We start from the raw sequence: 57,671 nt of genomic DNA on the forward strand, positions 1-57,671 counted from the left end.
GAACAGTAATCGGCTCCGAACAAAAGGAGCGCTTTGTTGGTCGCAACTATATGGCTCCTGTTATGCTTCTTCTATTTGTTACCTTATACTGTGTCGTGATGTGGAACGATCCGAAGTTTGAAGCAACGACGATGTTCTGGGTTACCGTAGTCTTGTACATTGGGTTGGCGGCTCTGTTCTACTTCCGCAAGCCTTACCTGACAATCGGCAAGGACTATGTGCAGACGCGTCGGTTTACAGGTGACAAGATGCTTCAAGCATCCGGCATCAAGCAGATTGCCGTTCAGCGAGGGGCAATTATGATTACACCGGTGAAAGGCGCCAACTGGACATTCACCAAGCTGATTAATCGTTACCCCACCGATGAGATGGCGGGGAAGATGAAGGAGTTTGCCGCTAAGCACAATATCCCATTTTCAGAGAAACAATAGAATAGGAGAGATTGGATACCGATGGTCAAGCAAGCTGTATTATTTGATTTGGACGATACATTGTTATGGGATGAACGCAGTGTGAAGGAGGCTTTCCGGGCGACATGCGAGGCGGGTGCAGAGGCTGCGGGCGTAGATGCCGAGGCGCTGGAGGAAGCCGTTCGCAAGGAAGCAAGAGCGCTGTACGAATCGTATGAGACATACTCATTCTCGAAGATGATCGGCATTAATCCGTTCGAGGGGCTCTGGGCACACTTCGCCGCGGGAGAGCAGGAGGAATTCCGCAAGCTACAGCAGCTGGCTCCCGGCTATCGGAAAGCGGCATGGACACAGGGACTGAAAGCGCTTGGCGTGGAGGATGATCAGCTGGGTGCGGAGCTTGCCGAGCGCTTCCCCGCTGAACGGCGTTCGCGTCCTATCGTGTATGAGGAGACGTTCCGCGTGCTGGACGCGCTCAAGGGCAAGTACAAGCTGTTGCTCCTGACGAATGGATCGCCAGATCTGCAGAAGGAGAAACTGGACGGTGTGCCTGAATTGGTGCCTTACTTCGATCATATCATCATCTCAGGCGAATTCGGCGAAGGCAAACCAGCTGCATCCATCTTCCGGCATGCGCTAGACAAGCTCGGCATTGAGCCCGTTCACGGCATTATGGTTGGCGACAAGTTAACGACGGATATACAGGGCGCGAATACGATCGGCATGACTTCCGTATGGATCAATCGCCATGGCGTCAAGCGCAACGAGGACATCATTCCTACTTACGAAATAACGCATCTTGAGGAATTGCTCCGCCTGCTGGAGCATTAACGGCAGATACAAGACAAGCCCCTCACAAACGCGATAGGCGTTGCGAGGGGCTTGTCTCATTTCTCATGCATTACTTGTTGAATTGCGGGTCGGAATAGGAATGAGCGATCCAGCCTTCCGTCTCAATGAACAATCGGACAGCAACGATTTGACGGTTGTCCATAAGGGTGAAGAAGTGAGGTTTGTTCTCCGGAACGGAGATGACGTCTCCCGCTTCCAGCTCGACATCGAAATAACCCACATCATCAGTGCCTTTAATTATGAAGATTCCGCGACCGGCAGTAATGGCACGCACTTCGTCTTCCGTGTGCGTATGTACATTTTCGAATTTCTTGAGCAGTTCTTCCAGATTCGGCGTCGCGTCGGACAATGCGACGATGTCCCATGTGAGATAGCCACGGCGAGCAGCCAGGTCACGAATTTCAGCATCGTACGTTTTCAGAATTTGTTCCTTCTCTTCGTCGTTAAGGACGAATTTATTTTGAAGCTCTTGCGGAAGCTTGTTGGCATCCCAATGCTCATACAGCACTTCTTGGCTATCCAGGAATGCGCGTACCTTTTCCTCGCCGGAGATCCGCTCGTCTGTGTTACGAATTCTTACCTCTGCCATGTCATTCCCTCTTTTCCAATAGAAATTAAATGATATAATGATTATAATGCAAATGACTTTAATTGTCGATTCGTTCTTTCTTTTCAGAAAACAGCGATTCTGATAAACTATGGTGTAATGAATTCGGGAAGGGTGTAAGTATCGTGTCAACAATGACTTTACAGCAATTGCTTCAAGAGCGCATTCTCATATTGGACGGCGCCATGGGCACTATGATACAACAGGCGAACTTGAGCGAGGACGACTTCGGCGGAGCAGAGCTGGACGGCTGCAACGAGATGCTCGTACTTACGCGACCAGACGTCATTAGGAGCATTCACGAACAATATTTGGAAGCAGGAGCGGACATACTGGAGACGAACACTTTCGGAGCTACCAGTATCGTTCTGGAAGATTATGATATACCGGAGAAAGCGAGAGAAATCAATCTCGCTGCCGCGAAGCTGGCCAGGGAAGCAGCTGACAAATACAGTACGCCAAACAAACCACGCTTTGTGGCCGGCGCGCTGGGGCCCACGACCAAGACATTGTCGGTAACGGGTGGAGTGACTTTCGATCAGCTTGTTGACAGCTATTATGAGCAGGCTGTGGCGCTTATCGAAGGAGATGTCGACGCACTTCTACTGGAGACATCACAGGATACGCTGAATGTGAAGGCTGGCAGTATCGGTATACGCAAGGCTTTCCAGACGCTGGGCAAAGAGCTTCCGATTATGATATCAGGTACGATCGAGCCGATGGGTACGACATTGGCAGGACAGACGATCGAATCGTTCTATATTTCCCTGGAGCACTTGAAACCGATCTCAGTAGGACTTAACTGTGCAACGGGACCGGAGTTCATGCGTGATCACGTCCGGACGCTTAGCGAGATTGCCGGCACGGCCGTCAGCTGTTATCCCAATGCGGGGCTGCCGGACGAGAACGGTCACTATCATGAATCGCCGGAATCGCTGGCGCACAAGTTGTCGGATTTTGCCGAGAAGGGTTGGCTGAACATTGCAGGAGGCTGCTGTGGCACGACACCGGAGCATATCCGCGTCATGGCGGAGACGATGGCTCGTTACGCCCCTCGTAAGCAAGTCGGCACTCACCCCGATGCAGTATCCGGTATTGAGACGGTGTTCATCGAGGATGACAATCGTCCGATTATGATCGGCGAGCGGACGAACATATCTGGTTCGCGCAAGTTCAAGCGCCTTATTAAGGAAGGCAGCTTCGACGAGGCGTCAGAGATTGCGAGGGCGCAGGTGAAGGGTGGCGCGCATGTCATCGACATCAACTTGCAGGATACGGACATTGATGAAGCGTATGCAGTTCATCAATTCCTTCCGCAGGTCGTGAAGAAGATTAAAGCTCCGATAATGCTTGACTCCACGTACGATCATATTATCGAGTTGGGTTTGAAGTATTCGCAAGGCAAGGCGATCATTAACTCCATTAACCTGGAGGACGGGGAATCGAAGTTCCAGCAGATCGTTCCGTTAATTCATCAGTACGGCGCGGCTGTCGTAATGATTCTTATTGACGAGCGCGGGCAGGCGGTATCCCGCCAAGCGAAGATGGAAGTGGCCGATCGCGCATACGATTTGCTTGTGAACAAGTATGGTCTGAATGAAGCGGATATTATATTTGATCCTAACATGTTCCCTGTCGGCTCAGGCGATCCGCAATATATCGGTTCCGCCGTGGAGACGCTGGAAGGCATCCGGATGATTAAGGAGAAGTATCCCCGTACGAAGACGATTCTCGGCCTGAGCAACATCTCGTTCGGCTTGCCGGATGCCGGTAGGGAAGTGCTCAATTCCGTCTATCTATATCATGCGACGAAGGCAGGGCTGGATTACGCGATTGTCAATACGGAGAAGCTGGAGCGATATGCTTCCATTCCGGAAGATGAACGCAAGCTGGCGGAAGAGTTGATATACAACACATGTGACGATACACTGGCTGCATTCGTTGCGGCGTTCCGGCACAAGAAAGTGGAGAAGAAGGAGAAGATCTCCAATCTATCGCTGGAGGAGCGTCTTGCATCTTACGTCGTCGAAGGAACGAAGGAAGGCCTCGTGGCTGATCTGGATGAAGCGCTAATGAAGTATACGCCGCTTGAAGTGATTAACGGCCCCCTCATGACTGGCATGGAGGAAGTGGGGAGGCTGTTCAATAACAATGAACTTATCGTTGCCGAGGTGCTGCAAAGCGCGGAGGTCATGAAAGCATCCGTCTCCCATCTGGAGCAATTCATGGAGAAGACGGAATCCTCAGTGAAGGGGAAAATTATTCTCGCTACCGTGAAGGGCGACGTGCACGATATCGGGAAAAACCTCGTCGAGATTATCCTGTCCAACAACGGGTACAAAATTATTAATCTGGGCATCAAGGTGCCACCGGAGCAGTTGATTGAGGCATACCGGCAAGAGAAGGCTGACGCCATCGGCTTGTCCGGCTTGCTGGTTAAATCCGCACAGCAAATGGTCGTAACCGCACAGGATATGCGCAACGCCGGAATCGACGCCCCTATTCTCGTGGGCGGCGCAGCGCTGACTCGCAAATTCACGAAGACAAGAATCGGTCCGGAATATGACGGACTAGTGCTCTATGCCAAGGACGCGATGGACGGTCTGGACATTGCGAACAAGCTGATGGATCCCGACCACCGGAAGCGGCTGGAGGAGGAGATGGCAGCCTTCAAGGCATCCGGCGCCGCCGAAGAGATTGTCGCGAAGCCGATGCCGAAGCTGACGCGCGCGGTAAGATCCAACATATCCAAGGATGCGCCGATATTCACGCCGCCTGATCTTGAGCGTCACATCTTGCGCAACGTGCCGATCCCTCAAATTATCCCTTACGTGAACATGCAGATGCTGTTGGGTCATCACCTGGGCGTGAAGGGGACCGTGGAGAAGCTGATTGCCGAAGGGAATGATAAGGCGATCCATCTGAAGGAGACGGTGGATGATATATTGAAGCAAGGCATTGCGGAAGGGTTCATTCGGGCACATGGCATGTACCGGTTCTTCCCGGCGCAATCCGACGGCAATTCCGTCATCATCTACGATCCGGCGGACCATGCCAAGGAAATTAAGCGATTCACGTTCCCACGCCAGCAAGTGGAGCCTCATCTGTGCCTTGCGGACTTCTTGAAGTCAGTGGACAGCGGTATGATGGATTATGTCGGATTCCTGGTCGTGACGGCAGGCGAAGGCATTCGCGATCTCGCCGGCAAGTGGAAGGATAGCGGAGATTATCTGCGTTCCCATGCGCTGCAGGCGATTGCGCTGGAAGTGGCGGAAGGTCTGGCCGAGCGCGTCCACCATATGATGCGGGATCAGTGCGGCTATCCCGATCCGCCGGAGATGACGATGAAGCAGCGGCTAGGTGCTCGTTACCAAGGCATCCGCGTATCCTTCGGCTACCCGGCTTGTCCCGATCTGGAGGATCAAGGCCCGTTGTTCGAGCTATTGAAGCCCGAGGATATCGGCGTGGAGTTGACGGAGGGATTCATGATGGAGCCGGAAGCATCGGTGTCCGCCATGGTGTTCGCCCATCCGGAAGCGCAATATTTCAATGTAGACAAAGCATGAGCATGTTCCGATAATTGCAAAGCTTAAGCTTAGCAGTAAGAGCCTTCCGGCGTTATCCGTTGACGGATTCCGGAAGGCTCGTTGTGCAAGAAGGCGGTAAGAGGAAAGAGGGAGCCAGCTATGAAGCTAACGTTTCTGGGGACGGGAGCCGGAAGACCGAACAAAACACGCAATGTAACGGCGGCAGCCCTGCAGCTGCCAGAGCCGGCGTGCAGCTGGTGGCTGTTCGACGCCGGTGAAGCCGCGCAGCATATGTTGATGCAGCTTCCGCTCAAGCTAAGCAAGCTAAGCGTCGTCTGCATTACCCATCTGCATGGGGATCATCTATATGGCCTGCCCGGCCTGCTGAGCAGCCGCTCGTTCGACGGCGGCGTGGATCCGTTACGATTATTCGGCCCGAGGGGCATCCGCGCTTACATCGAGACGACGTTCAAGCTGACGGGTACAGTGCTTGATTATGAGCTGATCATCGAAGAGTTGGATGAGGGGTGCACTGGCATCCTCTATGAAGAGGATGGATGCAAGCTTGTAGCCGCTCCGCTGGAGCATCGCATTCCTTGCTTCGGATACAGGGTGATAGAGCCGGATGCGCCGGGACGGCTTCTGACCGGGAAGCTGGAGGCGCTTGGTGTACCGAAGGGGCCGCTCTACGGGAAGCTGAAGCGGGGGGAGACTGTCACGCTGCAGGATGGCACGATCGTACGGCCCACCGATGTCATTGACGGGAAGCTGGTCGGCAGAATCGTCACGATATTGGGCGACACGAGTCCATGCGCCAATGCTGTCAAGTTGGCCGAAGGAGCGGATCTGCTCGTGCATGAAGCGACCTTCGCCGCCGGCATGGAAGAGAAGGCGAGAGCTTTCGGCCACAGCACGACGATGGATGCGGCGAGAACAGCGAAGGAGGCCGGCGCGAGACGTCTAATTATGACTCACTTCAGCGGCAGGTACAGTCTGGAGGATCTGTCCGGGCTTCGGGAGGAAGCCGCGAGCTTGTTCCCGTCGGCGGACGTCGCCACCGATTTTGCCGTCTTCGAGGTGGAGAGGCGCAAGATGGGATAAGCTGACGTTCAGTTGCAACAATTAGCAATTGCAGCACGAACGTGTATTCTGTACAATAAAGGGACACATACAAGGAAAGCTGGGGCAAGGTCGTTGCCCTGGCTTGCTTACGGTGAGAGGTGACAGGAATGAACCGCTGGACAGGCAGGGCGGAGACGCTCGAGGATTGGCTCGGAGAACTGAAGGCGAACGAGGAGGTTATGGACAATGTGACGCATTGGCGTACGCTGCCGCCGCGGACGGCGGCCACGACCCCTCTGCCAGCCGACTTGCATGAAGAATTGCGACAGGCCCTCGTTGCGAAGGGCATCGGTGAGCTGTACACCCATCAGGGGGACGCTTATCGCGAGGTGCGAAGCGGCCGTCACGTCGTGACGGTAACGCCGACTGCTTCCGGCAAGACGCTGTGCTACAACTTGCCGGTGCTGCAGAGCTTGCTGGAGAATGGGGAGGGCAGAGCGCTCTATATGTTCCCGACCAAGGCGCTGGCGCAGGATCAAGTTGCGGAGCTGCAGCAGCTTGCCGATCTGATGGACGCGGTCATCAAGACACATACGTATGACGGCGATACGCCGCCTAATGTGCGCACGGCTATCCGCAATGCGGGTCATATCGTCGTGACTAATCCCGACATGCTTCACTCCGCTATACTTCCCCATCATACGAAGTGGGTGAAGCTGTTCGAGAATGTGAAGTATATCGTCATCGACGAGGTGCATGCCTATCGTGGCGTATTCGGCAGTCACGTGGCGAATGTCATCCGCCGGCTGAAGCGGATATGCCGCTTCTACGGCTCCAGCCCGCAATTCATCTGCGCATCTGCGACGATCGACAATCCCAAGGAGCATGCGGAGCGGCTAATCGGCGAGAGCGTATCGCTCGTGGACCGCAATGGCGCCCCCGTAGGGGAGAAGCATATCATCTTCTATAATCCGCCCGTCGTCAATAAGCAGCTTGGCATCCGTCGCTCCAGCGTCCTGGAGACCCGCAAGCTTGCCGCCATGCTGCTGAAGCAAGGTGTGCAGACGATCGTATTCGCCAGAAGCAGAGTTCGCGTCGAGCTGCTGCTTACTTACCTACAGGATATGATTCGCGACAAGCTTGACCAGAGGAGCATCAGAGGTTATCGCGGCGGTTATCTGCCGAAGCTGCGGCGGGAGATCGAGCGGGGACTGCGAAGCGGGGAGATAAGAGGGGTTGTCAGCACGAATGCGCTGGAGCTGGGTATCGATATCGGTCAGCTGCAGGCATGCGTGCTGAACGGCTATCCCGGCACGATCGCCAGCACCTGGCAGCAGTCCGGTCGGGCGGGCAGACGGCAGGAGAGCTCCGTTACCTTTATCGTGGCGAGCAGCAATCCGTTAGATCAGTATATCGTGCAGAACCCCGACTTCTTCTTCAATCGTCCGCCGGAACGCGCGCTTATTCATCCCGATAACCTGCTGATTCAGATCGATCATGTGAAGTGTGCGGCTTATGAGCTGCCTTTCCAGCGAGGAGACACGTTCGGTTCCGAAAGCGTTGAGGATATGATGGAATTTCTAATGGAGGAGAAGGTTGTGCATAAGGCGGGAGAGCGCTGGCATTGGATGCAGCAAAGCTTCCCCGCTCACAATATATCTCTGCGGACCGCAGCGCAGGAGAACTTTGTCATCATCGATATGACCAGCGGAAGCCGCGTACTGGGCGAAGTGGACCGATTCAGCGCACCGACGCTTATTCATGAAGAGGCGATCTATATTCATGAAGGGGTGCAGTATCAGGTGGAGAAGCTGGACTACGACGAGAAGAAGGCTTATGTGCGGCAGGTTGACGTCGATTATTATACGGATGCGAATCTCGCCGTAGAGCTGAAGGTGCTGCATGTGGACCAGGAGAAGCAGTCCGGCGCTCTGTTGCGTCAATATGGAGAGGTGACGGTGAATGCGAAGGCGACCATATTCAAAAAAATCCGGCTTCGCACCCACGAGAACGTCGGTTCCGGTCCGATTCACTTGCCGGAGGAGGAGCTGCATACGAGCAGCTACTGGTTCTCCTTCAGCGACGAGGAAGCCGGATCGATGAGCAGGAATGAGATGCAGTTCGCACTGCTCGGCATTGCCAATGTGCTCGTCCACATCGCGCCGCTCTACTTGATGTGTGATCCGTTCGATATTCGCGTCGTGCCGCAGGTGAAGGCGATTCTGACAGAGAGGCCGACGATCTACTTCTATGACCGCTATCCGGGAGGCATTGGATTAAGCGAACGGCTGTACCAAGTACATGACGAATTGATGGAACGCGCGAAAGGGCTGGTGCGCGGCTGTGGCTGTGTGAGCGGATGTCCCGCTTGCGTCGGACCGATTGAAGAGGTCGGCCTAACAGGCAAGCAACTCGCGCTTCGTCTGCTGGATGGGACGGAGGGACGCGTATGAGCAGCTTGCGCGAAAGAATGAATCGTCTGCGGGGCGAGAAGAGCGGAGAGACGGGAACAGACACGGCCCAACTGATCGATCAAGCTGCGGAAGGTGCAGCAGGAGAAGCCACACTGGACGATCAATACACACTTTCGGATTCGGATGAGAAGGAAGAGCGGCTTCATCCCGGATGGTCCAGCTTTGGCGTAGCCATGTGCGAGACGGAACAGGGCAGCTTCCTGCTCAGGCGCAAGCTTCATTCGCATCGCTTTCACCACGGGACGCACGCATTGGGCGAACTGATAGGATCTGCACCTGGATTGTCTTCATTCCATCCCTCGGAAGAAGCGCCTCAGGCAGGGAATATTTTGTATCTGGATCTGGAGACGACAGGACTTGGCGCGGGCGCAGGCAATTTGGCGTTTATGGTCGGCATTGCTTACTTGGAAGAGACAGGCTTCATAACGGAGCAGATGATGATCAGGCATCCGGCGGAAGAATATGCGATGTTGCATTATTTGGTGGAAAAGCTGAGAGATTTCACATACCTGGCGACATATAATGGGAAGACATTCGATTGGCCGCTTCTGCAAAGCCGAATGGTCATGAACGGCTTGCACAGGGGGCTGTGGGAGCCGCTTCACCTCGACTTCCTGCACCCGTCCCGCTCTATCTGGCGCAATACGCTGCAGTCCTGCAGGCTCAGTCATGTGGAAGAGGAGCGGCTAGGCATCTATCGGAGCGAGGATGTGCCGGGCTCGCTTGCGCCCCAGCTGTATTTTCAATACTTGTCAGATGGTGATCCGATCCCGTTGGAAGGCGTATTCAAGCATAACGAATGGGATCTGATGTCGCTAGCCTGCCTGTCCATCCGGTTCGGGCAGCTGCTGGAGGAAGTCATATTCACCCGGATTCCTTATCCCGATCACCCGGAAGAGCTGGTTCGGACGGGGCTGTGGCTGGAGAAGATGGGGAGAGAGGAATTGTCGGCGGAACTTTACGAGAAGGTTGCGGGACATCCTCAAGCGGAAGCGGCTACGCTGAATAGGCTTGCTTCGCGCGACAAGAAAGCTGGCAATTGGCAAAGAGCTGTGGTATTGTGGCAGAGGGCCTGTTCGCGAATGGAAAGCGAGACCGGCTACTGCGCATCGCGTCAGCAAGCATGTGTTGAACTGTCCATGCATTACGAGCACCGGTTGAAGGATGTCGAATGCGCTCTGCACTATGCGAAGGATGCGCTGGGCCGGGCTGAACGTTATATGGGAATGGCTATCCGCGATAAGAAGCGGCGACAAGAGCTGGAAGCACTGCAAGTGCGCGTAGAGCGTCTGAAGCGCAAGCTTCAACGCAGCGCTGCGCACAGCGGGTAAATATATGAATGAATCATCTATACACAGTAATGAGGTTGAATACAATGACAGATTCCATACGTGCGATGAAAGGGCTGCTCATCGATCTTGACGGAACGATGTATCACGGTATACATCCTATTCCGGATGCGGATCGGCTTATTCTCTGCCTGCAGCAGGCGGAATTGCCTTACCGATTCGTGACGAACAACTCTTCGACGACACCAGAGGCGGTGGCTGCACGTCTGTGCGGTATGGGAATACCGGCTACAGCGAACGATGTGTGCACATCGGCTCAAGCGGCAGCGGAGCATATTGCTACACAGCGGCGCGGAGCCGCCGTATTCGCCATTGGGGAAGAAGGACTGAAGACGGCTCTGGCCGAGGCGGGACTAAGCCTTGTGGAGGATCATCCGGATGTCGTCGTGCAAGGGATCGACAGGCAGTTGACATACGAGCGAATATCGGTTGCGGCTTCCTTCATCCGCGGCGGCGCCGATTATATATTGACGAATCCGGATGAGCTGGTCCCGTCTACTGACGGCTTCATTCCGGGTGCAGGCTCCATAAGCGCGATGCTGACTGCGGCAAGCGGTACGAAGCCGCACATTATCGGCAAGCCGTCACCGGTGCTAATGGATTATGCGCTTCGCCAGCTAGGCGCTGACGCTTCCGCGACTTGGGTAATCGGAGACAATATGGCCACCGATATAGCGGCAGGAGTTGCTGCAGGCTGCGGCACCATATTGGTGCTCACCGGAATTACGAACGAAGGAAATTACGAATCGTATGCTGAGAAGGCAGGCTGCAGACCCGATATGATCTGCCAGAATATGAACGAACTGATTGCAATGATCTCGGAACGCCTGCAACCGACATCATAATTGTAGAGACAGGAAGGGTGCGTATATCAGATGCATGAATTGCCGGAACTATACCTATATCGAGCGATGCTGGCAGAGCGCTATGCAGGCGCCCGGATAACGGACTGGAATATCAATGACAAGCTGCTAGACGGGAACGGTATGGAGGAAGTCATTGGCTCCGCCGTCTGGTATGTGGAGCGGAGAGCGAATCACCTTGTCTTCCATCTGGATATTGGCAAGCGTCTAGTTCTATATATGTCGAACAAATCCTATCTGTTCAGCGGCGCTTCGGATGAGCAGGGATGCCAGAATGCTATGCTGACGATCGGCTTCGGCGACGAGCGTACGCTGGCCATACACGGTCTGAACAAGAGCGATATTCAACTGCTGAGCGTCAAAGCGGTAGAAGAGCAGCTGCGAGGATATGGTCTGGATCCGCTGGACAAGGGCCTTAACGGGGACGTGCTTCGCGATCGTCTGTCCAAGAAGCGCAGCTCCGTGAAAGCCGCTCTGATGGACCAGAAGACAATTGCCGGAATCGGGGCGATATACAGCGATGAAATCATGTTCGCTGCGGGCATCCGTCCCGACGTGCGAGTGAATAGCCTGAGTGTCGAATTATGGGAACAATTGTATCGGGCGATCGTGACTGTGCTGCAGGAGGCCATAGCGGATGGCGGCATATTGAAGCAGCCGATGCATGCCCAAGACAGCTTGTCGGGTGGCTACTGGGAGCGTCTTCAAGTATATGGGCGCGAAGCAGAAGCTTGCAAGCGATGCGACGGTACTGTCAGCAAGGTGCTAGTGTCCGGTCGCAAAGCTTACGCATGCCTTTCATGCCAGCTTGAGCAATGAGCGACGCATAGGCGGAGTTTTATTGGGGAGGAGGAGTAGCGGTGATTCATGTATATTTGGATGACTACCGAAGCTGTCCGCGCGGCTTCGTGCTTGCGCGAAGCGCGGAGGAATGCAAGCTGCTGATCGATCATGAGGATATCGACATCCTGTCACTTGACTACGATCTGGGGTGGGGGCACGATACGGGCTACGAAGTGGCAAGGCATCTGGTAGAGACCGGAAGGTATCCGAAGCGGATCTACCTGCACACGTCAAGCGTATCCGGCAAGCTTCAAATGTATCACCTGCTCTCCTCCCACATACCGGACAATGTCAAGCTATACAATGGACCGATGTCGGATTTTGAAAATGATAATGAAAGAGGAAGATAAATTGAGCGAGTGGATCGGAACGGCGAATAAAGGCTATTCGCCATATGCGATGGAAGAGCTTCGAAGATTGGCGAGCGGTGCCGGGTTCGTACAGTTGCTTCCGGGAGAAGTATTTCTAATGCGCTGTGAGCTCTCGCCGGATGACCTGCACGCTGCAATAGCCCAGCATGAACCTATATTCTTAAGACATATTCAACCGGTTGATCGCAAGATGGACATTCATGGCAATGCAGAGGATCTCGGCGCATTGTCGGAGATGATACGTCAGTCCAGGTTGCGTCTGGAGAACAGGAGGGTTGCTGTGCATATCCGCAGAAGCAACTCATCGCCGTATCCTTACTCCGCCGCAGACACGAAAGCAGTACTGGATGCCGTACTGGAGGAAATCGGCGCCGAACCGGCAGTCCAGGATCCAGAGATGATCGTCGCAGTCTTCGCTGCTGACGAGACGCTGTATGCGGGATTCGGAACACCATGCGAGATGCTCTCCGACTGGCCGGGCGGAGCAATCCGCTTCAAGCGCGAGGAAGGTCAGATATCCAGAGCGAAGTTTAAGCTATTGGAGGCGGAACGCACTTTCGGATTGGATTACACGGCTTACAGGCAAGCACTAGATATCGGTGCGGCTCCAGGAGGATGGACTACATTGCTGCTGGAGCGCGGCCTGCAGGTCACGGCAGTCGATCCTGCCGAGCTGCATCCTTCCTTGCGCAATCATCCTCATCTTGTACACTTGAAGCGGAATGCCGCCGATCTATCGCTTGCTCCTCGCTCATTCGATTTGCTCGTATGCGATATGAGTTGGAGCCCGATCTTGATGACCAAGCTTATTCTGGACTTGAAGGATGCACTGGCCTCATATGCGACTGCAGTCATCACTGTAAAGCTGATGCATCGTAAGCCGATGGGAACGATTCGCGAAGTGAGAGAACGCCTAGGCTCAGCTTTCGAAGTCATGAGCGCGAAGCAGCTTTTTCATAACCGTGACGAAATAACCTTGGTACTCCAGAAGAAGCAGTGATATAATGAACAATAAATATTGCCTGGAAAGCATCCCGGCAACGCTTGCGTGAATGTGCAAGCGTTGTCGGGATTTTTTTGTCTAATTGCGAGAGGAGTGGGAAGTATGAAGACATGGCAACGAGGCGACGTGCTGAAGGGACGTTATCGGATTGAGCGTGTCATCGGTCGAGGAGGGATGGGGGTCGTATTCGCAGTTCAGGACCTGAAGCTGAGAGGCGTCATTAGAGCAATCAAGGTAGCGAAGCAACTGCTGCCTGGAGTAAGCCCATATTCGGAGGAAGCGGAAACGCTGATGAGATTGAATCATGAATGCTTGCCGTTCGTATCAGATTACTTCCAGGCCGAAGACGGCGATCCGGAAATGATCGTAATGGAATACATCGATGGACATACAGCAAGTGAGTTTGGGACTCTGCGCGCTTATCGCTTTTCTTTTCTCGAACTGCTAGACTTCGCACTTCAGCTTAGCTCAGCTCTTGTTTACTTGCATAGTCTGCGGCAGCCGATTATTCACCGAGATTTGAAGCCCACGAATGTCATGATCGACAAGAGAGGACGCGTTAAGCTAATCGACTTCGGCATATCCAGAACATTCAAGAAAGGGCAGCTTAGCGACACCATTCAACTTGGCACGGCAGGCTTCGCGGCTCCGGAGCAAAATAACGGGGGACAGAGCGATGCACGGACAGATATATATGGTCTTGGAGCTGTACTGTTCTATCTCGTATCCGGGGGCAAGCCCCCTGCTATATTATCGGCTGACCAGCCGATCGCCAGTTATCCCGCTTATAGCTCAGAGCTTCCGAAGCCGTTCCGGATGGCGCTGGAACGTATGCTGCAGAGGAAGCCGGAGCATCGCTATAGCTCGATGGCAGAAGTAAGAGAAGAGCTTCAAGCGTTAGCTGAACGAACAGCTGGTGAAGAAGCCATGGCGAGCAGGAGGCAGGACCAATCCCTCTTGGCGCCCCAGCCGGTGTTGATCAGCGTTGTATCACTTGCTTCTGGAGCGGGTGCCACTACATTGTCCCTTGCGCTCGCTAGTCTTTTGGGAGCAACCAGTGTACGTGTTGCGGCTGCGGAGCATTTTTTACTCCGTCCGGAGTGGCATGAGTTGCTTCAGGTGAACGAAGAATCATCTGTTCTACAGTCGGAGCTGCCATATCAAGCTATTAGCGGGCGCTCACCTCATGTGCAATGGCTGGCCCTTCATCCGTATGAGATTAGCGGGAACACCGGTATTGATAAAGAGTGCTACTTTCGCGATATGCTCGCTAGAGAGCGAACGGATATTCATATTGTGGATTTCTCCAGCTGCTGGAGCGATCCGCAAGCATTAGCGTTACTTCGAGATTCCAGCCATCTGATCATCGTCGCAGATCCATTCGTATATAAGTGGCAAGCAACTGCAATGGCACAGGCGGTCAAGCTGTCTCGGGATGTGCGCGCATCCGGTGGCGTCGTCAGTTGGGCGGCCAATAAGGATGGAAAGTTCCGCAGTCGCAGCCAATGGTTGACATTATTCCCAGAACAACCTACGGCCATTATCCCGCTCGTGCCGCAGCAGGATATGCTTGACGCCGTCTGGTCGCGGCACGAGCTGATGGGACGGCCGACCGTTCGCGCTGCATGGGAGAAGGGGCTGGTGCCGATTATCACGATCATAAAGCAGATTCTCGCAAGAAATAATACCGTGAAGTGAAATGACACAATTTACCATTATGAGGATATTCAACTTGCAATTGCGTATTGGCTTCATTATGATGTTATTAGTCATGTTAAGGAGGAAGGTGCGCCAAAGCAATGAATGAACGTATATTAGTAGTAGAAGATGAAGCGGGAATAGCAAGAATATTGCAGCTTGAATTGGAGCACGAAGGCTATACCGTAGGCGTGGCGAAGGACGGGCGTACCGGATATGAGATGGCTTCCACAGGCGAATGGCAGCTCGTGCTGCTGGATGTTATGCTCCCGGAGATGAGCGGCATTGAAGTGTTGCGATTAATTCGGCAGGCGGGCAATCCGGTGCCAATTATATTATTGACAGCCAGAGATACCGTGCCGGATAAAGTGAGCGGCTTCGAGCACGGTGCGAATGACTACATTACGAAACCATTCGCGGTGGAGGAGCTTCTTGCCAGGGTGCGAAATATACTACGTATCTTTCAGCAGTACCCTCGCGAGTCAGAAGGCTCTGACGTCATCAAAGTGGGGGATTTGCTAATTGAGCTCAGAACGCGAAAAGTCTACCGAAAGGAAATTTTGATTGAGCTCACGCCTCGTGAGTTTGAACTGCTCGTTTATTTGGTTGAGAACAGGAACGAGGAGAAGTCTCGTGAAGATATTCTGTCCGAAGTGTGGGGATACGATTTTATAGGCGAGACCAATCTGGTCGACGTCTACATCCGATATTTGCGTCAGAAGCTGGACAAGGGGTACCGTCATAAGTTAATTCATACGGTACGAGGCGTAGGATACATGATTAAGGAGCCAGATGCATGACACTGCGTAAAAGGTTTACGCTGTTCACGATATTCTGGCTCATTCTCATACTTATTTTTTTCAATATCTTCGTTTATTTCTATGTCATCAAGATCACGACGGAGAGTGAAGAAGAAGTCATCGCTACTAAAGTGGAGCTTATGCGGGAAAATCCTCGCATTCAGAGCGGAAGGGGATTGAATTCTCCTGAGCTTCTAAACGAATATTATAACGTCAACGAAATGATTCGAATTATTGTTCCCACCAATCGCGTCGTAAATATTACGGGCTCAAATCCCGTCTTGTTGGAGCTTCCCGCAGAGTTCAAACCGTATCAGCATACCGGAATGATAACAAAGGGCGGGGAGCGCATATTGTTCATGCGAGTCCCCCTCTTCGAAGATGGCAAAGTAATCGCCATGCTTGAAGTGAATCGGATTCTCGATGAGCTGGATAACTACTTGCAGATTCTTATCGCAGCTCTGAGCGTCACCACAATCGGCGCTATCCTGTTCGCCATCTTCGGCACATTCTGGTTCACTTCCAGACTGACTGCACCGATTCAGACGCTAGTCACTACGATGCGAGAGATTGATCGCAGCGGCAAGCTTCGTCAGATTACGATTAGCCATCGGGAAGACTCTGCAGAACTACAGCAGCTTATTCGCGCCTTTAATCAGATGATTGAGCGACTGGATCGAACATTCGCCCGTCAGAAGCAATTCGTGGCAGATGCTTCCCATGAATTAAAGACGCCGCTTACCGTCATAAGCAGCTATGCAGGCATATTGAAGCGATGGGGGCGGAATGACGAGAGTGTGCGCGACGAGGCGATAGAAGCGATTGCGAAGGAAGCTGTACGGCTGCAGAATTTGACCAAGTCGATGCTTGTGCTTGCGGAAGCGGAGCAGGAGGACTGGCTGAAGTTGGAGATGTTCGATGTAGTACCGCTGCTTGATGAGCTGGCCAAAATGCTGGAAACGACATTCCAGCGAACGATTCGCGTGAAGGCGTTGTCCGGCAGCGTCAGAATGGTAGGGGACAAGGATAAAATACGTCAGCTGTTCGTCATATTGCTCGACAATGCTATTAAGTATTCCAAAGAGCCGATAGACATCTCCATCACCCTGATTAAAAATATCGTTCAAATTGAAGTGAAGGATAAAGGCATAGGCATACCAGAGAAAGAAATACCCCATCTGTTCGAGCGCTTCTATCGCGTTGACGGTGCGAGAAGCAGAACGACAGGAGGAGTGGGGCTCGGGCTTTCGATTGCCAAGCGGATTGTGGATTTGCATGAAGGCAAGATTGATGTATTCAGTCTGAAAGACCTGGGTACGACGATTACTTTACAGTTCAAGCAAAGAAAGTAACGAAGAGATAGAGTGTCTCGTAAGTTGGAGATGCTCTATATTTTTTTGCGGAAATGGAGATGCTAACAAGCAAAGTGTAACAAGTATCGCCGTCCTTATAACCTGACGAATACGGTCGCACTAACAACGAGAGGGGGAATTGGGATGGTTTTTTATTTGGCTATGGTCATCATTCTTCTGTTCGTCGTGTGGGGAGTTCTGATGCCGGAGCAGCTGTCTGAGGTAGCCAACATCGTATTCCAGTTTACCATACATCAATTCGGGTGGTTTTACTTGATGGTCATGTTCGGTTTCCTCATCTTCTCCATCGTTCTGGCATTCGGAAAGTATGGCAATATTAAGCTTGGAGACGATGATGACGATCCGGAGTATTCCATGATCGCCTGGTTCGCCATGCTGTTCAGTGCGGGAATGGGGATTGGCCTTGTGTTCTGGGGAGTGGCGGAGCCGTTGTCTCATTATATGACGCCGCCTGAGGGGATCGCTGGAGGAACCGCTGAAGCGGCGCGTACGGCAATGAGGTATTCCTTCTTTCATTGGGGACTTCATCCGTGGGCTATCTATACGATTGTAGGTTTGACACTGGCGTATCATCAATTTCGGAAAGGAAGAAAGAGCCTAATCAGCGCCACATTCTACCCGCTTATCGGGGATAAAGTGGATGGACCGATTGGGAAAGGGATTGATGTGCTGACCATTATAGCGACAGCATTCGGCGTAGCGACGTCGCTTGGGCTGGGCGCGCTTCAAATTAATGGCGGTCTTAGCGCGCTGTTCGATGTTCCCCATTCGGCTGTGACACAATTATGGATTATTATCATTGTGACAGTCCTGTTTTTGACGTCCAGCTTGCTTGGCGTAGACCGAGGCATTAAAATTTTAAGCACGACGAATTTATATATTGCTTTTTTCATGCTGCTGTTCGTCTTTCTCGTAGGACCGACCGCCTTTCTGCTGGATACATTAACGAACACGCTCGGCTCATACGTGCAGAATCTGGTGCAAATGAGCCTTCGCTTATCCCCGTTCTCCCAGGATACATGGATCGGCAACTGGACGCTGTTCTATTGGGCTTGGTGGATCGCTTGGGCACCGTTCGTTGGCACGTTCATTGCCCGCGTCTCTAAAGGCCGAACGATCAAAGAATTTATTTTAGGCGTGCTGATTGTTCCGACACTGCTCAGCTTCGTATGGTTCTCCATCTTCGGAGGAATGGGACTTCATCTGGAACGGGATACGGGCATCGCTATCGCGCAAGCTGCGCAAGAGGACGTAACCTCTGCTTTGTTCATCACTCTAGACCAGCTTCCGTTCGGAGCAATCTCCTCAATATTCGCGATACTGCTTATTGTCATCTTCTTCATTACATCGGCTGATTCGGCAACGTTCGTGCTTGGTATGCTGTCCAAGGGAGGGGATCCCAACCCTGGCGCAGTACCGAAGCTGGTATGGGGAGTGCTTCAATCGACTGTCGCCATCGTGCTGCTTATTAGCGGAGGACTTGCCGGATTGCAGACCGCGTCCATCGTAGCTGCGCTTCCGTTCGCGATTATTATCGTCGGCATGTGCGTGGCGCTGCTGAAGAGCTTGCGCGAAGAAGACAGACAGAGGAGAATTCGCGAGAGGAAGCGCCAGAGAAAGCTGGATGAGTTAATCGATTGATCGCTTGACGATTGCTCGTTGTTCCTGTATGATGTAACTGTTGTAATTTTAAGGGGGAAATTTAATGTTTGCGAGTGTTCTTAACTCTTAATTGGATATGATCACAGTGGAAATAAGCTTCTGCGTGCGTATGCATCATTTGGGATGTTATACTCTATTGCCTTGGCTTTATTTCACTGTCTGATCCCATGAGTTGAGAACATGTGGATTTCCGCCTGCATTCATTTTGATGACGGCCCAATCACCGTGCTCTTGGAGCACGGTTTTTTTATTTCCTTTCGCTTGCGGTTACGGTTCGATTAATTTCGCCTTGCCGGAGGTGTAAGAGGGAGGGACGTCAGATGGATATGAACAGGACAGGAACGCGCCCGCGTTCTTGTCCTGTTTTTTCATTTTCAAAGGAGGTATAAACCATGAACACAGCATCACTGGTCAAACTGGAATATAACAAACTGATCGAACAATTGGCAGGCATGACCATGTCTGGCGAAGGGAAAAAGCTGGCCCAAAGTATGAAGCCAAGCATACAATATGAGCAAATTGCTGCTTGGCAAAGGGAAACGAACGAAGCGTTACAATTACTGGTAAGCGGAGCCAGCATTCCGATCTCTGCGATGGAAGGGATTGAACCGTTCCTGTCACTGCTCGGTAAAGGAAAAATATATCATGAGACAGAGCTGGAGCAGCTGGCGGTGTGGCTCGGCTCGATCGCTCAGATGAAAAAGTATATGAACAGCAAGCGGGAACTGGCGCCGACGATTGCATCCTATGCTGATTCCATGCATGATTGTCCAGCGCTGCGGCAGGAACTTGCAAGATGCATCCGGTTCGGTCAGTTGACGGACGATGCAAGTGCGGATCTAGGTTATATTCGCAGGCAAATATACGGTACAGAGGATAAAATCGAACGTAAAATGCAGCATTCGCTTGGCAAATATCGCAGCTCCCTGCAAGAAGGAATTATTAGCAGGCGCGGCGGACGATACGTGCTGTCCGTGAAGAAGTCGCTTCGAAAAAATGTGCCAGGCGTGGTGCTGGATGAATCCGCAAGCGGACAGACGATATTCGTCGAGCCACTGGACGTGGCCGAACTGCAGACGGAGCTAAGCCAATGGAGAGCGACCGAGGAGAGGGAAAGAACATCTGTACTGGCGATGCTGTCTGAGCTGGCGTCCCAATATGAGAATATGCTTACGCTTAATGTGCAGGCGATGGCTTCGTTCGACTTCATTACCGCCAGGGCAAAGCTGTCAAGAAGTTACGAAGGAAAGCTTGTGCGTCTGACCGACAAGCCGACGATAAGACTATTATCGGCAAGGCATCCGCTTCTGGGACGGGACTGCGTGCCGCTTACAGTAGAGCTTGGCGTGCACTGGAGGCAGCTTATCATAACAGGACCAAATACAGGAGGAAAGACGGCAACATTAAAGACCATAGGTTTGTTGGCGCTTATGAATCAATCGGGACTGCTTATTCCCGCAGATCCCGAAAGCGAGCTCGGAATATTCCGGCACATTATTGCAGACTTGGGCGATGGTCAAAGTTTGGAGCAATCGCTAAGCACGTTCTCTTCCCATGTTACGGTGCTGAAGGAGATGGTGGACATGGCTGATTCACGCTCCCTCCTGCTAATGGATGAGATGGCTGCCGGTACAGATCCGTCCGAAGGAATTGCGCTCTCTGTCGCTATATTGGAATTGCTGCTCGAGAGACAGTCGCTGGTTGCCGCAACAACTCATTTTAATGAAATAAAGACGTTCGCATCTGCAACGGAAGGCTGCCAGAACGGCCGAATGGCATTTGATCCCGCTACGCTCAGACCCCTATATCGTCTGGAAATCGGAAAAGCTGGAGACAGCCACGCCTTCGCAATCGCAAGGCGATTCGGACTGCCGGAACGAATCATGGAGCGTGCGGAGTGGTTACTGGAGCGCAAGCGAATTAAGGGAGAAAGTAATGATGAACAACGAAGCGATTCCTTCGCGAAGCTGCTGAGCCAATCGAAGCAGCCTGACGTAGCTGAAGAGGCGAAGCGGGCGAAAGAGAAGTCGGAGCCGAAGCGAAACGAAAAGAGGCGAAAACCGACCGAGAAAACGTTCCAGAAGGGAGATGTCGTATGGATCTATCCGCTCAAACGCACCGGCGTCGTGTACCGATCGGCAGATGAACGGGGGAATGTCATCGTGCAAGTGAAGGGGGAGAAACTGTCCTTCAATCAGAAGCGTCTGAATCATTATATTAGGAGTGAGAAGCTGTACCCGGAGCAATACGATCTGGATATTGTGTTCGAATCCAAGGCGAATCGGAAGGCGCGCCATCAGATGAGCCGCAAGCATGTGGAAGGGCTGCAAATTGTGACGCCGCCTGATGATGAGTATTCGTAATTTCGGCTTGCAAGCTTGCTAATCGCGGCTTTGAATGACGATAAGTCTGCCGCTCGACAGCTGAACGGTACCCGATTGTTCCAGCAGGACATTGCTGATGCCCAGAGATTGCCCGACGGTCAGGGTGGCGTCTTGAAGCGGATATTGAAATCCGGATAACGTGATACCGGTCACCTCTTGGCTTAAGGGCAGCAAGGATATCGTATTGTAGGAGCCGCGCTGAATGGCGGAAGCAGACGAGATCACGCGAATCTCATTATGTTCATCGATGATTTTCGCTTCAATGCCGTTCTCATCCGCTAGGGCAAGCAAATGGACGTTGGCGAGTGTGTGATCGAATCGGGTGCCCATCGCGCCAAGTAGAACGATTTCCCGAGGCTGCATGGTCATCGCATATTGAAAGGCCATCTCGGTGTCGGTGTAGTCTTTGTCTACAGGATCGCAGGAGATGACTGAGGGGCAGGCTTTCCGAATTCGGGCTATCTCTTCATCTGTAATGGAATCGAAATCACCGATGGCCACATTCGGGATTATTCCTCTGTCCAACAGGAAGGCGGCCCCGCTGTCCGCTCCGATTAGAATGGCGTCTTCGGACAGGTGGCGAAGAACCCAGTCTCCCAGCGTGCCTCCTGTTACGATAATGATCGTAGAGTTCATATGACGTTTCCTCATCCTTTCTTACTGGCGCATATCCATGCATATCAGTATATCGCTTGTCTCAAGTTGCGACAATCTATGCAGGGGTAATGACAGAAAAATGTCGTTGCGAAACTGCGATGAGGGGACTACAATGTATAAAGTGTAAAGTGTATGGAACAAAGCAGCTGATTGCAGAATGGGATAAGGGAGCGGTGTTAAAGCTGTGAGCATGGACATTTTCAACATATTCAGCTTAATCGGCACAATTGCGTTTGCTGTCAGCGGCGCGATGGTCGCCATGGAAGAGGAATATGATATTTTAGGCGTTTACGTACTGGGACTTGTCACCGCTTTTGGAGGCGGCGTCGTTCGCAACTTGCTGATTGGCGTACCTGTGACTACTTTGTGGAGCCAAGGATATCTGCTCGTTACGGCAACCGTGTTCATTACTGTCGCTTTCATCCTGCCTATTAGATGGATATTACGCTGGCGTCGAAGTGAAGTGTTTTTCGATGCGATCGGCTTATCCGCCTTCGCAGTGCAAGGCGCACTGTATGCCACTGAGATGAATCATCCGCTCAGCGCTGTAATGGTCGCTGCTATGTTGACCGGCATTGGCGGAGGTATTATTCGTGATGTGCTAGCAGGCCGCAAGCCGCTTGTGCTGCGCGATGAGATTTATGCCGTCTGGGCGATTATTGCAGGGCTCGTCATCGGTCTAGGTTGGTTCAGTACGCCGCTGATGCTGCTGCTTCTGTTCGTAGCGGTGACTACGTTCCGGATATTGTCGGTACATTATAAGTGGAAGCTGCCGCGGCGATCCTTGAAAGGGGCGTTTGCAGCGTCGAACGCCAAGAGACGGCGTTTCTTAACGAATAATGAGAAGAGAGGCTTGAATCATGAAGAATAAGTCAGCGATATTGTTTGTATGCCTTGGCAATATATGCCGTTCGCCGATGGCGGAAGCGGTCATGCGCCAGATGATTGCCCATGAGGGATTGACGGATAGCCTATCGGTTGATTCAGCAGGAACGGGAGATTGGCATATCGGTCGGCCTCCGCATGAAGGGACGCAAGGTGAGCTGAACAAGCACGGGGTATCCTTTGCGGGCATGAAGGCAAGGCAGGTGACAGAGTCAGATTTTGATTCTTTCCAATACATCGTGGCGATGGATACGAAGAATCTGGCCGACGTGAAGAAGCTGCGGAAGGATCGGGAAATCGGCGGTCTTCTAGAAAGGGGAGCTCATGTGCGCCTGTTCACGTTCATGGAGCTGCTGCCTCATCACGGCATTATGGATGTGCCGGATCCTTACTACGAAGGGAACTTCCCTTATGTGTACGAGCTGGTGGAAGAGGGATGCAGGGAACTGCTCCGCATGATAAAAGCTGACCTGAAGAGCGTTTAATTCGCTCCTACGGTCAGCTTTTTTCTTATTCAACTTCGATGAAGTGCTTTAGTGCATCCGGAACATCCTTCTGCCAATATCCCCATTGATGCTTGCCGTCTCGCTCCTCGTAGTACATATGCGCTCCTCTTTGCTCCAGCAAGGCCTTCGCATTGCGATTCAGCTCTACGAAGTCGAATATTCCTCGATCGGTCTCAAATGCCGTCTCTTGCAAGCCGATAATCATATAGAGGGAGAGCCAGCTCAAATCATCGCATTCCGCAATAATCTGCTGCGATACGGGATAGAATGCGCCTGAGAGCGATATGATGCGCGTAAATAGTTGTGGGTATGAGAGTGCGACATGAAGGGATACGCTCCCGCCGAGCGAGTCTCCCGCGAGAAGTCGGTCTTCCTTGCTGCGACGTGCAGCGAATCTTTCCTCGATGAAAGGTACGAGCTCTTCACCGAAGAAAAGAACGTATGCTGCGTGACGGCTGCCGTCCGGCGCATATTCTTCCGTGCGCACGGATTTGTCCACATCCACCCCTACAATGATGAACGGTTCCAATCCTTCGTCGAGAATAAGCGCAGTGGCTGATGTTGCAATTCTTCCGAAATTGAAGAAGTCCTCACCATCCTGGCAGTAGACAACTGGATAACTTAGCAATTCATTATAGCCCGGCGGTAGGAAGACACGTAGATTGCGATTCCCCTCGGATAAATATTTACTAGGTACCGTCTCTTTTAATATGGTGCGTTTCAAATAACGTTGATCGGTCATCGTATTGACTCCTTTACACTTCGTTGAATGGAATAACGTCGTAGTGGGTAAACAATAGTAAGGTAACCCCGAATCTCCCTTGTATTATCCTGTTATATTCAAATATAATGCCTGTAGCATATACAATTACTTAACATAATGAGCGGAATCGGTGAAAAAATGGGGTCTTTTTCGTTTTTTGCTTTGACCGCGTTCCTTAAACAGGTTTATAATAATTCTATAACAGAGGGTAGTGTTTTTCAAATATTTAGATTGAGGTGAGTGTTCAAGATGAGCAAACTGCCATATGAAGTGCAATCGGAGCCGGTAACACCATTATCCGTGCTGTCGCTTGATGGAGACATAGAGAATCCGGACATGATGCCGGACTTGACTGACGAGCAATTGAAAGAAATTATGTATCGCATGGTATTCACAAGAACATGGGACGAGCGAGCTGTGAACCTCGGCCGCCAAGGGCGCCTTGGATTCTATGCGCCTGTATCCGGTCAGGAAGCGTCTATGGTCGGCAGTGAATACGCACTGAACAAGGACGATTTTATTTGCCCGGGCTATCGCGATATGCCGCAGCTCGTATGGCATGGCCTGCCTCTGTACCAGGCGTTCCTATATTCCCGCGGCCATCAGCATGGCGGACAAATTCCGGAAGATGTACATGTGCTGATGCCTCAAATTATTATCGGCGCACAAATTCTTCACGCTACTGGCGTTGCAATGGCATTTAAGAAGAAGGGCGAGAAGCGCGTAGCCATTACTTACACGGGCGATGGCGGTTCCTCCGAGGGCGATTTCTATGAAGGTCTTAATTTTGCTGGGGTGTACAAGCTGCCGGTCATTTATGCTGTTCAGAATAATGGCTATGCGATTACGACGCCATTCGCTAAGCAGACGGCTGCGCAATCCATCGCTCATAAAGCGGTTGCCGCCGGTATCGCTGGCGTTCAAGTGGACGGCATGGACGTGCTGGCTGTGGTCAAAGCCGTTCAGGAAGCTGCCGAGCGCGGTCGCAATGGCGAAGGCGCGACGCTGATCGAAATGCTCACTTATCGCTTCCGTCCGCATTCCATGGCTGACGATGCGACCAAATATCGCACGAAGGAAGAAGAGGCGGAATGGGCGCAGAAGGATCCGCTTATTCGATTCGGCAAGTTCCTGGAGAAGAAGGGACTGTGGAGCGAAGAGGATACGAACCGCGTGAAGGAAGAAGCGAAGGCAACGGTTAATGAGCATATCAAGAAAGCGGAAGCGACAGAGAAAATGACGGTCTCCGGCCTCATTGACTCCATGTTCGAAACGACGCCGCAGCATCTTGAAGAGCAGAAAGCCGATTTTCAGTAGAAGGGGAGGAATAGGGAATCATGGCTCAAATGAATATGTTGGAAGCAATTCGCGATGCGATGCGCATAGAGTTGAAACGGGATTCGAATGTAGTAATTTTCGGTGAGGATGCAGGGAAAGTTGGCGGGGTATTCCGTGTGACGGAAGGACTGCAGGAGGAGTTCGGAGAGGATCGCGTCTTCGATACGCCGCTTGCGGAATCCGCTATCGCAGGTATGGCTGTCGGTATGGGTATTCAAGGCTTCCGTCCCATTGCCGAAATCCAGTTCGTTGGCTTTATCTATGAAGCGTTGGACCAAATGTTCGTACAAGCGGCGCGCATGCGCTATCGTTCCGGCGGACGCTACAACTCGCCGATCGTATTCCGCACGCCGTTCGGCGGCGGTGTGAAAGCGGCTGAGCTGCATACGGATTCACTGGAAGGTCTTGCGATTCAGACGCCGGGCATCAAGGTCGTCATACCTTCCAATCCGTATGATGCGAAGGGCTTGATGACGGCGGCGATTCGCGATAATGATCCGGTCTTCTTCATGGAGCATCTGAACTTGTACCGCGCATTCCGCGCAGACGTGCCGGAAGGCGAGTATACAGTAGAGATCGGTAAAGCGAATGTTGTGCGCGAAGGCAGTGATGTGACGATTCTGGCTTACGGCATGATGGTGCATACCGCTCAGAAAGCTGCGGACGAACTAGAGAAGAATGGCGTGAAAGCGGAAGTAATTGACCTTCGTACGCTTATGCCGCTCGATATCGATACGATTGTCGCTTCCATTCAGAAGACAAATCGTTGCATTGTCGTACAGGAAGCTCAAAAAACATCGGGAGTAGCCGCAGAAATTATCGCACAGATCAACGAGAAGGCAATACTACATCTTGAAGCTCCAGTATTGCGAGTAGCAGGACCGGATACGGTATACCCGTTCGCGCAAATCGAGGATCAATGGCTTCCTTCTCCGGCACGCATCATAACAGCAGTCAATAAAGTACTGGAATTCTAAAATAACGATAACGTATGGCTCACATGAAGAATGAGGAGGTTGATATCGGTGGCAAAATTCGATTACCGATTCCCCGAGCTTGGCGAAGGATTGCACGAGGGTGAAATTATTAAAGTGCTCATCCAACCGGGCGCAACTGTAACAGACGACGATATTATTATGGAAGTGCAGAACGACAAAGCAATCGTAGAGGTTCCTTGTCCTGTAAACGGAAAAGTGCTGGAAGTGCTCGTAAAGGACGGACAGGTATGTCATGTCGGCGAAGTCGTCGCCATTATTGATGTGGAAGGCGAGCTGCCGGAGCAAGCGGAGCCGGTTGCTGAAGAAGCGCCTCAGGCGGAGCAATCTGCTACTCCTGCTGCTGATGCAGCGCCTGCAGCTCCAGCTGCAAGCGAAGCGGCGAAGGAAGCGACTGGTCCCGTATTGGCAACTCCAAGCGTGCGCAAATATGCTCGCGAGAAAGGTGTAGATCTGAAGCAAGTAACGGGAACAGGCAAGAATGGTCGCATTACTCGCGAGGACGTGGACGGCTTCGGAGGCGCTCCTGCAGCGCAAGAAGCACCGGCAGCTGATGTCCAGTCGAATGTGTCGAAGGCGGAAGCAACAACTGCGGCACCGGCTGCAGCCGGGACGCCATATCGTCCGGAGGAGCGTGAGCCGTTCAAAGGCATTCGCAAAGTGATTGCCGGCGCGATGTCCAAATCGGTATACACTGCTCCGCATGTTACCATTATGGATGAAGTCGACGTGACGGAACTGGTTGCCCTTCGCTCCAAATATAAGCCTTACGCAGAACAGAAAGGCTCCAAGCTTACTTATCTGCCGTTCATCGTGAAGGCTCTTGTCGCAGCATGCCGCGAGTTCCCAATTATGAACTCTACGCTGGATGAGGCCAATCAGGAAATTGTATATCGCAAATATTATAATGTCGGTATCGCGACGGATACAGACAACGGACTGATCGTACCTGTCGTAGAAGACGCCGATCGCAAGAGCATCTTCATGATTGCCGACAAAATTCGTGACCTTGCCGTTCGCGGACGTGACGGCAAGCTGGCTCCGAACGAGCTGAAGGGCAGCACGATATCGATCACCAACATCGGCTCTGCTGGCGGTATGTTCTTCACACCGGTGATCAATTTCCCTGAAGTGGCCATCCTCGGCACGGGACGTATCTCGGAGAAAGCGATTGTACGCGACGGTGAACTGGTAGCGGCACCTGTCATGGCTCTGTCACTCAGCTTCGATCATCGTCTTATCGACGGAGCTACGGCGCAATACTTTATGAATCATATTAAACAGCTTCTGGCTCAGCCTGAACTGTTCATCATGGAGGTATAAAAAATGGTAGTAGGCGATGCTTCTCTTGATATCGATACACTGGTCATTGGTGCCGGTCCCGGCGGTTACGTAGCTGCAATTCGCGCTGCACAACTTGGTCAGAACGTTCTAGTAGTAGATAAAGAAAATGTAGGCGGCGTGTGCTTGAACGTGGGCTGTATTCCGTCCAAAGCGCTTATCTCCGCCGCGCATCAGTACGAGTCCGTCAGCCATGCTTCCGACTTCGGTATAGAAGTCGGCGAAGCGAAGGTGAACTTCGGCAAAGTGCAAGAGTTCAAAAACGGCATCGTGAAGAAATTGACTGGCGGAGTCGCGTCCTTGCTTAAAGCGAACAAGGTGCAATACTTTAACGGCGAAGTCATGTTCATTAATGAGAATGAAGCGCGTGTATTCAACGATCAGGAAGCTCCGCGCTATCGCTTCAAAAACTGTATTATCGCTACCGGCTCGCGTCCGATTGAGCTGAAGGCATTCCCGTTCGGCGAGCGCATTCTGTCGTCTACTGGCGCATTGTCCTTGTCTGAAATTCCGAAGAGCCTGGTCGTAATCGGCGGCGGCTACATCGGCATCGAGCTTGGCCAGATGTATGCGAAGTTCGGAACGAAGGTAACGGTCATCGAAGGCTCCGACACGATTCTGCCGGGCTTCGACAAAGATGTGTCGCAAGTTGTAGCTAAGAAGCTGAAAGGTGCCGGAGTAGACGTCGTTACTGGAGCGCAAGCGAAAGGCGCTGACGCGACGGACAAAGAGGTTACGGTGACGTACACAGTAGGCGACAAAGAAGAGAAAGTTGTAGCAGATTATCTGCTCGTTACTGTAGGCCGTCGTCCGAATACGGACGGCGAGCTAGGACTGGACCTGATCGGTGTGAAGACGACAGACCGCGGCCTTGTGGAAATCGATGAGCAGTGCCGCACAAGCATTCCGCATATTTTTGCCATCGGCGATATTACGGCTGGTCCAGCACTCGCTCACAAGGCTATGTACGAAGGTCGCGTAGCGGCTGAAGTTATCGCGGGACAGCCGAGCGCTGTCGATTATAAGTGCGTGCCTGCTGTATGCTTCTCCGATCCGGAATGCGCAAGCGTAGGGCTCAGCGAGAATGAAGCGAAGGGCGCCGGTCACAACGTGAAGATTGGCAAGTTCCCATTCGCAATTAATGGTCGCGCCATGTCTCTTAACGCGACTGAAGGCTTCGTGAAGCTGATCTCCGATGCGGATAACGGGCTTGTGCTTGGCGCGCAAATTGTAGGGCTGGAAGCTTCCAATATGATCGCTGAGATTGCGCTCGGCATCGAGATGGGCGCTACGCTGGAAGACATCGCGCTCACGATCCATGCGCATCCTACGCTTGGCGAGATCGTACTGGATGCTGCCGAAGTGGCACTGGGCCATCCGATCCATACGGTGAGCAAGTAATTGATAAATTTTATGGGCGAAGAGGTCACGCAGCTTGCGAGCTGCGGGGCCTTTTTGCATATACTGTAGAGGTAATCGCTAGCGAATCATTAAACGGTCCAGGGAGGGAATAACGATAGAGAATATAGAGATAAAGAAAGCTTCCGATTCGCGAACCATCATGACACAGCTAATCTTCCCGTCAGATACAAATCATCACGATACGATGTTCGGCGGGAAGCTAATGGAATATATGGATAAAGCGGCGGCTATCGCCGCGATGCGCCATGCCCGTATGCGAGTCGTTACCGCATCGACCGACAGTCTGGATTTCCTGGCTCCTATTCGCGTGGGGGAAGTCATCGAGATAGAAGCTTTCGTAACCTGGACCAGTCGAAGCTCTATGGAGATCTATGTATCTGTTACCTCCGAAAATTTATATACGGGCAGCCGCACAGTAACAGTTACAGCGTTTTTCACATTTGTAGGGTTGGACGAGCACGGCAAGCCGGCTCCAGTTCCAGGCGTACAGCCGGAGAGCGAACTGGAGCGTTCACTCTACATCTCCGCACCTGGCAGACATCAGCTGAGGAAGAAAAGAAAACAGGACAGGATATTGGATAGATGATATAATGGTTTCTACTTTGTCAAAATGAAGTTATGAAGTAAGGAGGCGAGGGGCATGACCACAAGTGAACAGGCCTATTTGCAATTGCTGAAGGATGTGCTTGAACAGGGAGTGAGGAAGGATGACCGAACCGGTACGGGAACGATCTCGCGATTCGGTTATCAGATGCGCTTTCCTCTTCAGGACGGGTTCCCGCTGCTGACTACTAAACGGGTACCGTTTCGCCTCATCGCCAGTGAGCTGCTGTGGTTTATGAAGGGCGATACGAACATACGCTACTTGCTCCAGAACAACAATGGGATCTGGAATGAGTGGGCGTTCAAAAGATGGGTGGAAAGCAAGGAGTACAATGGTCCCGATATGACGGATTTCGGATTGCGCTCGCAAAGGGATGAAGCTTTCGCGCGCAAATATGAGGAAGAGATGGAAAGCTTCACGCATCGAGTCCTACATGATGACGAATTCGCCAGAACATACGGCGAGCTCGGCGACGTATACGGCAAGCAATGGCGTCAGTGGCGTACGTCGCAAGGAGAGTATATCGACCAGTTGAAGGACGTTATCGAAGCGATCAAGACGAATCCGGACTCCAGAAGACTCATCGTGACGGCATGGAATCCCGAGGATATCCCGTCTATGGCTCTTCCACCGTGTCACACAATGTTCCAGTTCTACGTATCGGAAGGCAACCTGTCCTGCCAGCTATATCAACGCAGCGGTGATATCTTCCTGGGCATTCCATTCAACATCGCCAGCTACGCTCTGCTGACTCATCTCATCGCGCATGAGTGCGGGCTTGGCGTGGGTGATTTCGTGCATACGATTGGCGATGCGCATATATACAGCAATCACATCGAGCAGATTGAAATTCAGCTGTCGAGAGAGCCAAGAGAATTGCCTAAGTTGATTCTGAACAGCGACAAGCGATCAATATTCGACTTCGAGCTTGACGATATGCGGGTAGTTCAATATGAACCGCATCCCTCCATTAAAGCTCCTGTAGCCGTCTAATGGGAGAAAGGATGTATGTCGAATGACAGTAACACTTATCGCGGCAATGGACCGCAACCGTGTCATCGGACAAGGGAATGCCATGCCCTGGCATCTGCCTGCGGAGATGGCTTACTTCAGACGTATGACGACAGGCAAGACGGTGTTGATGGGTCGCAAGACGTTCGAATCCATCGATAGCAAGCCGCTGCCGAATCGGCGGAACATTATACTGACCAGACAGCAAGGGATGGTATTCGATGGCTGTGATGTCGTCCATTCCGTTCAGGAAGCTCTCACTCATTGTGACTCGGATGAGCTGATGGTGATCGGCGGAGGAGAAGTATACGATCTGATGCTTCCTTATGCAGACACGGTATTGCTTACTCACGTGGAGACGGAGATTGAGGGAGGCGACACTACTTTTCCTGAGCTGCCGTCCGGACTATGGCGCGTGGCGAATTCCGAATTTCGGGCAGCCGATGAAAAAAATGCATATGCCTTCACATTCGTTACCTATAAGCGCATCAATGCTGGCAACTAAACAAGAGATTGCCAATCGACGAACAATTCGTCATAAAGTGCAAATGATTGTGCGGAAAATGCATTATCAATCTAAACAATGAAATGGTATCATGTTATAATATATTGAGATTATGATATGGACACAAAGGGATTGATAATTGGCATACGGGAAATAGGGATGGAGGAAACGCGAGCATGTCAACACCAACTGGTTTTATGGAGTATCAACGTGAACTGCCGGCAGACCGCGATCCGTTAGAGCGCATCAAAGACTGGAACGAGTTCCACAAGCACTTCTCCGACGAGCAACTGCGGACACAGGGCGCGCGCTGTATGGATTGCGGAACACCCTACTGTCATACGGGGATGGAGCTAGCGGGAACGGTATCGGGCTGTCCGGTGAACAATCTCATTCCGGAATGGAACAACTTAATTTATAGAGGATTGTGGCGCGAGGCGTTGGAGCGTCTGCACAAAACGAATAACTTTCCTGAGTTCACTGGCCGCGTATGTCCTGCCCCATGCGAGGGCTCATGCACGGTAGGACTCATCGGCGAGCCGGTGACGATCAAAACGATCGAACAAGCGATCATTGAGCGCGGCTTCCAGGAAGGCTGGGTCGTAGCACAGCCCCCGAAGGCGCGCACGGGCAAGCGCGTAGCTGTAGTGGGCTCTGGTCCTGCAGGCATGGCCGCCGCCGCACAACTGAACAAAGCAGGACATTCCGTTACCGTCTATGAAAGAGATGATCGTATTGGTGGGCTATTGACATACGGAATTCCGACCATGAAGCTGGAGAAGGATGTCGTGCAGCGCCGCGTAGATTTGCTGGTGCAGGAAGGTGTAGAGTTCATTACAGGCACCGAGATCGGAAAGGATATTCCAGCTAGCGAGCTTGTGGAGAAGTATGATGCCGTCGTCATGTGCGTTGGTGCGACGAAAGCGCGCAATGTGGAGATGGAAGGCCGCAGCTTGAATGGCATTCATATGGCGATGGACTACTTGAATGGTACGATCAAGAGCTATCTGGACTCCGGGCTTCAGGACGACAACTATATCTCGGCGAAGGACAAGGACGTTATCGTCATCGGCGGCGGGGATACGGGGACGGACTGCGTAGCCACAGCGCTTCGCCACGGTTGCAAGTCTGTCACGCAATTCGGCACCCATGCGAAAGCACCGCTGGAGCGTGATCAAGTGAGCAATCCTTGGCCTCAATTCCCGAACGTCTATACGCTGGATTACGCGCAAGAGGAAGCCAAAGCTCTATATGGTGAGGATCCGCGTGCGTTCTCCGTCTTAACGAAGAAGTTCGTAGGAGATGAGAACGGCAATCTAAAGGAACTGCATACCGTTCAAATTCAACGTGTTGTAGACGAAACGGGACGGAAGATTTACAATGAAATTCCGGGAACGGAGAAGGTGTGGCCTGCAGATCTCGTCTTGATTGCAGTAGGCTTCGAAGGACCGGAAACAACGATTATCGAGCAGCTTGGATTGGAACAAGACCGTCGTTCTAATGTGAAAGCGGCATACGGCGACTATCGCACGAACGTAGACAAAGTGTTCGCAGCGGGAGATATGCGTCGCGGTCAAAGCCTTGTCGTATGGGCAATTAATGAAGGCCGCGAAGCAGCCCGCGAAGTGGACAAATATTTGATGGGAAGCTCCATGCTTCCTTGACCGGTTTTTCCATTCCATTTCTAGAAGCACTAGAAGCGCCCGACGGGCGCTTTTCTTGTCGTTCTACGATAATTTCGCTAGATGATTAGGGGGGATTAATGTGATTAAATACGGATTAGACCGCATCACGGAATTGGAATTCCTCGGCTTTACACCCCGAGTTGAGCGCCGAGACGGGCAATGGATCGATATTGTGCTGCAGCCGGAGCTGGCTGAAGCGACGCCTGCGCCCGATGATTTGATCCACTTCACGATTCTGGTCATCTGTACGCACGATGGCACGATTGTACAGATGGTGCCGCAGGATGAAGACTGTGACTGCGAGTACGGATTCACAGTAGGGGAGAAAGAACAGATTGCAACATATGTATCTAGTGAAGGTATTCAAAGGCAAGTTGCAAATGTTGCTGAACATTAAGCAGGAAGGTTGTGGTAGAATCGATGTGAGATGACGTGTAGGGGAGAGGAAGCATGTCATGAACGCCGACAATGCCTATGTGCTTACGGACAAGGATGTCAATCGAATTCGAAGCTATGTACACGCCAAGTATGCCGCTGCTCCACAGGAGAAGCGGGCGGAAATTGTAGCCGATGCGATCAAGCGCATCATCTATCGGGGCTTGCCTGAATTCAAAGCGGATGTCCGCCAACGAATGACAGCAACCTTAATACGAACGACCGTGCTGGAACAACTGCGCCCCGTCTCCAGAAGTGACATCCTGGAGCTGTGTCGGACGCTTGACCAGCAGGATGAAGAGATTGCGGCTCCATTGCGACGATGGATGAACAGGTCGTCTATGGCTGGAGCATGCATGGAGACTGCCAATTCCGCTATTGCCGAGGATATCCCGTTGCACGGGGCAAGCGTGGTGATATCTGGTATAAGACGAAAGCGATTGTTACTGTATGGCGCGCTCAGTCTTAGTCTGCTATCCGCAGTTCTGATGTATGGATGGTCGTTGAATGAATCGCCGTCTGCTCCTGCATTATTACAGTCGACGACCGAGCAGCATCAGATCGAGCATGCCGTGCAAAGGGCTGTGAATGAATTGCCCTCGGAATTGCAATACACACCGGTGGATGAAGAAAGGCTGGCCGCTTTCCTGAAGAAGCGAAACTCGATGCTTGCTGATCCGGAGTATATGGACCCCATTATCGCCGCTGCGGAGCAGTTCAATATTCATCCGTTGCTGCTGTTCGCAGTTACCGGACAAGAGCAGGCATTCGTGCCGCGTTCGCATGAACGGGCAGAGGAGATTGCGAATAACCCCTTCAATGTATTTCATAGCTGGCAACAGTTCAATACATCGATAAAGGAGTCGGCAGAGATTGCATCCCGGACGATTGTGCGATTGAGCAAGGACAAGCCGAAGCATACGGACCCCATCGCATGGATCAACCGCGAATATGCTGAAGATCCCAATTGGTCGAAGGGCGTATCCTCCATACTCCGATCTATGATGGCTTATATGGAGAAGCCCCATGATGAGGTCAGCCCATAACAGCTAAGGGAGCGAAGTGTATATTGAAGACATTGATTATTGCCGAGAAGCCGGATATGGGACGCAATATTGCGGCGGCGATCGAGCCTCGTGCGAAGAACAACAGAACATATCTGGAAGGCGAACAATACATCATAACGTGGGCGATTGGCCACCTGGTTGGCCTTGCAGAGCCAGACGCTTATGACGATAAATATAAAAAGTGGAGCTTGTCTCATTTGCCGATTATACCCGATGCGTTCAAGCTAATTGCGAATCGGAAGACGAAGGATCAGTTAACGGTCATCAAGAGTCTAGCGAAGCGCTGCGGCAAGCTCATCAATGCTTGCGATGCGGGGAGGGAAGGGCAGTATATCTTCTCGCTTATCCAGAGATATCTGAAGTTGACGCAGCCCGTTCAGCGGTTATGGATCTCCGACTTGACAGCGGAGACGATCCAGCGCGGATTCAGGGAACTGAAGGACGGTGCGGAATACGACAATCTGACCAAAGCGGCATCAGCGCGCAGCGAGGCGGACTGGCTGATCGGCATGAACGGCTCGCGAGCGTTCACGACGAGACATAACGTGCTGCTGTCTGTCGGCAGAGTGCAGACGCCTGTGCTTGCGCTCGTCTACGACCGCCAGAAGGAGATTGAAGCGTTCAACTCCTTGACTTATTATGTGCTGGAAGCTCAATTCGAGACGGAATTGATTACATACAGAGGGATCTGGCAAGGAGAGAGGCTGCAGGATGCAGAGCGTGCAGGCAAGCTGGCGGAGAAGGTGCAGGGCAAGCCCGGCACTGTCGTCTCCTATGAGGTCAAGGATGTGAAGGAATATCCATTCAAGCTCTATGACTTGACGCTTCTGCAGCGCGAGGCGAACGCGAAGCTCGGATTTCCAGCGAAGAAGACGCTTGATCTTGCGCAGTCGCTGTACGAGAAGCATAAGGTGATCACTTATCCCAGAACGAACTCCAACTTCGTCACGGAGCAGAATATACCGGAGATGCATGCTGCATTGTCTTCGCTCGCTGGCACAGCTTATGGGGAGTGGGTGAAGGGAGCGAACCGCGGTCTCGTCCATAAAGGCAATAAGTATATATGCAATTCTGCGAAAGTGGAGGATCATCACGCTATATTGCCGACCAAGCGCAAAGCTTCCGGCTTGTCCCAGGACGAAAGCAAGCTCTACGATATGGTTGTTCGTCGGTTCCTGTCACAATTCTATCCTGCCGCACAATACAAGTCCCATACGGCGATGACAGAGGTAGAAGGGGAACTGTTCAAGACTTCTCTGAAGCAGCTGATCGAGCCCGGCTGGAAAGCGATCTACGCAGACCAGCAGGATAAGAGCAAGCCGCGCGGCAAGAAGGGGGAGCAAGAGGACGAAGAGGAGCTGGAAATCAGCGAATCGTTCGCATTGCGGGAGAATGAGCTTGTCACTTGTAAGGAAGCGGCAGTGAAGGAGAAGGAGACGCAGCCTCCGAAGGCGTATACGGAAGGCACGCTGCTGAAGGCAATGGAAAGCGCGGGAAAAAACATTGAAGACGAAGACCTGAAGGATGCCATGAAGGATTCCGGCCTGGGCACTCCCGCAACGCGTGCGGCTACGATCGAAAGACTTAAGAAAGTCGGATACATTGGAATGCAGGGCAAAAAAATACTTCTGACTTCGAAGGGGAGAACGGCTATCGAATTGATTCGCAGCGCTGGTGTCGAGCTGTTGACTTCTCCGGAGATGACCGGCATGTGGGAGCGGCGCTTGAATGAGATTGCGCGAGGCAGCGCTTCGGACGAGCAATTCATGACGAATGTGAAGAAATTCGCCACGATGATCGTAGAGAAAGTGTCCCGCCAGCAGCGGGCGAATATAGCAGCGTTCCAGCAGCCTGAGAAGCCCGCCAGAGGAAAGAGCGAAGTCCGCAGCAAGAAGAGTGCCGGCAGCGTCAGCGGAGGAGCTGTCGCTGGCAAAGCAGCCGCTTCCGGTGACGGAAAGCCGGCAGTCGTGGCGGCATGTCCCCGTCTAGGCTGCGGAGGTTCCATCTTCATGGGGAAAAAAGGGTACGGCTGTTCGCATTATCGCGAAGGCTGCACCTTCGTGATCTGGAAGGAAGCGTTCGGCCGTCAGTTGACGGATTTGCAAGTGAAGGCTCTGATCGAGAAGGGCAAGACCGCGAAGCTTAAGCTGATTCAACCGGACGGTTCTGCCGTTCAGGGGAGACTCCTCTTGCGCAGCGCAGAAAGCGGAGCGTTGCAGATCGAGGTCTAACGATTAAGGTATTGATGAATCGCTTCAGGCACCTGCTTCAGTAGCTCCAGTGTGAAGAACGCCCCCTTCGGAGCGACGTCAATGCCGACGACATTGTAGTGCCACTCCAGCTTCGTCTGCATATGGATGGCGTGAATGCCCGCAGTCAGTGCGGGCACCACGTCTGTGCGGATGGAGTTACCAATCATCCACGTGTGGTCCCTCTGGAATTTCCCCTTGGAAAGTATACCTTCCAATGCTTCGATATTTTTCTGTTGGCGGATATAGATATTGGAGCCGAAATACTTCTCCAATCCCATCGCCTCGATCTTGCGTCGCTGAATAGGCGATTCGCCGCCCGTATACAGATGCAATCCATGACCCGCTTCAGCAAGCTTATCCAGCGTCTCCTCCATGTAAGGGTATGGTTCTGTCTCATGCTCGTAGACGTCCATTCCCATCTTCCATAGCAGCTCTTGCTCCTTCTTATGGCGTGCTCTGCCCGTCAAGTCGCAGAAATGAATATAGGTATCGATGAACGATTGCGGGAAGTGCTCGCTCTTGAAGCCGCTGACGCTTATGAGCGCTGTATCCCGTCCCATCTGATAATCTCTGATTTCTTCTTTCGTTACAAGTCCCGTATGTGCGAACCATTCCGTCAGTAAGTCGGCGAATTGTTCAATGACATAGAAGAAGTATTTGTTGCAATAGATGAGCGTATCGTCCAGATCAAACATAATTTGTTGTTTTGTCATTATTGGTTCCCCTCCTCCACCATCCCATCATTCGTATGACCAATCTACCGCAATTGTCTGCAGCAAGTCAATGTTCAGAGATCTATCGAGGACGGAAGGGACGTTACATACTGAGCCCCTATATAGGCTAATAATGATAATGGAGGTGAAGAGCATGCCATTCCATAAAAGCCAACGCATTCACAACCAGCAGAACCATTCCAGCCTGCGCGAGGAGGCCATTACGTCGAAGTTGGACAAATTCGCCAAGCGGCCGCCTAGCCTGAACGGCATCAACAAGCAGTTGCCGTAGCCATGACATGGTTCCATGAAGAGAGGAGAGAATCCCTTTGATTGGATTCTCTCCTTCCTGAATGGCAATTAAGCGTACTTTAATTGGGAGGCGACCAGCTTGTTCTTGATGAAGAGGATGCGCTTGTGGACGTAGAATTCTCTGCAGTCTCCCTTCAAATCTTTGGGCAAGATCACCTCCTCGCTGACGTTGTCTAGGATGACCAGTCTCCCGTCGTTGTAGAATTTAAACGTTAAATCGCGATAGGGCCTCACCTTCTGAATATATCGAAAGTTTACGCATTTGTTGTTCATGGTGATCTTGCCTCCTTTTGAACAATTTATTGGAAACAATAGAACACTAGTTCTCATTAATATTATACCAAACGTTTGTTCGGGTGGAAAGAGTTATTTTTTTGCCGTAAACTAGATTTATAGAATGTGGATGTACATAGGATGAACGGAAAGGGAGCGGCTTATGCTACGAATACAAAAATTAACGAAACGAATCCCGGGAGGGCCCAAAATACTAAAAGATATTACCTTCGACGCCTTCGAAGGCGACTTCATTGCAGTAATGGGCGGGAGCGGAAGCGGTAAATCAATGCTGCTCAAATGCTTGGCGCTGCAGGAGGACTGGACTTCCGGCCATTATATGGTGGACGGCAAGGATGTGCTGAAGGAAGGGTTCATGGCCAAGCTGCAGCATAAGCGCCAGGTCGCTTATCTGGAGGAGAAGCCATTCCTGTACCCGGAGAAGACGGGACTGAAGAACGTCATTATTGGAGCAGTCGGTCATACTCCGGCTTGGCGCAGATGGACAGGCATGATGAGGAACGATGATTATATGGGCGCAATGGATCTGATTGAGAAGCGCGGTCTATTGGATAAAGCGCATACAAAAGCGAAAAATCTGAGCGGCGGCGAGCGACAGCGGATGGCAATTGCCAGAGCGCTAGTTCATGGCGCCAAAGTGCTGGTAGCTGACGAACCGGTATCCGGTCTGGACCCGCATGCGGCAGACGCTGTACTAGGCGAGCTGAAGTCGCTGTGCAAGGAGCAGGGCATCATTGTGATCGCTGTACTTCATCAAGGGGAATGGGCGGAGCGGTACGCCGACCGGATATTGGGACTCAATGGAGGAGAGCTGGTGCTGGATGTGTACGGACGTCGTCTGACACAACGCGAGAAGCTGCTGCTGGAGCAGTGAACGGAATGAGATAAGCGAAATGCCGCATAGAATATAGCATCCTATGAGATCGAGGTGCTACCTATGGCATTCCAACCCCCATCCGTCATTCAGACGGCTAGAACGGCATTGCCGAAAGCGGAGCTTCTGTTCCCGCAGGTCCTGCATGGACCAAGCACAGAGGGCGTCAGCAAAATAAATGAAGCGATAAGGTCCGAAGTGGAACGATTGGTGCATGAGCAAGGCAGTCTGGCCGACCCAAGAGCGGAGATGCAGGGGTACTACGAATTGAAGACGAATGAGAAAAATGTGCTTAGCCTGTCGTTGTATAATTATGCCTATACAGGCGGTGCGCACGGCATGACGCTTCAGAAGTCCTTGACGTTCAAGCAATCGACGGGCGAGCCATACGAGCTGAAGGATTTGTTCAAGCCGAACAGTCCGTATGTGGACACCATTAGCGCGATTGTAGGGAAGCAGATCCGGGAGAGAGGCATACCCACGTTCGAGCCTTTCCAATCCATCTCGCCGGACCAGAGCTTCTATATCGCCGACCGATCGCTGATCATCTATTTTCAGCTGTATGAGATTGCCCCTTACGTGTATGGCTTTCTTTACTTTCCTATATCGGTATATGAGCTTCAGGATATTATCGATGAAGACGGGCCGCTTGGGCCTATGCTGATGAATGATTAATGAAGAATGAATACCTCGCCGGCGTTACAGCGACGTAATGAAGCATGCCTTCCTGACCAATCTCATACATTTAGTATGGGGGTGGGACGAATATGGCAAGCGCGCTTGTCGGTTTTTTGTTGCATGCTGCTCTTTTTCTTTTCATTATTGTTATTGCGGTCAGAGGGAGCATGGCGGTAGCGCGCCATCCTACTTATCAGAGTATGCTTCGTTTCGGAGTGGAAACCCAGCTGCTGCAGGACAGGAATGAATTAAGCCAATACGGCATGATAGGCATATTGCGCAGACAATTGCGAACCGTTTCTTCAATGGGGTTGTCCTTCAACACAATGGCCTTCCTCGGCACTGCCGTCATCGTGTATGGACCTTCTATCGGAACCGGCGGGTTGTCTGTCATCGGATACGGCTTGCCTGTGGTGGCGTTGCTGTCGATAGCTCTTGGCGCAACGCTCGCCGAGCTGGCTTCCGAGACACCTACTGCTGGAGGCGTCTACCATGCCGCTTATGCTTCCGGCGGAGAGAGAGCAGCGTCGGCGACTGGCTTGTTGCTGCTGATGGGACATATCGCCAAGCTGACTCTGCTGGCAGGGGCCTTCGCTTATTTGGCGAATGATTACTTGGCTGCCCGCTTCTCGTTCACGGCGACAAGCGTCAGCTACTGGATCTGTTACCTGCTCGTAACGACTTCCTTGGCTACGGTGCAGCAAGTCGCATCAAGGTCCCTGCGTTGGCTTCTGTCAGCAGGCGTATCGCTTCAAGTGCTTGCAGCATCCGCCATGCTCGCTAGCCTCGTCTTCCTGTTCTGGCCGGGGGAGTACTCGCCTGCCATCTTGTATCAATGGAACGATGCCGCGTTGACAGGGAATGTGACGATGTCTACCTTTCTGACCGGTTCACTGCTATTGCTGCTTCTGTTCCTCGGGATGGACGGCTCCGGACTGGGCGCTGAGGAATGCATAGAGCCCCGCGTTCATGTGCCGTGGGCGATTTTTCTATCCGTCGCGTACAGCAGCTTGCTAGTCGGTGTGTTGCTGTTCTTCCTGTCACTGTTATGGAATCCAGGCGGAGACATGCCGTTAGACCAAGGCTTCGGCGGTTCGGAAGTATTTCTGGATACTGTCGGTTCAGAGCGGGGGAGAGGCTGGTGGTTGCCGCTTATACTTGTGGCGTTGTGGCTTAGCTGCTATTCATCCCTCACCGCTAGCGCTAGAGCGCTATTCAGCATGGCACGAGACGGTATATTTCCCATCGGACAGAAGCTGGCTATTGTCTCGCTGCGTAGCGCGCTGCCGTTGTATGCGATATGGGCGTGCGCCGCAACAGTAATAATTGTAATGGCCGTCCTGCAGTCACTCTATGAACGAGCTGTTCTGCTTCCGCTAACGTCCATTGCAACCGTATGTCTGCTCGGTGCGTACGGCATTGCGCTCTCATGTCGCGCCTGGAGGCGACAAGGCGCGAAGGGAAATGACGGTCCGTGGCATCTGGGAAGCTGGAGCGGCCCGGTGAGGCATATCGCAATATGCTGGATCGCAGCAACTGTTCTGCTTGCTTCCATCCTGCTGGATCCCATTGGCCCTGCAACGGGAATATTGCTGATCGCCGTCTCTTGGTTGACGGCGCGACGGCTGCGGATGCAGCTGCGAAGGAAGCGGCGCGGGAAATGAACGTACGTATTGCCCACAATCATTTCCCGGGGAAGCGCAATAAGCAACAGAAAGTTAATACATTCGACACTGCAACTATTAATTGTCTGATAATTCTGTCGAATATAATCGGTCATAATCGTTTGAAATGTGTATTCATTTTGCCAACATCTGCCTTACATGTTTATAATAGATGCAGTGCGGTTCTATTAACCGATGCAATAGCGAAGGAGTAATGAGCCATGAGTCATTTAGCTGAAAGATTGGGTTACCATGCCGAAGATCGACTGCTGCTTGTCAATGCCGATGATTACGGGCTATGTCATTCTGTCAATGTAGCCGTGCAAGAGATGCTGGTGCTAGGGGCGGTCAGCTCGGCCACGGTCATGATGCCTTGCGCATGGGCGTATGAAGCTGCAAAGTGGAGTGCGCATCACCCACAATATGATGTAGGCGTTCACCTGACCTTTACGAGCGAATGGGGCCCTTATCGCTGGGGACCGGTGACGCGAACGGGCGATGTATCGTCGCTGGTAACGGCGGAAGGATATTTCCCAAGCGATAGCCGAAGCGTGGAAGAGACAGCAGATACGGCTCAGTTGAAGCAGGAGATGAAGAACCAGATTGAGATGGCGATATCCCTCGGCATGAGCCCGACGCATGCGGACAATCACATGGGAAGTCTATACGGCTTGCAGACGGGGCGCCATTTCCTCGCCGATGTGCTGGATGTATGCGCCGAATACGGCTTGCCGTTCCGCTTGCCGCGTTATGTTCTCCAGGAGAACGGCAGTATCGCCCCGCCCGATATGCAGGAGCAGGCGAGACAGGTGGCTGCGCTTGCGGATGCAAAAGGGGTCGTCATTCTGGATTATCTGGTCGGCTTGCCGTTCGCACTGGGAGATGGAGAAACGTATGACGCATTGAAGGGCGAGATGATCGCTCTCCTCGGCAACCTTCATGCCGGTGTGACGGAGTTGATCATTCACCCTTCAAAGGTGACAGATGAGCTGAGGTCATTCCACAGGGAGCCGGAGAAACGGGGAATGGAGCATCGGCTGTTCATGGATGAAGATATTAAAAAGGTGCTACAGAAGGAAGGAATTCGTCTAATCAAGTGGAGCGAGCTTCAGTCGTTGCAGCAGCGCACCAAGAAATCGAGCCAATCGTAATCGAAAGGAGTGCCACTTGCCATGCCATTGCACGCTATTGACAATCTGGCAACGAGGGTGAAGCAAAACATTGGGAAGGTTATCGTCGGAAAAGCAGATGTTATCGAGCTATTATTAATCGGGTTAATCACCTCCGGCCACGTGCTGCTGGAGGATGTTCCGGGAACCGGCAAGACGATGCTCGCCAAATCCATGGCAAGGTCGCTGTCCTTGCAGTTCAAACGTATTCAGTTCACGCCTGATCTGCTTCCTTCGGATTTGAGCGGTATTCACTTCTACAACCAGAAGGAAGGCGACTTCCAATTCCGTCCGGGTCCACTGTTCGCGAACATATTGCTGGCGGACGAGATTAATCGCGCCACGCCGAGGACGCAATCCAGCTTGCTGGAGTGCATGGAAGAGCGTCAGGTGAGTATCGATGGTGAGACCATGATATTGGAGCAGCCGTTCATGGTAATCGCAACGCAAAATCCGGTCGAGCAAGGCGGGACGTTCCCGCTTCCGGAGGCGCAGCTGGATCGCTTTCTATTCAAAGTGAATATGGGTTATCCCTCAACGGCTGAAGGACTTCAGTTGCTAAAGCGATTCATGGGGACAAGCCCTCTGGAGCAGCTGGAGGCAGTTGCGAGTAAGGCGGACATCGAAGCTGCACAGCGCGCTTATCCCGCTGTTAAGGCAACGGATGACCTGCTTGGTTACATCTTGCGGATCGTGGAGCGAACCCGAGAGCGCGACGATGTCGCCATCGGAGCAAGTCCGCGAGCCAGCGGTGCCCTGCTACGCGCGGCGCAAGCGTATGCTGCGCTTCGGGGCAGAGACTTCGTCACGCCCGATGACGTGAAGGCAATGGCGAAGCCGGTGCTTGCTCACAGACTGTTGCTGCGGGGGATGCATAAGGGAAGAAATCGCGCCGAGGAAATTATTCATGACATTCTTGCTTCCACTGAGGTGCCTACGGAAGCGGATATCGCGGTACGATAGGTGGTGAGACCAACATGTTGATCTTTCTCTGGTTCCTGGTCATGACAGCGGTGCTGCTTCTAGCGCAAAAAATGATCTATCAGCGCTTCGCATTGCGAAAAGTGAGCTATTCGAGACGCTTCAGCAGGAACACCTGCTTCAGGGGGGAAGAGATGACTCTGATCGAACAGCTGGCGAACAGGAAGTGGCTTCCCGTACCTTGGGTGTCGGCAGAGTCTCAGTTGTCCGCCCATCTGCGGTTCCGTACAGGAGATAACTTCGCAGTAAGCAGCGGCAGCCATTATCAGAATCATAAGAGCTTCTTCAGTCTGAAGCCGCAGTCCAAAATAACACGTACGCATTGGATTACGCCGCAACGGCGGGGATGGTACCGTCTTCATACAGTATCGCTAACGAGCGGCGATCTGCTCGACATCGGCCGAAGCGTCAAGCAACTTCCCCTAAGCAGCGAGCTGATCGTCTACCCCCGTCCCGCCGATGTCGATATGGGGCAGCTGCCTCAACACAGCTGGCAAGGCGATGTCACGGTTAGGCGCTTCATCGTGCCGGACCCGTTCGTTATCGCGGGAGCAAGACCCTACCAAGCCGGCGACAGCTACAAGATGGTGAATTGGAAGGCGACAGCGCGTGCAGGCAGCCTGCAGGTGCATCAATATGACTATACCGCGGACCGACGCTTGCTTGTCTATCTCAATGTGGATGATGGAGAAGGCATGTGGCGCAGCGTATCGGACGTCGAACTTATTGAATACGGCATCGAATGGGCGGCTGGAGCAGTCAACTGCGCGATTGCAGCGGGGATGGAAGCCGGCTTCTCAACCAATATGCCGCTGGAGGGAGAAACGAACAGTGTTACAATCGAGCCGTCGGGCGGACATGAACAGCTGTATATGATCCTCGAAGCAATGGCGAAGCTGCGCCTGGAGCGGACGGAGCCCTTCCCTATGCTGCTGCGTCGGGGAGCGGAAGAAGGCTATCGCGATCGCGACATACTGATCATCTCTTCTTACTGGAATGACGAGCTGGAGGCAGAGGCGCAGCGGTTGCGGCTTAGCGGCAATGCGGTTGCAATATGGGAGCTGCGCATGAAGGAAGGAAGCAGCGACAAGGAGAGGGAGGGGCAAAGCGCATGAGGATGAAGCGTCTTGCCGGTACGGTGCTGCGAGGAGTCGCCGAGCTTTTGTTTTTGTTTCCATTGGCTGTCATTGCATCCGCTTACCTGCTGCCGGACTCCCAAGGCATGATCTGGTATGCAGCGTTGTTGGGCAGTTATACGCTTCCTACGCTATTGTTGTTAGGGAAAGAGTCGATTCGCAAGGGGATGCATGGGTTGCTTGCATGCTTGATGGGATCCGCATATTCTGTGGCGGTATTATACTTGCTGTTGCCGTCTCCTTCGCTATTGCAGCTTGCTGTCTGCGCCCCGGTAAGCATATATGTCGCTTATCAGGGAATCGCGCTGTACATTCGCAACTGGCCCAGCAGCTTCCAGAGCAAGCATATGCTGACGGGACTGGCGATGTATGCTTCAGCGCTTGCAATAAGCGCATTCCGGCCAGACGACCTGGCGAACTATCATACGCCGTTAATCGCAGGCGGCATCACTTCCACAATTTTGTTCCTATTCATCGCGAACGAACGGCTGTTGTCTCGAGAGACTGTGGATGACGGCTCTCGATCACCGGCTTATGTCGATGCCAGACGGAGGAACCGAATGCTGCTCGCAGCGCTCGGAGTCACCTTGCTCCTGCTGTCGTTCCTGCACCGCATCCTGCAATGGATAAAGGAAACTGCGGAACGCATGCTTCAGCAAGTGCTGGACTGGATGAACAGGGAGAAGCAAGAGCCGCCCGTCCAAGAGGAGGCTGTGGCGCAGCAGCCAGGCGGGATGCCGCCGCTGGAGAGCGGCGAGCCGTCCAAGCTGATGCAATTGCTGGAGCAGGCGTTCAAGGTCATCGCTATAGCGATCATTGCAGCCATCGCAATCATTCTTGTCTACTTCGGCTTGAGAGGGTTATATCGCCTATGGAAGCGATTGGCCGCGAAGCTGATGCAGAGAGAGAGGCTACTGAGCAGTGCGGAAGCGGCTTATACAGACGAAGTGGAAAGTCTGACGGAGGAGCAGCCGTTCTTGAAGCGGTGGAAAGCGATATGGAAGAGTAAGAGAAGCCCGGTGAAGGAGCCTTCCTGGGAGTCGCTGGGAAGCAACGCGGAGCGGATTCGCTATCTCTATAAGCAACTCGTTCGCAAGGCAGCGGGGAAAGGGTATGAACCTGGGGGGCACTTGACTCCCCGCGAAATGGCAGCAGACCTAACACGGTCGCAAGGAGACAAGCAATGGAGCAAGCCGGCGCTGGACGACATGATGACGACTTACGAGAATGCCCGTTACGGCGGACATCAACCGAAAGACGCCGACATTGCGCGTCATAAAGCGATACTGGAGGAAAGCAACGGACGTGACAAATAACCTTGCCGATGGGAGACGCTGATCTGAGCTCTCATCGGCAAGGCTTTATTGATATGTCGTATTATAGTCGTCCTGCTTCGATCATATGTTGTACAATCTTGCGCCCATGGAAGCGTCCCGTCTCGATAAAGATCTCATTCGCTTCATGACGAGAAGCGACGACGCCAGCCAGATAGATGCCCGGGACATTGGTCTCCATCGTATTCTCGGCAAAGGTAGGATAGCCTTCCGCTTCCATTGTCACGCCGGCCGACGATAAGAAGCCGCGGTCCGGATGGAAGCCCGTCAAAGCCAGCACGAAATCGTTAGGCAATTCTCTGTTGCCGTCCGGACCTTGTACAACGATGTGACGGGAATGTATTTCCGTCACGGTAGAGTCGAACAGCATCGTGATGGCGCCTTTGGCAACCTTGCCCTCGAAGATGGGGCGCACCCAAGGCTTGATGCTGGAGGAGTACTGGCTTCTGCGATAGACGACGGTCACATCCGCCCCTACGCGCTCCAGCTCCAATGCGGCGTCGATGCTGGAGTTGCTTCCGCCGATAATCGCGACCTTCATGCCGGCATAAGGGTGAGCTTCGCGGAAGAAGTGGCTGACCTTCTCGGAAGCTTCGCCCGGAATACCGAGCATGTTGGGCGAATCGAAGTAGCCGGTCGCGATGACGACATGACGGCAGGCATAGGTCAGCTCCTCTTCCTGGAAGCGATCATGTCCCTGCAATTGGAATCCTTCATCTGTTCGCCGGATATTCGTTATCGTCACGTAAGGCGCGATACGTAGCTTATACCGCTGCGCGACGGTTCGATAGTAGTTCAGCGCCTCCAGCCGCGTCGGCTTGTCATTCGCTGTGGTGAAGGGAATGTCTCCAATCTCCAGGAGCTCGGACGTACTGAAAAATTGCATATAGGTGGGGTATTGCGAGATAGCATGTACAATATTCCGCTTCTCGATGACGAGAGGGCTGACACCGTGCCGCTGAAGCTCGATTGCTGCAGCTATGCCACATGGCCCTGCCCCGATAATGATCGTATGTTCCATATTCATAATTGAGTCCTCCAGTAAGAAAGGTTCTGGCAATAAGCTTGTACAAGCATTGAATTGCTGTATAATTAATGATGCTAGTAGACTGAATGCAGGAGGAGAGATTCGTGCATCGACGTTTTGTCATTGAAGCAGTGATGGTAGCGACCTACGGACATCTGCTCGTACCCGTCCATCCTGTGGATTTTATAGTACCTTATTCTTCCATTTCTGAGCTGTATGAGATGAGAGACGGCAACGATCCCGTTATGGACAATCCAGAAGACGACGGGCATGTGAAGGCGCAAATCCACCAGCTTATTTTATTCTTCGAAGATCCGCTTAATCGCAAAAAAATAGAAAAAGCGCTCCAGGCGCCGTGGCGGGAAAGCTCGCCGCTGCTTCTGAACGACCGCATACAATTCACGATCGTCAATACGATGGACACAGCTCAATACGGCGAATTGTTCGATCCTATCGAAACGGAACTGATTCTAACGGCATTAAAGCTCGGCACGCCGCTCTTGACGGATCAGTTCGAATTCCAGGATAAACTGATCGAAGCGGAAGTGCCCGTGCAGGTTTACGATATCGAAGATTTCGAATTCGCGGTGGAAGAGGGCATTGCCCCGGGCGATCTGGAACAGATGTAGGTCGACAGGGCGGAGAATTGCTGCCCGTTACTAGCGAGCGTCATTCCCGCTTCTGCGGTCGATCGCCTCGGCCATCGTCTTGTCCGTCAGATGCGCATAGATCTGCGTCGTCTCCGGCGATGCGTGGCCGAGCTGTTCCTGTGTCTTATATATGTCGTTCTGCAGGTAATAATCGGTAGCGAAGGAATGCCGCAGCTTATGGACGGACAAGTACGGCTTGCCGAACCGCTTGGCATACTTCAGCACCATTGCCTGAATGGCTCGTTTCGTCATTCGCGAGCCATCGCTCTTCCCGTTCGCAATGGCCAGGAACAGCGCTTTCTCGCGCCGGGGCGGATTATATCGCATATCTCTAAGCTCGACGTACGCCTTCAGATCGTCTATCGCATCTTGCCTGAAGTAGACGGGCGTTTTGAAATCATCGTCGTTCTTCCCCTTTCGATATACATAGATCAGCTTCTTCTTCACATCCAGATCGTCCAGATTCAGATTGACCAGCTCCGAGACGCGAAGCCCGGAATGAAGAATAAGGCTGACGATGCATGCGTCGCGAGTCCGGTTCCGCTCATAAGCATAAAGCGCCTGCTTGTTGCTGGCAATCTCCTCTCCGTAATGACGCTTGATATAATGAAGGAATTCCGCAATTTCCTCTTCTTGCAGCAGCTTGCCCTCCAGCTTCGCAGCCGTATCCTTCGGCTTGTGCGTCCGCTTGATCGCCACCTTCGCCATCACATTCCGCTTCAGAAGCGGGTAGAAGTCGTCGTCCTCGGCGATCTGGCTCAAATAATGGAACAAGGATCGTAATGAAGACAGCTTGCGGGTGACGGTCGTTTTGCTGTTGCGCTCCTCTTTGTATGTCGTGAGAAACATGCGGAAGCCGTCAACGCTCTCCATCTTCAGCTGCTCCAGCTCTTCCAGCTTCACATCCCGAATATTCTTCGCTTCCGTCAAGCCTTCCGCCATTAGCCAGCGAAGGAACGTCTCATAGTCTCTCATATATTCCACCAATGAGGCAGGCGACAGATCCGGCAGCTTGTATTGGACGAACTGCTCGACGTACCATGGCATGCGCGGCAGTCTTGCTTCCAGTTCCTCCCGGTCCTTCTGCTTCAGAATGTTCATCTTTGTGAACTAGCCTCCTACCTGTAAAGTTTCTCTATTCGTATTGTACCAATTGGTGCATCCGGGAACAATGGATACGGCTGTCTACAGCTATATTTTCTTAGTGAAATGGGCTGTTATGAAAGAGAATTCAAACTGAAGGCATGTTCATGGTATAATGATTAACGGAGTTGAACTGTAGGGGGTGCACGTTATGAAAATCGAGATTTGGTCGGACTACGTATGTCCGTTCTGTTACATCGGCAAACGAAATCTGGAGACTGCGCTGGAGCAGTTCCCATACCGCGAGCAAATCGAAGTCAAGTATATGAGCTTCGAGCTCGATCCTGCGGCGGATACGCAAGCCGGCGCCAGCACGCATGAAATGCTGGTTCGGAAATACGGCATGAGTCTAGAGCAAGTAAAGGGAATGACCGCTAACGTGACTGCGCAGGCAGCTGCTGTCGGACTGGCCTACCGGCTGGACGATACAACGGTTCAGAATACCTTTGATGCGCACCGTCTGTCGCAATATGCCGCAACGCAAGGTGCCGGAGCGAAGGTGGCGGAACGCTTGTTCAAGACTTACTTCATAGATGCCGACAATATTGGCGATTCGAAGCGGCTGACCGAGCTGGCAGCGGAGTGCGGACTTGATCCGGATGCCGTGAAGGCCATGCTGGAGTCCGATGCGTATAAGGAAGAGGTTCGGGCTCAGGAGCAGGAAGCAAGGGATCTCCATATTAGCGGAGTACCTTACTTCGTCATTGATCGCAAATATGCCATATCTGGCGCGAGACCGCCTGCCGACTTCCTGGAGGCGATAACGAAGGCATGGGAAGAGGGACAGCATTCTCCATTCACGAGTCTGGAGGGCGACGGCGAGGCAGGAGTCTGCAAGGACGGCTGGTGCGCGCCATCGAATGACTGAAATCATATCATGATTGAACAGGAGGGGGCGGTTATGTCCCAGCAACAACAGCTATACGTATTTTGCGGTGCGTATGCCGAGCAAGGCGAGCAAGGGGTGACGGTATATGTATTCCATGAGGATACGGGAACGATGGAAGAGAAGGGCCATTATGCAGAGTTGAAAAACCCTACATTTCTTCATGTGGATGCGGAGCGCGAGCTGCTCTACGCCATCTCCGAGACTGTGGATGAAAGCGGCAAGCGCGTCGGTGAGTGCGCGGCATTCCGGATAGATAAGCGGCAGGGCGACTTAGAGCTGATCAACCGTAAGCGCAACGTCGATGCTACGCTATGCCATATCCAAAGTAACGGTTCATACTTAACGGTAACGAGCTATCACGGCGGGCTGGTAGGCTTGATCGGACTGCAGGAGGACGGCTCGATCGGAGAGCTTCAGGATGTAAAGCAGCATGAAGGGCGCAGTGTGGATCCGGAACGCCAGCAGGCTCCGCATCCCCATTCCAGCTTCTACAGCCTTGACGGGCAGTATTTGTTCGTTCAGGATTTGGGGCTGGATCGGATTATATCCTATCGCGTGAATCAATCCCGCGGAACGTTGTCCAAGCATGGGGAGTTGGAGCTGCAAGGCGGCGCAGGACCGCGCCACTTGGCATTCCACCCCAGCGGGAAGCAAGCTTACGTCATCAACGAGCTGGATTCTACCGTATCGGTGATGACATATGACAGCGAGAAGGGCGAATTGTCTGTGATTCAGACCATAAGCACTTTGCCGGAGGGGTACAGCGGAGAGAATGGAACGGCGGAGATCGCCGTCTCACGAGACGGTCGCTTCGTGTACGGATCCAATCGGGGTCATGACAGCATCGTCGTGTTCGCGGTAGACGGAGAAAGCGGAAGACTGACGACCATTCAGCATATTTCATCGGGCGGCGGTCATCCACGTCACTTTGCTTTGACGCCTAACGGCGACCATCTGCTTACGGCCAATCGGGACAGCAACAATATAGTCGTGTATGCCGTTAATAAAGAGACAGGCTTGCTTGCCCTGGCGGAACATGAGGCGCAAGTATCGAAGCCGGTATGCGTCATTCCCGTTTACTTGTAGGAATGACAGAAGAACATATTATGATTGCGAAATCCGTTTTACAAGAAAGGAATCAGGTAACAAGTGACAACGAAGAGCAACGACAGCAAACTAGATGTAATACCGACTAAGATATGGAAATGTAAAAATAGTGAATGCAAGGCTTGGATAAGAGAGGAATTCACAACTGGCGAGCAGTTGTGCCCGATCTGCCGGGGACCGATGCATCGCAGCATGCGACATCTTCCAGCGGTGAAGAACAAAGTACCTCGTCAGCCACGGCAGCCTAAAAACGATGCCTTCTAACAAACAAGGAGCTCTGGCCTATGGTCAGAGCTTTTGTCTACCTATGTCTTAGAAATGTGCAATCGAGATGTCTCCTATGATAAGATGAAAGTGGCAGAGTGGCTTGGAAACGGGGAGAGCGAATGAGAGAGTCAGAGGAAATGAAGCGGGCAGTTGTTATCATTGATGGGAAATGTCACCTGTGCCACGGATTGACCCGCTTCCTGGTAAAGCATGACCGGAAAGCGTCAATCCGCTTCGCCGCCCTTCAATCGAAGGCCGGAAGAGCCCATCAGGAAGCGGCGGGCTTGACGCTTGCTTATACGGATTCCTTTCTTTATTCCAAGAACGGGACGTATTATAAGGAATCAGGGGCAGTCTTGCGCGTGCTCTGGCAAGTGGGAGGAGCGTGGCGGCTGTTATACCCGCTATTGCTTGTTCCACCGCCGTTGCGCAACGCTGTGTATCGGTATGTCGCACGTAACCGTTATCGGTGGTTCGGCGGTTCAGAAGTATGTCTGCTTCCGTCGCCGCATGTATTAGCACGATTTGTAGAGGACGGTCTCGGGAATGAAGAAATTTAAAAAATTTTATATAGAAACGACTAGCATTTGTAACCTATCCTGCACATTTTGTCCCCCGACGCAACGGGCGAAAGGCTTCATTTCATTGGAGCAGTTTGCCAGGACGCTCGATGAAGCTAAGCCGTACACCGATTATGTGTACTTTCACGTGAAAGGGGAGCCGCTGCTTCATCCCAAGCTGGATAGTCTGCTTGATATGAGCCATGAAAAAGGCTTCAAGGTGAATATTACGACGAACGGCACGCTCATTCGAAAAAATAGGGAGAAGCTGCTTGGCAAACCTGCGCTGCGTCAAATCAACTTCTCATTGCATAGCTTTGACGGTCATCCCGGCTCCAGTGACAAAGCGGGTTACTTGGCCGATATATTGGCATTTGTACAAGAGGCTGTCACGGAGAGTAAAGTAATTGTTTCCTTCCGGCTATGGAATTTGGACATGGACAACGGGACAAACGTGCAGCGCAATCGTAATCGGGAGCTTTTGGGAATGATTGAGCGCGCTTTTGGGCTGGAATATGAGATTGAAGAGAAGTTCAAGCCCGGTACGGGAGTGAAAATTGCCGAGCGTATTTATTTGAATATGGATCCCGAGTTCCAGTGGCCGGATTTGCACGCGCCGGAGGACGACGGGAAGGGGTTCTGCCATGCACTTCGCAATCAGGCCGGCGTACTGATCGACGGTACGGTTATCCCGTGCTGTCTGGATGGCGAAGGGGTGATTAATCTGGGCAATATCCATGAACGGAGCTTGAAGGACATCCTGGATGGAGAGCGAGCGGTGCAGCTGTACGACGGCTTCTCCAGAAGAGAAGCGGTAGAGGAGCTCTGCCGCAAGTGCGGATACCGCCAGCGCTTCGGCACGTAATCGTTCAAGTTAGAGAGATGCAGGAGAGGAGCAAGGACAACATGCTGAAGACAGAACGAATTAGGGACAAGGCCGGACTGGATGCAGCCTTCGCGATACGCACACATGTATTCGTAGAGGAGCAAGGCGTGCCGGTGGAGCGGGAGATGGACGAGCACGATCCGTCAGCACTTCATGTATTGGCCTATTATCAAGAGAGGCCCGTAGCGACGGGGAGAATGAGGATGCTGGATGGTATGGCGAAGCTGGAGCGGATATGTGTGCTTGCAGAGTGCCGGAAGTCAGGCGCGGGGAAGGCGATCATGCTGGAGCTGGAGAGCATCGCGCAGGAGCAAGGTGCGACCGGATTGAAGCTGAACGCTCAGCGAAGCGCGGAAGGATTCTATAGACGGCTGGGATACAGCACGGTCTCCGGGGAGTTCATGGAGGAAGGCATCCCGCATGTCACGATGACCAAATCGCTGTAATGCGGTGAGTTTGGACTGCAAGTCGTCACGTTTTGAAGGCATACGAATGAAAGAAGGCTTGCGATGTGATCTTTTCAACTTATACGTTTATTTTTATATTCCTGCCGATTACCTTCTTCGGCTACCGGCTGCTCAGCGAGCTTCGCTTCCATCAAGCGGCCAAACTGTGGCTGGTGATGGCGTCTATCTACTTCTATGCGCAGGGAAGCGGCAGCTTCGTCCTGCTGTTCATCGCCGATATTCTGATTAACTTCGCGATCGGCAGTCTGATCGTTCGTGCCGCCAGACGGAAGGCCGTCTGGCGCAAACGAACGCTGCTAGTGGCAGGCTTGCTGCTGAATGTAGGCTTTCTGGGATATTACAAGTATGCGAACTTTGTCATTGAGAACATCAACCTGGTAACAGGCGGAGCGTATGGCTTGCTGCAGATTGCGTTGCCGCTCGGCATATCGTTCTATACGTTCCAGCTCATCGCCTACTTGGTGGATTGCTACCGGGAGCGTACGAAGGAAACGCCGATTATCGACTTTCTGCTGTTCATTACGTTCTTCCCGCAACTGATCGTCGGGCCGATCGTTCATCATGGCGATGTGATCCCGCAATACCAGGACCGGAAGCTGATGCGGTTCAATGCGGTTAATTTCATGCTCGGCACGTATTTGTTCGCTATGGGCTGCGCCAAGAAAATCATGCTCGCCGATCCGCTCACATTATACGCCTCCGACTTCTACAGCAATGTTGGGGCCGGAGACATGTTCAGCGCATGGCTGGCTTCCCTGGGCTATACGATCTCCTATTATTTCGATCTGTCCGGATACGCAGACATGGCGATCGGGCTGGCGCTTCTGTTCAATATTCGACTGCCACACAACTTCAATTCGCCGTACCGCGCCCGTAACTTCCGGGAGTATTGGCAGAGATGGCATATGACATTATCGAAGTTTTTATCGGACTATATCTTCAGAAGCTTCTACCGGAAGGGCAGCGGCAGCTTTAATTTCTATTTCTCCGTCATGATGACGTTCTTTGTCTCCGGCTTCTGGCACGGTGCGGGTTGGCAATTCGTACTGTGGGGCATTATTAACGGGATATTCGTCTGTATGGCCCATGTCATGTATCGCCGCAAGTGGAAGCTGCCGTTGTTCCTGGCCTGGGGACTGACCTTCGCAGGGGTGATTGGAACGAGAATTCTGTTCGTATCGGATAGCGCATCGGAAGCCTGGACAGTTATAGGCATGATGTTCAGCATGGACGACTTCGCAGGCATGACCGTTGCAGAAGCAGGCAGGGCGCTGGGCGCATTCGCAGCCAATCACGCTTATCTGATCGCTTTGCTGCTCGTCGGCATGGGCTTTTCCTTCTTCGCGCCGAATTCCGGACAGCTGACGGAGAACTTTGTGCCGCGGTACAGACACGCCTTTGTATCCGCACTGCTGCTGGGTCTGTCGCTTGCGCAGATGACTTCCGTATCCAAGTTTTTATATTTCCAGTTCTGAGGTGTAAGTGATGAAGTTGCGCAAATGGTTAATGGCATTTATTGTGTCACTGGCACTCGTCTTCGGTCTGCTCGCGGGCTTCAATATCGTCGTAGATCCGTTCGGCGTGTTCGGGGACCGGGTGCTGAAGTGGCATTCCTACAATATGGTGAACAATCCGCGTGTGGCGAAAATCGGCTATCTGGAGCAGCGTCACGACGAGTATAACGCCTATATTATCGGCGGCTCCAAGTCCAGTTCCCTGTCGCCGGAGCGTCTCAACGCTTATTACGGAGACGGAGCCAGCTTCTACAGCATGCTGATGTATGGCGGGGACTTCCACGATTATGAGAAAACACTGTATTATCTGGTCGATGAATACGCCCCGAAGCATATTGTGCTGCACATGAGCCTGCAGGAAATCAGCCATTTCAACGAGAAGCCGACGGACTTCAAGCAATCGTTGCATGCGAAGGTGTCCGGCGAATCGAAGGCGAAGTTCTATTGGGATTATCTGAAGCTGAATCCTTCTTACGGCTACGCGAAGCTGGAAGGCTATGCCAAGCGGCTGGCGGATGACTTCGCCTACTCCCAGTTCGTGCCGGAGACGGGCGTCTATAACAAGGTGAAGCGAGATGCGGAGCCGGTGGACAATCTGGAGGCATTCGTGAACGCTAATCGGGAAGCATTCAAGCCATTCGGCAGACTTGAAGCGGTCGCGATGGAGCAAAATGTGAAGGCGCTGGAGGAGATGAAGCAATACGCCGAATCTCGCGGCACGACATTCTTGCTGATTACAGGAGCCACCTATGAGCAAGAGCTGCTCAGCTATAACATGGACGATCTGAAAACCTATTGGAGTATGATAGCGGAAGTAACCGACTTCTGGGATTTCTCCGGCTATACGCCGGTTAGCGGCGATCCGCGCTATTATTACGATACGATGCACTACCGGAACACACTCGGGGAGATGATGCTGGGCTATATATTCAAGGACCCCGATGTATATGTGCCTGCCGGGTTCGGGCATTATACGACGAAGGAGAACGTCAAGGAGCACGCCGAGGCTGTGTTCACACCGCCATCGATAGCGGGAGGCGATGCGGTAAGTATTCCCATACTCGTCTACCATCACATTGACGATGACCCCTTCGAGCCCAATTCCCTGATCACACCGCCTGCGAAATTCAGAAGCGACATGGAGGAGCTGAAGGCGGCCGGATACAACGCGGTGCACCTTGGCGAGCTGATCGATTATGTAGACGGCAAAGGAGAACTGCCGGACAATCCCGTAGCCATCACGTTCGATGACGGTTACTACAGCAATTATGAATATGCATATCCTGTCTTGAAGGAGCTTGGACTGAAAGCGACTATATCCGTAATCGGCTGGTCAGTCGGCCGGGAGGAACATCGTATACCGGGCAAAAACTTCTATCCGCACTTTACTTGGGATCAGGCGAAGGAGATGGCGGATTCCGGCGTCATCGAAATTCAGAATCACTCCTTCGACATGCACGAAACCGCTGGAGAAGAGGCAGGCAAGCGAAATGGCGTGCTCCAAATGGACGGGGAGAGCAATGGCGAGTACAGCCGGGCTTTCATCGGGGACGCAAGCAAGATGCAACAAATAATTGAAAATCGCGTAGGCAGTGAAGTGAATGTGTACACGTATCCGTTCGGCTATTACACTCATCTATCGGAACAGATTCTAAAGGATATGGGCTATCGGATGACATTAACGACGCATTCCGGCATTAGCCAGGTAGTAAAAGGCGATCCCGACAGTCTATTCGAGCTAAGGCGAATTAACGGAAGCCCGGAAGTGCCGAGCGATGTGCTCATTGGAAAGCTTGCAGTACAATAATTGCAGGAACTGGAAGGAGATGCGCCATGGCATCGGAATGACATGACATGGCATCTTCCTTCCGGTTTCAGCCGTATTGTACCGGGCTAGTCCGGTCCCGATTAACCTGTAGAGGGGTTGTTCGGGGTATGCCCTTTCTGGTTTCGATTCCTGGAAGAAGATGCAGCTACATTGTTCTCGGCATGAAGCGAGCCGGCTTCATAAGCAAAGTTTCTGCTTGCCATGGACTTGTGTTTATGGCGACCCATACAATAACCTCCATCTCTATAAAGTCATCACCTTAGGGACAAGCATAGTATGTGCAGGTAATCGGTCCTTTATGGAGGTAAAGGTAGTCAGGCAAGATGTGTTATAATGTGAACGTTATCATTGGAAGGAGAGACGGCGAATGCGACCACATGTATTTGTAGACAGGCCGATACCGGAGGAAGCGGAAGCTTACTTGAAAGAACACTGCACAGTCGACATCTGGAGAGGAGAAGATACGATTCCGCGCGAGCTATTGCATGAAGCATTGGCGGAAGCCGACGGATACTTCACGGCGGGCAGACGCATCGATGAACCGCTGCTTGCCGCAGCGCCTTCACTGAAGGCGGTCAGCTCCATGAGCGTAGGGTATAACCATCTGGATATTGAGGCGATGAAGCGGCATGGCGTTGTGGGAACTCATACGCCTTATGTGCTTGACGAGACGGTGGCCGACCTGACCTTTGCCTTGATGCTGGGTGTCGCGCGTCGGGTAGCGGAGCTGGATCGCTATGTGCGCGAAGGAAAGTGGCAGCGTGGAGACGGCGAGAATCTGTTCGGCATGGACGTGCATTCCCGCCGGCTAGGCATCATCGGGATGGGAAGGATCGGCGAAGCGGTTGCTCGTCGGGCGGCGTTAGGCTTCGGCATGGACGTACAGTATTACAATCGCTCGCGCAAGCTGAATACGGAGGAGTTCCTTGGGGTGAAGTATATTTCATTGGATGAGCTGTTGGCTACATCCGACTTCATCGTGTTATTGACACCGCTGACGCCGGAGACGGAAGGCATGATCGGCAGACGGGAGTTCGGCCTGATGAAGCGTGACGCCTATTTCATTAACGTATCGCGCGGAGCGACTGTAGATGAAGAAGCGCTGATTGAAACGCTTCAGAACGGCAATATCGCGGGCGCTGGACTGGATGTATTCCAACAGGAGCCGCTGCCGGCGGATTCTCCGTTGACGAAGCTTGACAATGTGCTGCTGTTGCCGCATCTGGGATCGGCAACGACGAAGACGCGACGTGAGATGGCCATGGTAACGGCGAGGGATCTGGTATGCGTGCTGCTAGGCTCCGCCCCCAAGTATATGGTCCCGGATTTTAAATAAGGAAAAGCCGATGCAGTTGGAGAAGATACTGCATCGGCTTTTTTTGGTCATGCAAAAATGATACAAATTATACTAATAACTAAGAAACCGGGAACTTC

At 52.5% G+C, this 57,671-nt stretch carries 55 protein-coding genes (2 of these 55 cut by a window edge); 46 read left to right on the forward strand and 9 right to left on the reverse strand.

Features of this window, described 5'->3' with window-relative positions; all coding sequences use genetic code 11:
* Positions 1-431, forward strand: the 3' portion of a protein-coding gene (locus ACFQ2I_RS05995; RefSeq protein WP_377562773.1) for a hypothetical protein. Its footprint begins 79 nt before the window's first position; the window shows 431 of its 510 coding nt (coding positions 80-510); its start codon lies off the left edge, out of view; its stop codon occupies positions 429-431.
* A 21-nt stretch (positions 432-452) separates the two neighbouring features.
* Positions 453-1,241: an HAD family hydrolase gene (locus tag ACFQ2I_RS06000; protein WP_377562774.1), complete on the forward strand. Its 789-nt coding sequence runs from the start codon at positions 453-455 to the stop codon at positions 1,239-1,241.
* A 70-nt stretch (positions 1,242-1,311) separates the two neighbouring features.
* Here the strand turns inward: ACFQ2I_RS06000 and ACFQ2I_RS06005 are convergent, their stop codons facing one another.
* The gene (locus ACFQ2I_RS06005; protein ID WP_377562775.1) at positions 1,312-1,851 is read right to left on the reverse strand and encodes a 1,2-dihydroxy-3-keto-5-methylthiopentene dioxygenase; all 540 of its coding nucleotides are present in this window, start codon (positions 1,849-1,851) and stop codon (positions 1,312-1,314) included.
* 152 nt (positions 1,852-2,003) lie between these two features.
* Here ACFQ2I_RS06005 and metH point away from each other — a divergent pair, with 152 nt between their 5' ends.
* The 13 genes from metH to ACFQ2I_RS06070 all read left to right on the forward strand — a co-directional run bounded on the left by metH (position 2,004) and on the right by ACFQ2I_RS06070 (position 21,257).
* A complete protein-coding gene (gene metH, locus ACFQ2I_RS06010; RefSeq protein WP_377562989.1) occupies positions 2,004-5,435 on the forward strand; it encodes a methionine synthase in 3,432 nt (1,143 codons plus the stop codon).
* Positions 5,436-5,555: 120 nt separating this feature from the next.
* Positions 5,556-6,497, forward strand: a complete 942-nt coding sequence (rnz, locus tag ACFQ2I_RS06015; protein ID WP_377562776.1) for a ribonuclease Z — start codon at positions 5,556-5,558, stop codon at positions 6,495-6,497.
* 128 nt (positions 6,498-6,625) lie between these two features.
* Positions 6,626-8,911 carry a DEAD/DEAH box helicase gene (locus tag ACFQ2I_RS06020; RefSeq protein WP_377562777.1) on the forward strand — a complete coding sequence of 762 codons (2,286 nt, stop codon included), beginning with the start codon at positions 6,626-6,628 and terminating at the stop codon, positions 8,909-8,911.
* Positions 8,908-10,263 (forward strand): ribonuclease H-like domain-containing protein, encoded by a 1,356-nt coding sequence (locus tag ACFQ2I_RS06025; RefSeq protein ID WP_377562778.1) that lies wholly within the window; start codon positions 8,908-8,910, stop codon positions 10,261-10,263. Before ACFQ2I_RS06020 ends, ACFQ2I_RS06025 begins: the two co-directional genes overlap by 4 nt.
* 44 nt (positions 10,264-10,307) lie before the next feature.
* Positions 10,308-11,126, forward strand: coding sequence for a TIGR01457 family HAD-type hydrolase (locus ACFQ2I_RS06030; RefSeq protein WP_377562779.1), 819 nt, complete (start codon positions 10,308-10,310; stop codon positions 11,124-11,126).
* Positions 11,127-11,156: 30 nt separating this feature from the next.
* On the forward strand, positions 11,157-11,963 hold the full coding sequence (locus ACFQ2I_RS06035; protein WP_377562780.1) for an Fpg/Nei family DNA glycosylase: 807 nt from the start codon (positions 11,157-11,159) through the stop codon (positions 11,961-11,963).
* A 41-nt stretch (positions 11,964-12,004) separates the two neighbouring features.
* Complete coding sequence (locus ACFQ2I_RS06040) at positions 12,005-12,337, forward strand: cyclic-phosphate processing receiver domain-containing protein (protein ID WP_377562781.1); 333 nt, start codon at positions 12,005-12,007, stop codon at positions 12,335-12,337.
* Between the two features lies 1 nt (position 12,338).
* Complete coding sequence (locus tag ACFQ2I_RS06045; protein WP_377562782.1) at positions 12,339-13,358, forward strand: SAM-dependent methyltransferase; 1,020 nt, start codon at positions 12,339-12,341, stop codon at positions 13,356-13,358.
* A gap of 105 nt (positions 13,359-13,463) precedes the next feature.
* A complete protein-coding gene (locus ACFQ2I_RS06050) occupies positions 13,464-15,059 on the forward strand; it encodes a serine/threonine-protein kinase (RefSeq protein ID WP_377562783.1) in 1,596 nt (531 codons plus the stop codon).
* Between the two features lie 101 nt (positions 15,060-15,160).
* Positions 15,161-15,859 carry a response regulator transcription factor gene (locus tag ACFQ2I_RS06055; RefSeq protein ID WP_377562784.1) on the forward strand — a complete coding sequence of 233 codons (699 nt, stop codon included), beginning with the start codon at positions 15,161-15,163 and terminating at the stop codon, positions 15,857-15,859.
* Positions 15,856-17,211, forward strand: a complete 1,356-nt coding sequence (locus ACFQ2I_RS06060) for a HAMP domain-containing sensor histidine kinase (protein WP_377562785.1) — start codon at positions 15,856-15,858, stop codon at positions 17,209-17,211. The genes ACFQ2I_RS06055 and ACFQ2I_RS06060 overlap by 4 nt, the downstream gene beginning before the upstream one ends.
* 144 nt (positions 17,212-17,355) lie before the next feature.
* Positions 17,356-18,873: a glycine betaine uptake BCCT transporter gene (locus tag ACFQ2I_RS06065; RefSeq protein ID WP_377562787.1), complete on the forward strand. Its 1,518-nt coding sequence runs from the start codon at positions 17,356-17,358 to the stop codon at positions 18,871-18,873.
* A gap of 413 nt (positions 18,874-19,286) precedes the next feature.
* On the forward strand, positions 19,287-21,257 hold the full coding sequence (locus ACFQ2I_RS06070) for an endonuclease MutS2 (protein WP_377562788.1): 1,971 nt from the start codon (positions 19,287-19,289) through the stop codon (positions 21,255-21,257).
* A gap of 18 nt (positions 21,258-21,275) precedes the next feature.
* Here ACFQ2I_RS06070 and ACFQ2I_RS06075 read toward each other — a convergent pair whose 3' ends face one another.
* On the reverse strand, positions 21,276-21,914 hold the full coding sequence (locus ACFQ2I_RS06075) for a thiamine diphosphokinase (protein WP_377562789.1): 639 nt from the start codon (positions 21,912-21,914) through the stop codon (positions 21,276-21,278).
* A gap of 211 nt (positions 21,915-22,125) precedes the next feature.
* Here ACFQ2I_RS06075 and ACFQ2I_RS06080 point away from each other — a divergent pair, with 211 nt between their 5' ends.
* Together ACFQ2I_RS06080 and ACFQ2I_RS06085 are read left to right on the forward strand one after the other, a co-directional pair.
* Positions 22,126-22,806 carry a trimeric intracellular cation channel family protein gene (locus tag ACFQ2I_RS06080; protein WP_377562990.1) on the forward strand — a complete coding sequence of 227 codons (681 nt, stop codon included), beginning with the start codon at positions 22,126-22,128 and terminating at the stop codon, positions 22,804-22,806.
* The gene (locus tag ACFQ2I_RS06085; protein ID WP_377562790.1) at positions 22,796-23,305 is read left to right on the forward strand and encodes a low molecular weight protein-tyrosine-phosphatase; all 510 of its coding nucleotides are present in this window, start codon (positions 22,796-22,798) and stop codon (positions 23,303-23,305) included. Before ACFQ2I_RS06080 ends, ACFQ2I_RS06085 begins: the two co-directional genes overlap by 11 nt.
* A 25-nt stretch (positions 23,306-23,330) precedes the next feature.
* Here the strand turns inward: ACFQ2I_RS06085 and ACFQ2I_RS06090 are convergent, their stop codons facing one another.
* A complete protein-coding gene (locus ACFQ2I_RS06090; protein ID WP_377562792.1) occupies positions 23,331-24,068 on the reverse strand; it encodes an alpha/beta hydrolase in 738 nt (245 codons plus the stop codon).
* Between the two features lie 270 nt (positions 24,069-24,338).
* Here ACFQ2I_RS06090 and pdhA point away from each other — a divergent pair, with 270 nt between their 5' ends.
* The 11 genes from pdhA (at position 24,339) to ACFQ2I_RS06145 (ending at position 36,723) form a co-directional block, all read left to right on the forward strand.
* Complete coding sequence (pdhA, locus tag ACFQ2I_RS06095) at positions 24,339-25,406, forward strand: pyruvate dehydrogenase (acetyl-transferring) E1 component subunit alpha (RefSeq protein ID WP_377562793.1); 1,068 nt, start codon at positions 24,339-24,341, stop codon at positions 25,404-25,406.
* A 20-nt stretch (positions 25,407-25,426) separates the two neighbouring features.
* Complete coding sequence (locus ACFQ2I_RS06100; RefSeq protein WP_377562794.1) at positions 25,427-26,404, forward strand: alpha-ketoacid dehydrogenase subunit beta; 978 nt, start codon at positions 25,427-25,429, stop codon at positions 26,402-26,404.
* A 48-nt stretch (positions 26,405-26,452) separates the two neighbouring features.
* Positions 26,453-27,745 (forward strand): dihydrolipoamide acetyltransferase family protein, encoded by a 1,293-nt coding sequence (locus tag ACFQ2I_RS06105; RefSeq protein ID WP_377562795.1) that lies wholly within the window; start codon positions 26,453-26,455, stop codon positions 27,743-27,745.
* A 3-nt stretch (positions 27,746-27,748) separates the two neighbouring features.
* Positions 27,749-29,164: a dihydrolipoyl dehydrogenase gene (lpdA, locus tag ACFQ2I_RS06110; protein WP_377562796.1), complete on the forward strand. Its 1,416-nt coding sequence runs from the start codon at positions 27,749-27,751 to the stop codon at positions 29,162-29,164.
* Positions 29,165-29,324: 160 nt separating this feature from the next.
* The gene (locus tag ACFQ2I_RS06115) at positions 29,325-29,771 is read left to right on the forward strand and encodes an acyl-CoA thioesterase (protein WP_377562797.1); all 447 of its coding nucleotides are present in this window, start codon (positions 29,325-29,327) and stop codon (positions 29,769-29,771) included.
* Between the two features lie 54 nt (positions 29,772-29,825).
* A complete protein-coding gene (locus ACFQ2I_RS06120) occupies positions 29,826-30,782 on the forward strand; it encodes a thymidylate synthase (protein WP_377562798.1) in 957 nt (318 codons plus the stop codon).
* 22 nt (positions 30,783-30,804) lie between these two features.
* The gene (locus tag ACFQ2I_RS06125; protein ID WP_377562799.1) at positions 30,805-31,305 is read left to right on the forward strand and encodes a dihydrofolate reductase; all 501 of its coding nucleotides are present in this window, start codon (positions 30,805-30,807) and stop codon (positions 31,303-31,305) included.
* 176 nt (positions 31,306-31,481) lie between these two features.
* Positions 31,482-32,969 (forward strand): glutamate synthase subunit beta, encoded by a 1,488-nt coding sequence (locus ACFQ2I_RS06130; protein WP_377562800.1) that lies wholly within the window; start codon positions 31,482-31,484, stop codon positions 32,967-32,969.
* A gap of 100 nt (positions 32,970-33,069) precedes the next feature.
* Positions 33,070-33,387 carry a hypothetical protein gene (locus ACFQ2I_RS06135; RefSeq protein ID WP_377562801.1) on the forward strand — a complete coding sequence of 106 codons (318 nt, stop codon included), beginning with the start codon at positions 33,070-33,072 and terminating at the stop codon, positions 33,385-33,387.
* 58 nt (positions 33,388-33,445) lie between these two features.
* Positions 33,446-34,471 (forward strand): hypothetical protein, encoded by a 1,026-nt coding sequence (locus ACFQ2I_RS06140; protein ID WP_377562803.1) that lies wholly within the window; start codon positions 33,446-33,448, stop codon positions 34,469-34,471.
* Between the two features lie 23 nt (positions 34,472-34,494).
* Positions 34,495-36,723: a type IA DNA topoisomerase gene (locus ACFQ2I_RS06145; protein ID WP_377562805.1), complete on the forward strand. Its 2,229-nt coding sequence runs from the start codon at positions 34,495-34,497 to the stop codon at positions 36,721-36,723.
* On the opposite strand, the gene ACFQ2I_RS06150 is transcribed toward ACFQ2I_RS06145, so the two are convergent.
* Complete coding sequence (locus tag ACFQ2I_RS06150; RefSeq protein WP_377562806.1) at positions 36,720-37,457, reverse strand: HAD family hydrolase; 738 nt, start codon at positions 37,455-37,457, stop codon at positions 36,720-36,722. The two genes, ACFQ2I_RS06145 and ACFQ2I_RS06150, sit on opposite strands and share 4 nt — an antisense overlap.
* A gap of 154 nt (positions 37,458-37,611) precedes the next feature.
* Between ACFQ2I_RS06150 and ACFQ2I_RS06155 the strand changes: the two genes are divergently transcribed.
* Complete coding sequence (locus tag ACFQ2I_RS06155; protein WP_262675821.1) at positions 37,612-37,749, forward strand: hypothetical protein; 138 nt, start codon at positions 37,612-37,614, stop codon at positions 37,747-37,749.
* A gap of 68 nt (positions 37,750-37,817) precedes the next feature.
* Here the strand turns inward: ACFQ2I_RS06155 and ACFQ2I_RS06160 are convergent, their stop codons facing one another.
* Positions 37,818-38,042, reverse strand: a complete 225-nt coding sequence (locus tag ACFQ2I_RS06160; protein WP_377562808.1) for a hypothetical protein — start codon at positions 38,040-38,042, stop codon at positions 37,818-37,820.
* 163 nt (positions 38,043-38,205) lie between these two features.
* Here ACFQ2I_RS06160 and ACFQ2I_RS06165 point away from each other — a divergent pair, with 163 nt between their 5' ends.
* From ACFQ2I_RS06165 to ACFQ2I_RS06195, 7 genes are all read left to right on the forward strand, one after another.
* Complete coding sequence (locus ACFQ2I_RS06165) at positions 38,206-38,937, forward strand: phosphonate ABC transporter ATP-binding protein (protein ID WP_377562809.1); 732 nt, start codon at positions 38,206-38,208, stop codon at positions 38,935-38,937.
* A 63-nt stretch (positions 38,938-39,000) separates the two neighbouring features.
* Positions 39,001-39,612 (forward strand): DUF3298 and DUF4163 domain-containing protein, encoded by a 612-nt coding sequence (locus tag ACFQ2I_RS06170; protein ID WP_377562810.1) that lies wholly within the window; start codon positions 39,001-39,003, stop codon positions 39,610-39,612.
* Positions 39,613-39,704: 92 nt separating this feature from the next.
* The gene (locus ACFQ2I_RS06175; protein WP_377562811.1) at positions 39,705-41,279 is read left to right on the forward strand and encodes an APC family permease; all 1,575 of its coding nucleotides are present in this window, start codon (positions 39,705-39,707) and stop codon (positions 41,277-41,279) included.
* A gap of 221 nt (positions 41,280-41,500) precedes the next feature.
* Positions 41,501-42,430, forward strand: a complete 930-nt coding sequence (locus ACFQ2I_RS06180) for a polysaccharide deacetylase family protein (RefSeq protein ID WP_377562812.1) — start codon at positions 41,501-41,503, stop codon at positions 42,428-42,430.
* Between the two features lie 21 nt (positions 42,431-42,451).
* On the forward strand, positions 42,452-43,411 hold the full coding sequence (locus ACFQ2I_RS06185; RefSeq protein ID WP_377562814.1) for an AAA family ATPase: 960 nt from the start codon (positions 42,452-42,454) through the stop codon (positions 43,409-43,411).
* A gap of 14 nt (positions 43,412-43,425) precedes the next feature.
* Entirely contained in the window at positions 43,426-44,544 is a 1,119-nt protein-coding gene (locus tag ACFQ2I_RS06190) for a DUF58 domain-containing protein (protein ID WP_377562815.1), read from the forward strand.
* Entirely contained in the window at positions 44,541-45,881 is a 1,341-nt protein-coding gene (locus tag ACFQ2I_RS06195) for a DUF4129 domain-containing protein (RefSeq protein ID WP_377562816.1), read from the forward strand. The genes ACFQ2I_RS06190 and ACFQ2I_RS06195 overlap by 4 nt, the downstream gene beginning before the upstream one ends.
* A 61-nt stretch (positions 45,882-45,942) precedes the next feature.
* Here ACFQ2I_RS06195 and ACFQ2I_RS06200 read toward each other — a convergent pair whose 3' ends face one another.
* Complete coding sequence (locus ACFQ2I_RS06200; protein ID WP_377562818.1) at positions 45,943-46,926, reverse strand: YpdA family putative bacillithiol disulfide reductase; 984 nt, start codon at positions 46,924-46,926, stop codon at positions 45,943-45,945.
* A gap of 104 nt (positions 46,927-47,030) precedes the next feature.
* Here ACFQ2I_RS06200 and ACFQ2I_RS06205 point away from each other — a divergent pair, with 104 nt between their 5' ends.
* Positions 47,031-47,555: an ADP-heptose synthase gene (locus tag ACFQ2I_RS06205; RefSeq protein ID WP_377562819.1), complete on the forward strand. Its 525-nt coding sequence runs from the start codon at positions 47,031-47,033 to the stop codon at positions 47,553-47,555.
* Positions 47,556-47,585: 30 nt separating this feature from the next.
* Here the strand turns inward: ACFQ2I_RS06205 and xerS are convergent, their stop codons facing one another.
* Positions 47,586-48,677, reverse strand: a complete 1,092-nt coding sequence (gene xerS, locus ACFQ2I_RS06210; RefSeq protein ID WP_377562820.1) for a tyrosine recombinase XerS — start codon at positions 48,675-48,677, stop codon at positions 47,586-47,588.
* Between the two features lie 193 nt (positions 48,678-48,870).
* On the opposite strand from xerS, the gene ACFQ2I_RS06215 reads away from it, so the two are divergent.
* From ACFQ2I_RS06215 to ACFQ2I_RS06250, 8 genes are all read left to right on the forward strand, one after another.
* Positions 48,871-49,587, forward strand: a complete 717-nt coding sequence (locus ACFQ2I_RS06215; RefSeq protein WP_377562821.1) for a DsbA family oxidoreductase — start codon at positions 48,871-48,873, stop codon at positions 49,585-49,587.
* Positions 49,588-49,620: 33 nt separating this feature from the next.
* Positions 49,621-50,694, forward strand: coding sequence for a lactonase family protein (locus tag ACFQ2I_RS06220; protein ID WP_377562823.1), 1,074 nt, complete (start codon positions 49,621-49,623; stop codon positions 50,692-50,694).
* 63 nt (positions 50,695-50,757) lie between these two features.
* Complete coding sequence (locus ACFQ2I_RS06225) at positions 50,758-50,979, forward strand: cold-inducible protein YdjO-related protein (RefSeq protein ID WP_377562824.1); 222 nt, start codon at positions 50,758-50,760, stop codon at positions 50,977-50,979.
* A 122-nt stretch (positions 50,980-51,101) separates the two neighbouring features.
* A complete protein-coding gene (locus ACFQ2I_RS06230) occupies positions 51,102-51,542 on the forward strand; it encodes a thiol-disulfide oxidoreductase DCC family protein (RefSeq protein WP_377562825.1) in 441 nt (146 codons plus the stop codon).
* Complete coding sequence (locus ACFQ2I_RS06235; RefSeq protein WP_377562826.1) at positions 51,529-52,407, forward strand: radical SAM/SPASM domain-containing protein; 879 nt, start codon at positions 51,529-51,531, stop codon at positions 52,405-52,407. Before ACFQ2I_RS06230 ends, ACFQ2I_RS06235 begins: the two co-directional genes overlap by 14 nt.
* A gap of 41 nt (positions 52,408-52,448) precedes the next feature.
* Positions 52,449-52,874: a GNAT family N-acetyltransferase gene (locus ACFQ2I_RS06240; RefSeq protein ID WP_377562827.1), complete on the forward strand. Its 426-nt coding sequence runs from the start codon at positions 52,449-52,451 to the stop codon at positions 52,872-52,874.
* A 65-nt stretch (positions 52,875-52,939) separates the two neighbouring features.
* The gene (locus ACFQ2I_RS06245) at positions 52,940-54,370 is read left to right on the forward strand and encodes an MBOAT family O-acyltransferase (protein ID WP_377562828.1); all 1,431 of its coding nucleotides are present in this window, start codon (positions 52,940-52,942) and stop codon (positions 54,368-54,370) included.
* Positions 54,371-54,380: 10 nt separating this feature from the next.
* Complete coding sequence (locus ACFQ2I_RS06250) at positions 54,381-56,216, forward strand: polysaccharide deacetylase family protein (protein ID WP_377562829.1); 1,836 nt, start codon at positions 54,381-54,383, stop codon at positions 56,214-56,216.
* 101 nt (positions 56,217-56,317) lie between these two features.
* Here the strand turns inward: ACFQ2I_RS06250 and ACFQ2I_RS06255 are convergent, their stop codons facing one another.
* Positions 56,318-56,464: a hypothetical protein gene (locus ACFQ2I_RS06255; protein WP_262675802.1), complete on the reverse strand. Its 147-nt coding sequence runs from the start codon at positions 56,462-56,464 to the stop codon at positions 56,318-56,320.
* A gap of 140 nt (positions 56,465-56,604) precedes the next feature.
* Here ACFQ2I_RS06255 and ACFQ2I_RS06260 point away from each other — a divergent pair, with 140 nt between their 5' ends.
* Positions 56,605-57,573: a 2-hydroxyacid dehydrogenase gene (locus ACFQ2I_RS06260; protein ID WP_377562830.1), complete on the forward strand. Its 969-nt coding sequence runs from the start codon at positions 56,605-56,607 to the stop codon at positions 57,571-57,573.
* A gap of 79 nt (positions 57,574-57,652) precedes the next feature.
* Here the strand turns inward: ACFQ2I_RS06260 and ACFQ2I_RS06265 are convergent, their stop codons facing one another.
* Positions 57,653-57,671 carry the final stretch of a hypothetical protein gene (locus tag ACFQ2I_RS06265; RefSeq protein WP_377562831.1) on the reverse strand. Its footprint extends 428 nt past the window's final position, so 19 of the gene's 447 nt are visible here — the last part of the coding sequence; its start codon lies beyond the right edge, outside the window; its stop codon occupies positions 57,653-57,655.

This window comes from Paenibacillus chungangensis, assembly GCF_042675905.1.
Lineage (GTDB): Bacteria > Bacillota > Bacilli > Paenibacillales > Paenibacillaceae > Pristimantibacillus > Pristimantibacillus chungangensis.

Bases quoted from the DNA above. Each gene is read 5' to 3' on its own strand.
- ACFQ2I_RS06000 (WP_377562774.1), top strand. From the start codon at position 453: ATGGTCAAGCAAGCTGTATTATTTGATTTGGACGATACATTGTTATGG.
- ACFQ2I_RS06005 (WP_377562775.1), bottom strand. From the start codon at position 1,851: ATGGCAGAGGTAAGAATTCGTAACACAGACGAGCGGATCTCCGGCGAG.
- metH (WP_377562989.1), top strand. From the start codon at position 2,004: ATGACTTTACAGCAATTGCTTCAAGAGCGCATTCTCATATTGGACGGC.
- rnz (WP_377562776.1), top strand. From the start codon at position 5,556: ATGAAGCTAACGTTTCTGGGGACGGGAGCCGGAAGACCGAACAAAACA.
- ACFQ2I_RS06020 (WP_377562777.1), top strand. From the start codon at position 6,626: ATGAACCGCTGGACAGGCAGGGCGGAGACGCTCGAGGATTGGCTCGGA.
- ACFQ2I_RS06025 (WP_377562778.1), top strand. From the start codon at position 8,908: ATGAGCAGCTTGCGCGAAAGAATGAATCGTCTGCGGGGCGAGAAGAGC.
- ACFQ2I_RS06030 (WP_377562779.1), top strand. From the start codon at position 10,308: ATGACAGATTCCATACGTGCGATGAAAGGGCTGCTCATCGATCTTGAC.
- ACFQ2I_RS06035 (WP_377562780.1), top strand. From the start codon at position 11,157: ATGCATGAATTGCCGGAACTATACCTATATCGAGCGATGCTGGCAGAG.
- ACFQ2I_RS06050 (WP_377562783.1), top strand. From the start codon at position 13,464: ATGAAGACATGGCAACGAGGCGACGTGCTGAAGGGACGTTATCGGATT.
- ACFQ2I_RS06055 (WP_377562784.1), top strand. From the start codon at position 15,161: ATGAATGAACGTATATTAGTAGTAGAAGATGAAGCGGGAATAGCAAGA.
- ACFQ2I_RS06060 (WP_377562785.1), top strand. From the start codon at position 15,856: ATGACACTGCGTAAAAGGTTTACGCTGTTCACGATATTCTGGCTCATT.
- ACFQ2I_RS06065 (WP_377562787.1), top strand. From the start codon at position 17,356: ATGGTTTTTTATTTGGCTATGGTCATCATTCTTCTGTTCGTCGTGTGG.
- ACFQ2I_RS06070 (WP_377562788.1), top strand. From the start codon at position 19,287: ATGAACACAGCATCACTGGTCAAACTGGAATATAACAAACTGATCGAA.
- ACFQ2I_RS06075 (WP_377562789.1), bottom strand. From the start codon at position 21,914: ATGAACTCTACGATCATTATCGTAACAGGAGGCACGCTGGGAGACTGG.
- ACFQ2I_RS06080 (WP_377562990.1), top strand. From the start codon at position 22,126: ATGGACATTTTCAACATATTCAGCTTAATCGGCACAATTGCGTTTGCT.
- ACFQ2I_RS06085 (WP_377562790.1), top strand. From the start codon at position 22,796: ATGAAGAATAAGTCAGCGATATTGTTTGTATGCCTTGGCAATATATGC.
- ACFQ2I_RS06090 (WP_377562792.1), bottom strand. From the start codon at position 24,068: ATGACCGATCAACGTTATTTGAAACGCACCATATTAAAAGAGACGGTA.
- pdhA (WP_377562793.1), top strand. From the start codon at position 24,339: ATGAGCAAACTGCCATATGAAGTGCAATCGGAGCCGGTAACACCATTA.
- ACFQ2I_RS06100 (WP_377562794.1), top strand. From the start codon at position 25,427: ATGGCTCAAATGAATATGTTGGAAGCAATTCGCGATGCGATGCGCATA.
- lpdA (WP_377562796.1), top strand. From the start codon at position 27,749: ATGGTAGTAGGCGATGCTTCTCTTGATATCGATACACTGGTCATTGGT.
- ACFQ2I_RS06115 (WP_377562797.1), top strand. From the start codon at position 29,325: ATGACACAGCTAATCTTCCCGTCAGATACAAATCATCACGATACGATG.
- ACFQ2I_RS06120 (WP_377562798.1), top strand. From the start codon at position 29,826: ATGACCACAAGTGAACAGGCCTATTTGCAATTGCTGAAGGATGTGCTT.
- ACFQ2I_RS06125 (WP_377562799.1), top strand. From the start codon at position 30,805: ATGACAGTAACACTTATCGCGGCAATGGACCGCAACCGTGTCATCGGA.
- ACFQ2I_RS06130 (WP_377562800.1), top strand. From the start codon at position 31,482: ATGTCAACACCAACTGGTTTTATGGAGTATCAACGTGAACTGCCGGCA.
- ACFQ2I_RS06140 (WP_377562803.1), top strand. From the start codon at position 33,446: ATGAACGCCGACAATGCCTATGTGCTTACGGACAAGGATGTCAATCGA.
- ACFQ2I_RS06150 (WP_377562806.1), bottom strand. From the start codon at position 37,457: ATGACAAAACAACAAATTATGTTTGATCTGGACGATACGCTCATCTAT.
- ACFQ2I_RS06155 (WP_262675821.1), top strand. From the start codon at position 37,612: ATGCCATTCCATAAAAGCCAACGCATTCACAACCAGCAGAACCATTCC.
- ACFQ2I_RS06160 (WP_377562808.1), bottom strand. From the start codon at position 38,042: ATGAACAACAAATGCGTAAACTTTCGATATATTCAGAAGGTGAGGCCC.
- ACFQ2I_RS06165 (WP_377562809.1), top strand. From the start codon at position 38,206: ATGCTACGAATACAAAAATTAACGAAACGAATCCCGGGAGGGCCCAAA.
- ACFQ2I_RS06170 (WP_377562810.1), top strand. From the start codon at position 39,001: ATGGCATTCCAACCCCCATCCGTCATTCAGACGGCTAGAACGGCATTG.
- ACFQ2I_RS06175 (WP_377562811.1), top strand. From the start codon at position 39,705: ATGGCAAGCGCGCTTGTCGGTTTTTTGTTGCATGCTGCTCTTTTTCTT.
- ACFQ2I_RS06180 (WP_377562812.1), top strand. From the start codon at position 41,501: ATGAGTCATTTAGCTGAAAGATTGGGTTACCATGCCGAAGATCGACTG.
- ACFQ2I_RS06185 (WP_377562814.1), top strand. From the start codon at position 42,452: ATGCCATTGCACGCTATTGACAATCTGGCAACGAGGGTGAAGCAAAAC.
- ACFQ2I_RS06190 (WP_377562815.1), top strand. From the start codon at position 43,426: ATGTTGATCTTTCTCTGGTTCCTGGTCATGACAGCGGTGCTGCTTCTA.
- ACFQ2I_RS06195 (WP_377562816.1), top strand. From the start codon at position 44,541: ATGAGGATGAAGCGTCTTGCCGGTACGGTGCTGCGAGGAGTCGCCGAG.
- ACFQ2I_RS06200 (WP_377562818.1), bottom strand. From the start codon at position 46,926: ATGAATATGGAACATACGATCATTATCGGGGCAGGGCCATGTGGCATA.
- xerS (WP_377562820.1), bottom strand. From the start codon at position 48,677: ATGAACATTCTGAAGCAGAAGGACCGGGAGGAACTGGAAGCAAGACTG.
- ACFQ2I_RS06215 (WP_377562821.1), top strand. From the start codon at position 48,871: ATGAAAATCGAGATTTGGTCGGACTACGTATGTCCGTTCTGTTACATC.
- ACFQ2I_RS06220 (WP_377562823.1), top strand. From the start codon at position 49,621: ATGTCCCAGCAACAACAGCTATACGTATTTTGCGGTGCGTATGCCGAG.
- ACFQ2I_RS06230 (WP_377562825.1), top strand. From the start codon at position 51,102: ATGAGAGAGTCAGAGGAAATGAAGCGGGCAGTTGTTATCATTGATGGG.
- ACFQ2I_RS06235 (WP_377562826.1), top strand. From the start codon at position 51,529: ATGAAGAAATTTAAAAAATTTTATATAGAAACGACTAGCATTTGTAAC.
- ACFQ2I_RS06240 (WP_377562827.1), top strand. From the start codon at position 52,449: ATGCTGAAGACAGAACGAATTAGGGACAAGGCCGGACTGGATGCAGCC.
- ACFQ2I_RS06250 (WP_377562829.1), top strand. From the start codon at position 54,381: ATGAAGTTGCGCAAATGGTTAATGGCATTTATTGTGTCACTGGCACTC.
- ACFQ2I_RS06255 (WP_262675802.1), bottom strand. From the start codon at position 56,464: ATGGGTCGCCATAAACACAAGTCCATGGCAAGCAGAAACTTTGCTTAT.
- ACFQ2I_RS06260 (WP_377562830.1), top strand. From the start codon at position 56,605: ATGCGACCACATGTATTTGTAGACAGGCCGATACCGGAGGAAGCGGAA.